This is a genomic window from Janthinobacterium sp. NFX145, from assembly GCF_049810325.1.
GTDB lineage: Bacteria > Pseudomonadota > Gammaproteobacteria > Burkholderiales > Burkholderiaceae_D > Janthinobacterium > Janthinobacterium rivuli.
Map to the genome: position 1 here is coordinate 4386652 of NZ_CP187360.1, position 56277 is coordinate 4442928.

Here is a 56277-nt window from a genome sequence, read left to right on the forward strand (position 1 = left end):
GGCACGCCGTCGAGCATGATCAAGGTGTAACCCTGGCCCAGTCCGCGCAGCTGGATTTGCCCGCCAGCCGTGCCCGAAGCCGTGCCGCCGATGGTAATGCCGGGCAGGCGTTTCAGGGCGTCGGACAGGGCACGGTCGCCCTGGCGTATCAATTCCTCGTGGCCGACGACGATGGCGGCGACGGTGTCGTTGCGGCGCTGCTCCACCTTGCCCGCATTGACCGTCACGGACGGCAGGACGTCTTCGGCGCGCACGTGCGCCGTCAAGGGCAGCGCAAGGCTGCACAATACAATACTCAATCGCATGGGAAATCCTGAAGGTCTGTGGTGGTGTCGGCTGGCGCGTTCCCGCGCTCAGCCGAGCTGCGGCCAGCTCACGCTAATGGCCGAATTGTTCCTTGCGCATGCGCAGGGCACGCGCGGTGGCGTTGGCATCGAGGCCAGCCAGCCACTGCCGCGGATCCTGCAAGCGCCCGTCGCGGGTGACCTCGAAATGCAAATGCGGCCCCGTCGCCAGACCGGTGGCGCCCACGGTGCCGATGGCCTGCCCTGCCGTGACGGCCATGCCGGTCGTCAGCGTGACCCGGTCGAGATGGGCATACAGCGACGCGACGCCAGCGCCATGGTCGATGCGCACGGCCTTGCCGAGGCGCGCATCTTCGCTGACGCTGGCGATGCCGTCGGCCGCCGCATGCACGGGCGTGCCGCGCCTGGCGCCCAGATCGATGCCGCGATGGCCTTGCGGCGTCAACTCGCGCACGACGCCAAAGAAGCCGGTCACGCGCATGCTGTCCAGCGGATTGCGCAAGAGAGCTGGCGCCGTCGCCGGCGCTGCGAGCATGCTTGCCGGCGCGGCTGCCACGGCCCACGCCAGTGCCGGCTGCAGCGCCAGGCTGGCCGCGCCGATCGCGCACAGCAGCAACGCCGTCAACACCCGCAGGGCCGCAGGTGGACGCGCCTGCCCGTCACGCATGCGCAGAAGGCGCTCGGCCATGCCGCCGCCGCCAAAGGCCAGCCCCGGCAGCGGCTGGGCCTGCAGGCCCAGTTGTCTGACCAGGGCCGCCGCATATTGCTGGCGCTGGCGCGGGGGCCGGCCAGCCAGTACCTGGCGGTCGCAACCGAGTTCTTGCGCCCAAGCCAGCTGGCCGGCCAGCCAGCGCGCGGCCGGATTGAACCACAGCAGCGCCTGCAGCATGTTGGCCAGCAGCAGGAGCACGGGGTCGCGCCGGCGTGCATGGGTCAGCTCATGGGCGATCACCAGCTGCTGCTGTTCCGGCGTAAATTGCGCCAGGTGCGCCGGCAACAGCAGACGCGGCCGCCACACGCCCACCAGCATCGGCGAGATCGGCGCCGCCACTTCCAGCACGTCCATGCCGTGCAGGCGGCGGCGCTGCGCCAGTTGCAGCAAGCTGCGCAACATGGCGTGGCCACGCTGCCAGCGCCAGGCTGCGCAAGCGACGCCCAGCAGGTAGATCAGAGCCCAGGCGGATGGCACCAGGGCCAGCCAGGAAGCAGTGGGTGGCAGCCCGGCGGCTGGCCCAGCCATGGCCAGCTGCACGTCGGGCGCGGCGCCAGCCAGCGAAACGGGCACGCTCAGTTCGGGCACCACGCTCAGTTGCCGCGTGTCAGGCAGCAGCGGCAGCACGAACACGGCGGCCAGCACCAGTTGCGCGACCAGCCACACGCTGCGCTGCGCCGCCAGCGCGGGCCAGCGCCGTTGCGCCAGGCTCAGCAATGCCCACAGCAGCGGACCGGTCACGAGACAGGCGACGCTGGCCTGCAACAGCGTGAGAGAAAACAGCAGCATCGCTTAGTCCTTTCCCTCGAGCGGCCAGTCCTGCAGCAATTGCTCCAGCGCCGCCAGCTCCTGCTGGTCCACCAGTTTGCTGCCCGTAAACATACTGACCGGCAAGGGACTGTCGATTTCCATCACGCGCCGGCCAAAGTCGTGGGCGAACGCGGCCAGGGTAGCCACCTTGTCCACGTTCGCTTCATACACGAGCACGCCATGCACGCTGCGCTGCAGCAGCATGCCCTTGTCCAGCATGCGTTCGAGCGTCTTGCGCGTGGATGAAAACGACCATCCCAGCTCGTCTTCCACCCTGGCGTGCAATTCGCGCGCGGATAGCGGGTGGTCTTTCCACAAGGCTTTCAATAACGACAGTTCGGTGACGGAGGGCGTGCTCATGGTGCATCCTTTCAGTGACTATTGACGCAATTATGCGACAAGAGTCACACACGCGCAAGCGCTATGTGCGACAACTGTCGCATGCGCTAAAACGCCTACCGCGCGTCTTGCGCTCGGACACGCCATGTCCAGATGGCGGCGAAAGGCCGCCTTAGGTCGCCTAACAAAACCTCTGAATATATCGCCAGCAGATGAGTATGCAGGCAAGCGAGAGGAATGCTTGGTGGATATCGGCTCGGCGCTCGTAGCGGATACGCAACCGGCGGAAACGGTGGAGCCAACCGAGTGTGCGTTCGACCACCCAGCGCCATTTACCCAGGCGTTCGCGCGACTCGATGCCATAGCGGGCTATGCGTGGAGCGATGCCACGGCTGCGCAACCAGGCCCGATGGGCACGCGAAGCATATGCCTTGTCGGCGTGCAGTTTGGCCGGACGTTTGCGTGGCCGGCCCGCTAGCCCGGATACGGATGGGACAGTTTCGAGCAGCGGGATCAGCATCCGGGAATCATGTACCTGAGCCCCCGATATGCTCGCTACCAGAGGCAGTCCGCGTTGGTCGACGAGCAGATGGTGCTTGCATCCGAGCTTGCCGCGGTCGGTGGGATTGGGGCCGGTATGCTGTCCGCCGAGGGGGGGATGGCACGCTGGCCGAGTCGACACTGGCGCGTTCCCATTGAATCTGATCGTATTCCCGCAAGTGGTGCAGCATGGCTTCGTGGATGCGTTGCCACACACCAGCCTGTTGCCATGCATGCAGGCGCCGCCAGCAACTCATGCCGCTGCCACAGCCCAATTCACGAGGAAGATATTCCCAGGGCAAGGCTGTCTTGAGGACGAACAGGATACCGGTCAAGGCGGCGCGGTCGTCAATGCGAGGGCGTCCTCCCTTTGGGGAAGGCTGATGTACTGGCAGTAAAGGCTGGATCAGCGCCCACAGGCCATCAGGAAGAAGTGCTTTGGCCATGTGATCGGCTCCCGAAAACGATGTCAGGTGGGTTTGACCAGCTTCGGGGCCGTTTGTTTCTATGGGTGAAGTTTTGTTAGGCGCTCTTAGCCTGTGATCATGTCGCCACTGCCCCGTTTCCCTATCGTATGGCTCAGGCTTTCCAGGACGGCAGCGCGCCTTGGCCTGACTTTTCTTTACTTGCGGCATTGCAAAGCTGAAACAAAACAGGCGCGTTTTTGTCATGCTGTTATACTTCGCGTGTGCGGCACATATGACCAGTCCCCTTGCCGCTGTCTTTCGACCCCTAATCTGATTGCCTGCGACTGGCGCCTCACGATGGCGACAGGCCGATCTCACAATAAAGTTACCATGTCCTTTTCCTCCCTCGGATTGTCCGACGCTATCGTACGTGCCGTTACCGAACACGGCTACACCGTGCCGACCCCGATTCAGTCGCAGGCGATTCCCGCCGTGCTGGCTGGCGGCGACTTGCTGGCCGGTGCACAAACCGGTACCGGCAAGACGGCCGGCTTCACCCTGCCCGTGCTGCACCGCCTGTCGACGGACGCCAACGGCGCGTCCATCACCAGCAACACCTCGACGCGCCCGATCCGCGCCTTGATCCTGGCCCCGACGCGCGAACTCGCCGCGCAGGTCGAGGAAAGCGTGCGCGCCTACAGCAAATACACCAAATTGAACTCGACCGTGATCTTCGGCGGCGTCGGCATCAACCCGCAAATCAAGCAATTGAAGCATGGCGTCGACATCCTCGTCGCCACGCCGGGCCGCTTGCTGGACCACATGGGCCAGGGCACGGTTGACCTGTCGAAAGTGGAAATCCTGATCCTGGACGAAGCCGACCGCATGCTCGACATGGGCTTCATCCGCGACATCAAGAAAGTGCTGGCCGTGCTGCCGCCAAAACGCCAGAACCTGCTGTTCTCGGCCACCTTCTCGGAAGAGATCAAGGCCCTGGCCGACGGCTTGCTGAACAAGCCAGCCATGATCGAAGTGGCGCGCCGCAATTCGACCGTGGAAGTGATCAAGCAAAAGATCCATCCGGTCGACCGCGACAAGAAGCACCCGATGCTGTCCTACCTGATCAAGTCGAACAACTGGACGCAAGTGCTGGTATTTACACGCACCAAGCATGGCGCGAATAAACTGGTCGAGCAGCTGGGCGCGGACGGCATCGGCGCCCTGGCCATCCACGGCAACAAGAGCCAGTCGGCACGCACGCGCGCGCTGTCCGAGTTCAAGGATGGCACCTTGCAAGTGCTGGTCGCCACCGACATCGCCGCGCGCGGTATCGATATCGACCAGTTGCCGCACGTCGTCAACTATGACTTGCCGAACATTCCGGAAGACTATGTGCACCGTATCGGCCGCACGGGCCGTGCCGGCGCCAAGGGCGAAGCCGTGTCGCTGGTCTGCGTGGATGAGCACGAAATGTTGAAAGACATCGAAAAGCTGATCAAGCAAACCCTGCCGCGCGAAGTCATCGAAGGTTTCGAGCCCGACCTGAACGCCCGCGCCCAGCCTGTGCAATTGCGCAGCGGCACCGGCGGCCACCGCAACAACAGCCGCGCGCCAGCCGGCGCCGTGGTGCGCGTGAAAACCGGCGGCAGCGGCGCCAAGCCACGCAGCGCCGGCCCAGCGGGCGGCGGTGGCGGCGGCAACCGTTCGGGTAATGCGCCGCGTTCGGCGGCAAACCATCGCTCCGGCGGCCGCGGCCGCTAATACCCACGGGTAAGCGTATCGCAGCAATAAAAACCGTTCCAGGACTTGTTTCTGGAACGGTTTTTTTATGCACGCCACCGATTGCCGAATTGGGCTAGGATAGTGTCCATCCTATTGACCTGCGTGCCGCCATGCCGAACTTCGCTGCCAATCTCAGCATGATGTTTACCGAACTGCCCTTCCTCGACCGCTTTGCCGCCGCCAGGGAAGCGGGTTTCGATGCCGTCGAATTTCTGTTTCCCTATGCCGTCGAGGCGCGGCAGATCGCCATGCGGCTGGAACGCCACCATCTGCAGCTGGCCGTCTTCAACTTCCCGCCCGGCGACTGGGAACACGGCGAGCGGGGCATTTCCTGCGATCCGCGCCGGGGCGAGGAATTCCGCAACAACGTGCAACTGGCGCTCAATTACGCGCTGGCGCTCGGGGCGAAACAGCTGCACTGCATGTCCGGCATCGTGCCGCCCGGCATGAGCCTGGAGCGGGCGCGGCAAAGCCTGATCGGCAACCTGCAATTTGCGGCCGACGCCTGCCGTCCGCATGGCATCAACGTGCTGATCGAGCCGATCAACCGCTACGACATGCCCGGTTACTTTCTGAACCATAGCCAGCAGGCGGCCGACATCATCGCCGACTGCCAGCGCAACAATATCTTCCTGCAATACGACATTTATCACATGCAGCGCATGGAGGGCGAACTGAGCAACACCATCCGCGCCCTGCTGCCCCTGATCCGCCACATCCAGATCGCCGACACGCCGGGCCGCCATGAACCGGGCACGGGCGAGATCAACTACCGCCATCTGTTCAAGCTGCTCGACCAGGTCGGCTACGCAGGCTGGGTCGGCTGCGAATACCGTCCCGCCAGCGACACCGTTGCCGGACTGGGCTGGCGCGAGCAATTGATAGGCACAGCGGGCACAATCGGCGCCTGATCGCAGCGCGCTTGCGCCGGCACAAGGCGGGCGGCGCAGGCCGGCACGACAATACCTTTCCATACAGTATTTCCTGTCGAGAGGTCACGTGTCCTCCCTGCCCGCCCGCCATTGCCGCGCCCTTGGCCTGAACCTCTGCCAGCACCTTTGCCTGGCGATTCTGCTGTGCGGCTGCGCCACCGCGCGCCCCGAGCTGGCGCAGGTGCGCGCGCTGGCCGCCGGCACCGATGCCCTGACCGCCTTCGGCGAACTGTCGCAGCGCCACGTCGACAGCTACCAGCGCGCCCGCCCTTATCTGTCGCCGGCCGAAGACGCGCGCGAACGCCCGCTCGATGCGCAGCGCCGCGCCGCGCAGGCGGACGTGGCACGCCTGGCGCAAGCCGTGCGCCTGTACCTGCAGGCGCTGGGCCGGCTGGCCGATACCGATGCATATGACGTGCGGCCGGAACTGGCCGGCGCCGGCGCCGCCATCCGCGCCTGGCCCGGCAGCGGCATCGACGACCGCCATGTGAGCGCCTACACCTTGCTGCTGCAGCAATTGTCGCGCCTGGGCGGCGCGGCCAGCCAGCGGGCGCATCTGGCGCAAGTGCTGCACGAGGGCGATGCGCCGCTGCAAGCCCTGCTGGCCGCGCTCGACAGCTTGCTGGCGCTGTACGACAAGAGCGGCGATAACGAGCGCGACATGGTGCTCGGCTTGCTCGATGTGGAAATCGCGTATGCGGACACGCCGCCGCAGCGCCTGCTGGCCGTGCTGGCGAAAAACATGCAGCAAAACAAAACCGAGGAATACCGCCTGCTTGGCTTGCGCCATACCCTGGCGCGCCGGCAACTGGCGGCACTGGGGCGCGAACACGCGCAGCTGGCCGCCGCCCTCACCACCACGGAGGCAAGATGGACGGATCGGTAGGCACAAGCCGCAGCGAACGGCGCGAAGCGGCTCTCAGCAGCGCCATGCGCGTCGAGCAACTGGCCGACAGCCTGTCGCAGGCGGCCGTCACCCTGCACGGCGCCGTCATGCGCGCCATCCGCAGGCGCGCCAGCCAGGGAGACAGTGGCATCAGCCACAGCCAGGCGCAAGCCGTCTTCGCCCTGGAAGTGGCCTTGCGCCAGCAAGCCAACCAGCTGTATGCCGATGCGGCCGGGCACACGGTGGCCGGCCTGGACACGGCGCAGCGCCAGCTCAGCGGCCTGCTCGACACGGTGCGCCTGCGCATCGCCCGCAACGACGACGTGCGGCACTGGATCAGCCTGGCGACGAGCTTGTTGCACTTGGGCAGCGCCGTGCTTGCAGGCAATCCCGAACGCATCCTGGGTACCCTGGGCAAGGTGCGTGAGCGGCTGCAAGAGATGGCGCCGGACTGATTGAAATCGGCCGGCGAGCGCCTATACTGGGACGTCCCCGCCTGGCAATCGTGCCTGCGGGACGACCAGAGGAGACCAACATGCGTATCGAACCGTATTTGCAATTCGATGGAAACTGCGCGCAAGCGCTGGAATACTACCGCCAGCACCTGCATGGCACCGACCTGTGCCTGATGCCGTATCGCGGCACGCCGATGCAGGAGCAAGTCAAGGAAGACTGGTATGACAAGATCATGCACGGCTCGGTGCAGCTGGGACCGACCATGCTGATGGGCTCGGACGGCGGCTGCGGCGAAGATGGCGCCAAGGGCATGCACGGCAGCTCGATCTGCCTGACCGTCGATACGCCGGAAGAGGCGGAACGGGTCTTCGACGCGCTGGCGCGTGACGGCAACATCCAGATGCCCCTGGAGGAAACGTTCTGGGCCAAGCGCTTCGGCATGCTGAAAGACCAGTTCGGCGTCGCCTGGATGGTCAACTGCCTCAAAGAACCAGCATAGAATGGCCCCTGCCCGCCTGCGCCGCGTCAAACGCGGCGCGGGTGGTAGCGCAAGCAGAGCAGCCAATCTTGGACTACCATGATGGAAGTAACCTCTACCGGGTGACAACCATGAATGGATTGCCGCAAGACCAGCTGCAACGCCTGCAGGGCGTGCTGGAGCAACGCAAGCTGGCGTTGCTGGAACAGATCGGGAACGAAGCGGCCGAAGCGGATGCGCGCGCCTCGCTGCTCAATGAAGTCGAAGCCTCGCCGGCCGACAACGCCAGCGTGCGCACCTTGAACGCCCTCGTCAGCGAAGCGGCCGAGCACAACCTGGCCCAGCTGGCCATCATCAAGCATGCGCTGGCCAGGTTTACCGATGGCAGCTATGGCCTGTGCGACAACTGCGGCGAAGCCATCGGCCTGTCGCGCCTGAACGCGCGTCCCGAAGCACGGCTGTGCATCGATTGCCAGACGCGGCTGGAAAAAGCCCGGCGCCCGGTGCCGTGAGGAGAGCATAACGGCGGCGCAACAACAAAGGGCAAGGCATCGCTGCCCTGCCCCGTGTTTTCCAGCGTGACTGCCATTGCCTGCCGTCCTGCGCCAGCATCTGTGCGCCGGCTGGGTGGACGGGTCTCCTCTACTGCCAATGCCTATGTGCAAGCGGCACGCTTGCTTAACTCATGTGCTGTCCGCCATTGATGGCGATATTCGCGCCCGTGACGAATGCCGCCTCGTCGGATGCCAGGTAAGTGACCAGGGCCGCTACCTCGTCCGGCTCGCCCAGGCGCCCCAGGGGGATCTGCGGCAGGATCTTCGTTTCCAGGATATCGGCCGGCACGGCCGTCACCATCTGCGTGCGCAGGTAGCCGGGCGAGACCGTGTTGACGGTGATGCCGTGGCGCGCCACTTCCAGCGCCAGCGCCTTGCTGAAGCCATGCACGCCCGCCTTCGCGGCCGCATAGTTGCACTGGCCAAACGCGCCCTTCTGGCCGTTGACGGACGAGATATTGATGATGCGGCCCCAGCGGTTAGCCAGCATGGGTTCGAGCACCTGCTTGCTCATGTTGAACAGGCTGTCGAGATTGGTGCGCATGACCTCGGCCCAATGCGGCAATTCCATCTTGCGCATGCTCTGGTCGCGCGTGATGCCGGCGTTATTGACCAGCACGTCAACCCTGCCGAACTGCGCCAGCACGCTGGCCACGGCCTCGCTGCAGGCGGCGAAATCCGTCACATCAAGGGACAGCGGATGAAAATAATACTGCTGCGCCTGCTGCTCTTCGAGCCAGTTTGCCACCCGCGCATTGCCCGGCGTATGCGCCGCCACGACGGCAAAGCCCGCCCCATGCAGGCGGCGGCACAAGGCCGTGCCCAGGCCGCCCATGCCACCCGTGACCAGCGCTACCTTTTGTTCCTTCATGACTGTCTCTCCCCGCTTGTTATGGTTGTTCTGCGTGGCATCAAGTGTAGGAGCAGTTTTTATTGGCAGCCTTGCGCCAAATCAAGTGCTCAGGCTGATGCAGTCGTGCGCGGCCGGCACCCCGGACTGTGCCAGAATGACCGCTACCGCACAGCGAGAGGACAGGCCATGACATATAAAACCGTATTGCTCCACATCGACGACAGCGCGGGGCGCGCCGCCCGCATCGACGCGGCCGCCAGCATCGCCCAGGCTTGCGGCGGCCACCTGACGGGCGTGGCGCTGACGGGCGTGTCGCGGCTGCTGTACCAGAACCAGCCCGACCTCGATGCCGACCCGAACCTGAGCTTGCATTTGAATTTCCTGAGGGAACGGGCGACGCGCGCCCTCGACGGTTTCGAGCAACAGGTGCGCGCGGCCGGCGTCGCCTCGTTCGAGCAGCGCGTGCTCGACGACGAGGCGGCGGGCGGCATCAGCCTGCTGGCCCGCTATGCGGACCTGGTCGTCATCAGCCAATACAATGCCAAGGATAAATCGCCGTCCGTGATGCGCGACTTCCCCGCCTATGTGCTGCTGCATTCGGGCCGCCCCGTGCTGATCGTGCCGTATGCGCCGCCGCTGCCCCTGCTGGCGCCGCCGGCAGCCGCGCGCAATGTGCTCATTTCCTGGAACGCCAGCAAGGAAGCAAGCCGCGCCGTGAGCGCCGCCCTGCCCCTGCTGCAGCGCGCCGGGCAAGTCCACGTGGCCATCTTCGACGCCCAGGTGCATGCCGCCGAGCACGGCGAACAACCGGGCGCCGAACTGACGCAGTACCTGGCGCGCCACGGCGTGGAAGCGCGGCTGCATTTGCTCGATGGCGGTGGCGTGCGGCGCGGCGACATCGGCGAAGCGCTGCTGTCGCAGGCGGCCGACCTGTCGGCCGATTTGCTGGTGATGGGAGCGTATGGCCATTCGCGCCTGCGCGAAACCATCCTCGGCGGCGTCACGCGCACGATTCTGCAAAGCATGACGATCCCCGTGCTGATGGCGCACTAGACCTTTGGAAAAACGGCAGGGTTAGCCGCCCTGCCAGGGCTGGCTGCGGATCTTCGCCACCTGGCGCTGCGCCAGCCACTGCCATAGCTGCAGCGCGTCGTCCTGCGGCAGGGCCGACATGTGGCGCGGCGTGGCCAGGGCGATTTCACAATCGCGGTCCGACCACTCCTCGAAAGTGACTTCGCCTCCGCTAGCGACCTCGACCTGATACATCAAGCCGTCGTCGTAGCCGAAACGCAACAGGACGGCGGCCGGGCTGCCATCGGGCGTGGCGCCGCCGCCGCGGTAGACCTCGGCCAGCGCATCGGCCAGCTGTGCCGGCGAGGGCGCGCAGATGTCGCGCCCATCGGCCCGTGTCAGAATGAACCATGCCTGTGTCATGACGCGCCCTCCTATCCATACTCGTTAGCATGCGAGGCAAGTACTACGGGCAGTCACCTTGGTCCAGTGTCACTATGGGCGCGCGGAAACTATCCCTGTCGGCATTATTTACCAATAATTACTAATACTAACAAGGATCATACCTAAATTTCATGCAGCTCGGAATTTATGAATTCACGCCACCAGCACGGGAATGCTGAGCGGGTCGAAATCATGCCAGTCGCCATTGGCGATCGTGCCTTCCGCTTCCTCGATATGCTCGGCGCCCAGCCGGTGCAACGCCTCGAGCGCCCGTTCGCGCTCGTCGGGGCCGCCTAGCGCCACGGCGATCAGCATGCCGGGATGGCGTGGCTGGCGGCGGTTTTCGCCATCCCGGTCCCTATTTGCTTCGGCCTCGCCTGCATCCTTCATCTTGTTGAAACTGTAAAGCGAGCCCACGTGGGCGCCCACGAGCGCCCCCACCACCGGGCCCAGCGGCCCCGTCGCCAGGGTCGTGGCCGCACCGATGCCCGCGCCGACGGCGGCCCCGACAGCCACGCCCTCGACCACGCCTTCCGGCGTCTCTTTCGCTCCCGGCGACATGTCGCGGTCGCCGCCGAGCGCATGCAAGTCGTGCTGCCCCGGCTGGTTGACAAAGAAGGCGCTGATGCGGCTGTCGGGAAAGCCCGCCTGGTTCAGGGCCGCGCGCGCGGCGTCGATCTGTTCCTGCAACTGAAAATGACCTGCGATGATGCGTGACATGATACGGCCCTCCTGATCGGCTGCTGGCGCACCATGCGCCACTCCTCTAGCGTGCGCTCACCGGCCGTGAAATACCGTTCGTTTACGCACACAGCCACTCACTCATGTGCTCACGCCGAACGGGCTGCGGATATCGGACAGGAATTGTTGTGCGCGCGCATGTTGCGGCCGCGTAAAGAAATCCTCGGGCGTGGCCCGTTCCAGCACTTGCCCGTGGTCCATGAACCAGACGCGGTCCGCCACTTCGCGCGCAAAGCCCATTTCATGCGTCACGCACACCATCGTCATGCCGCCCTGCGCCAGGTCGCGCATCACTTGCAGCACCTCGCCCACCATTTCCGGATCCAGCGCGCTGGTCGGCTCGTCGAACAGCATCAGCGGCGGTTGCATGGCCAGCGCGCGGGCAATCGCCACGCGCTGCTGCTGGCCGCCCGACAGGGCCGCCGGCATGGCATGCGCCTTGTGCGCCAGCCCCACCCGGTCCAGCAGCGCCAGCGCCCGCTCTTCCGCCTCGCGCCGGGTCAGGCCGCGCAAGCGCTGCGGCGCCAGCGCGCAATTGTCCAGCACGGACAAATGCGGAAACAGGTTGAATTGCTGGAACACAAAACCGATGTGCGAGCGGAAGGCATTCACGTCCAGCCCCGGCGCGTGGATGTCCTGGCCGGCCACCGTGATGCGGCCCGAAGCGATCGCCTCCAGGCGGTTGATGGTGCGGATCAGGGTCGACTTGCCGGAACCGGACGGCCCGCACACGACCAGCACCTCGCCCTTGGCCACGTGTTCATTGATGCCGCGCAAGGCGTGATAGTCGCCATAGTATTTGTTGACGTTGTCAAAGGTGATCATGCTGCCGCTTTCAAAAGACGCGCCTGGCGCCGCTCGAGCCAGAAGGCGGCGCGCGACAGGCTGAAACATAAAACAAAGTACGTCATGCCCAGCAAAAAATACACTTGCACGGGTTTCGTCAGCACCAGGCCATTGACTTGTGTAGCGATGAACGACACTTCGGCCAGGCCGATGATGGTGCCCAGCGAGGTTTCCTTGATGGTCGAGACGAACTGGTTGACCAGCGAGGGCAGCATGTGGCGCAGCGCCTGCGGCAGCACGACCTGGCGCATGCTGTCCAGATAGCTCAAGCCCAGCGAACGGGCCGCCTCCACTTGTCCTGCCGGCACGGCTTGCACGCCGGCGCGCACGATTTCCGCCAGATAAATGCCGTCGAAGATGACGAGAGCCGCCAGCATGGTGCCGAATTGCCCGCTTTCATGTCCCGTGATGCTGGGCAGGAAAAAGTAGGCCCAGAAGATAACGAGCAGCAAAGGAATACCCCGCACCACGTGGATCAGCGCGGCGACGGGCCAGCGCAGCAGCCGCCAGGGACTCAGGCGCGCCAGCCCCAACAGCAAGCCAACGGGCAGGCTGAGCACCAGCGCCAGGCTGGCCAGCAGCACCGTCAGCGCCAGGCCGCCCAAAGGTCCCTCGGGATAGCGGCCGACGAGGAAATACAGCCAGTAGTCATGGAGCAGTTCCAGCATCAGGACACCTTCTTTTGCAGCCAGGCCGCCAGGCCCGCGATCACCAGCGACACGGCCAGATACGCCGCGCTGGCGAAGACAAACGCATCAACGCTGCGGAACGAGGCCGCTTCCACGCGCTGCGTCTGGTACATCAGCTCGGCCACGCCGATGACGGTGGCGATGCTGGTGTTTTGCCACAGGTTCAGGGTTTGCGACAGCAGCGGCGGCGCGGCCAGCCGCAGCGCCTGCGGCACGATGCACAGGCGCATGGTGGCGAGAAAGCTGAAACCCAGCGCCCGGCCCGCCTCGAATTGTTGGGCAGGAATGGCGCGGATGCCGCTGCGGATGTCTTCCGCCATGTAGGCGGCCGTATATAAGGTCAGGGCCGTGATGGCGCTGACGGCTTCGATATTGCCGGCATACAAGCGCTCCTTCCACGTGTCGGGCAGCAATTCGGGCGCACCGAAATACCAGAACAGGAAGTGCGCCAGCAAGGGCACGTTACGGATCAGCTCGACATACGCGGCGCCCAGCCCATTGAGCAGACGCGACGGCGCCATGCGCAGCATGGCCACGCCGCACGCCAGCGGCAGAGACAAGAACAAGGTGATGGCCAGCAGTTGCAGGGATAGCAGCAGGCCGGAGAGCAACCAGTCGCGGTAGTCGCCGGCCAGCAGAAAGTTCAGATCAAACATGCGGAAGCGTCAGGCAAGGTTCAGGCGTCGATCTTGTCCGAGTCGATCTTGAAGGTACGTTTTTGAAATTTGACGTTGCTGGTGGGGCCATACCATTTGAAAAACAGTTTTTCCGCCTCGCCCGATTTCTCCAACCCGCGCAGCACCTGGTCGACGGCTGTCTTCACGCCCGTCTCGCCCTTGCGGATGCCGAAGGCAAACACTTCCTGGCTGATGTTTTGCGGCAGCACAATGTAATCCTTTTGCGCGGCGCCCAGCTTGGCGTAGTTGTTGAGCAAGGAGACTTCATCGTCGACATAGCCGACGCCTTTTCCCTGCTGCAAACCCAGATAGGCTTGACCCGCGGTCTCGAACGTCACCACGTCCACGCCGGGCACGGCCTTGCGAATATTCGGTTCCTGCGTGCCGCCCTTGACGGTCAGCACTTTCTTGCCGGCCAGACCAGCGACCGTCGTGATATTGCTGCTTTTTTTCACCAGCACGCGCTGGCCCGTGTAAAACGTGGACAGGGAAAAATCGACCAGCGCTTCGCGTTCCTTGTTGTGCGTCAAGGACGCCGTCAGGATATCGATGCGGCCCTGCTGCAATTCGGGAATACGGGCGGCCACGGCCAGCTGCTTGATCACCGGCTTGACGCCCAAGCCCTGGGCGATGGCGCGGCACAAGTCGACTTCATAGCCGACCAGCTGGCGCGACCTGGCGTCGATGAAGCTGTTCGGCTCGTCCGTGCCCAGGGTCCCGCAGACCAGCTCGCCCTTCGCCTTGATGGCGGCCAGCTGGTCCGCTTGCGCCACCTGCGCAAAGGCGATGGAAGTGAAAAGAAGCGCGGCGAAGTGAAGACGGGTCTGCATGGAATTCCTCTGGTGGATAACGAATGCCGCCATTAGACCGCAGCGCGCTTATTTCCAAAAAGGAATCTTTTCAGCCTTGCATATGAAGAATTCATCTAAGGCGGATGATCGCCGCCTTGGCCCCCACGGCGCCCGGATAGCGGGGGTCAAGCTGCAGCGCCTGGCGATAGGCCTCGACGGCCTGCGGGCGCAAGCCTTGCTCGACATAAAACTCGGCCAGGCTGTCCTGCAGATTCGCGTCGCGCGGATGCAGGCTGACGGCCGCCTGCAGCACGGCCATGCCTTGCGCCACGGCGCCGCTGCCTTTCAGTCGATACGCTTCCAGATTCAGCGCCGCTGGGCTGGCCGCGCCCAGCGGGTCGCGCTCCAGCGCCAGGCGCAGCGCGGCGAGGGCCGGTTCCGTCTTGCCGGCGCGCAGCAAGGTCAAGCCTTGCAGCGCATGCGCGCGGTCGCTGAGCGGATACAGTTCCACGGCCAGGCGGCTGGCCGCCAGCGCCGCGTCTGTCTCGCCGCGCGCGGCCGATGCTTGCGCCAGTTCCTGCAACTCGGGCACGAAATCGGGATAGGCGCGCTGGCCGCGGAAGGCCGCGCGCAGCTGGCCATCGCGTGCGGCCATGGGGACGGGCGCTGCCGGCCAGGCGATGGCGGCCGTGCGGTCCCAGCTGCCGGCCAGGGACACGATGGCTTGCTCGAAAGCGGCCTCAAAACGGGGCAAGGTGCCGGCTTTTGTCCCTTGCGACAACAGGACATAGTCGCGCGCAAACGCCAGCGCGCCGCCGCGCGCATATTTGTTCAGGTCGACGCCCGACTCGCGCAACTGCCTGGCCATGCTGGCGCCGGCCGTGAGGAATACGCGCCCGCCTGCGGGATGGCGGGCCGCGTCGATGTAGGCGCGCGCCGTTTTGGCATCAGGCGCCAGCGCCTGGCGATTGATTTGCGTGAAGGCCTCGCGCGTGGCGGCCGCATCGGCATACGGTTGATTCGTGCGCTCGGCGTATGCCCTGCCCTCCTCGAACAGGCCTTGCGCCACCTGGTACGCGCGCTGCGCGCCTGCATCGGCGATATAGGTGTTCAGCTGCCACGGTTCGCCCGTGACCACCTCGAACAGGCGCTGCACGAAGGCTTCCGGATTGACGCGCTCGAGATTGGAGGCGACGGCAAGGGTGAGCTTGCGCGAGGGAAAGCTGTACAGATAGGTGACGGTTTCCGGCTGCTGGCCGCTGTGGGCAATGGCGTAGCGCCCACCCGTGGGGAAGATTTCCCAGCCCATGCCATAGTTCGTCAAGCGGCCGGCGCGCGTGGCCATCGGCTGCACCATGGCGGCCACGCTGGCCGCCGACAGTATCTTGCCGTCATGGACGCCCCTGCCGAACGCCAGCATGTCGGGCACGCTGGCGCGCGTGCCGCCGGCGGAAAAGCGGCTGCTGATGTCGACGAATTCCGAATTCTTCCACTCCTTGCCGGCCAGCCGGTAGCCGCGCACGCGGTGGGCGATCACGGCGTCCGGGTCATCCAGCACGGTGGCGTCCATGCCCAGCGGCCCCCACACGTGGCGCCGCATGTAGCCGCCATAGCTTTCGCCCGAGGCGCCCTCGATGACGGCGCCCAGCAAGTTGTAGCCATAGCTGGTGTAGCGAAAGCGCGTGCCCGGTTCCGCGATCAGGTCGAACTGCTCGAAAACGGCGATGGACTGGCGCGTATCCTTGTGCTCCTTGAAATGCTGTTCCACCTGGCTGTTGCGGTAGGCGTCGATGCCGCCCAGGTGGCCCAGCAGCTGGCGCACCGTCACGGGGAACGGCTTGACGGGGAAGTACGGCACATAGGTTTGCACGGGCGCATCCAGGTCGACCTTGCCCTGTTCCACCAGTTGCAAAATGGCCACCGCCGTCATGGGCTTGGTGACGGACGCCAGCCGGTAGCTGGAGCGGGCCGTGGCCGGCACGCGGTTTTCCAGGTCCGCATAGCCATAGCCTTTTACCCATTCCACGTCGCCCTGGCTGAAACCGACGGTCACGCCCGGGATGCGTTCCGCGCTCATGCGCTGGGCCACCCAGCCGTCGAAGTCGGCCAGGCGCGCGGCCAGCGCAGGAGCAGGAACAGCAGCGGGAGCGGCTTGCGCCACGCCGCAGAACAGGGCCAGCGCGCCGGCGAAACCGTAGTATTTGCTGCTTTGCATAATCATGATTCCATGGTGAGGGCCGTGTGCACAGCACGGCGCTGATGCATGGTAAGTGTGTTTTGCACACCATTGGCGGGCCGTGCACGAAATGCACGCAGCACGCACGAACGGCACCAAAGTGGATGAAAATGTTGCAAATGGTTGGCAAATGAGCAGCTACAATGCCCGCCATGCCCTCCTTCTTCCGCTGCCTTCTGCTGTGCTGCCTGGCCTTGCCCTGTTTCGCCTGCGCCATGACTCCGCTCTGGCTGGACGAAGGCTGGCGCGCCTGCGGCAACCCGCCGTCCGCGCCCGCCGCCACGCTGCAGCAGCTGGTGCGGCCGGGCCAGCTGCTGTGCGTGGAGCGCGTCGTCACCCTGGCCGCCACGCCCTCGTCGACGCAGCTGCTGGTGCTGTCGGCGCTGGCTTCCAGCGAGCTGTGGCTGGACGGCGACTTGATCGGCAGCAATGGCCAGCCGGCCCGCCAGGCCAGCGGGGAACGCGCGGGCGACATCGATTTCGCCATCCACCTGAGGCCCCAGCAATTGACCATGGGCACGCACCACTTGCGCCTGCTGCTGTCGACGCAGCAGGTGCCGGCGCACCTGGCGTCGCCCTTTTATGCGCTGTACCTGGTCGACCGGCAGGACTACCGCGCGGGGCTGGCCTGGTACCGGCTGCCGCCGCTGCTGCTGGCCGGGGCGCTGGGCGCCGTGTCCCTGCTGTTCCTCGCCTTGACGGCGCTGTACCAGCGGCAACGGCACTGGGCCATGTTTGCGGCGCTGTGCCTGGTGGCGGCGCTGCTGCTGGTGGCGGAACTCTGGCGCAGCTTTGCCGGCTATGCCTATCCCATGCATTTGCCGCGCCTGTATGCCGTCAGCGCCCTGACCTGGCTGTTTTCCGCCTTGCTGCCCCTGTATTTTTATACGGCCTACCGCCTGCCGCGCTGGCCGCTGGCGGCGGTGGTACTGCTGGCATGCATCGCGCTGGCCGGCGCGCTGCCCGCGCATTTCGACGCGCGCTGCTGGCTGATGTTTTTGACGGGCCTGGCAGCGAGCCTGGCGCTCAGCCTGGGCGCCGTGTGGCGCCGTCTGCCGGGCAGCCGTGGCGGCACCTTGATCGCGCTCGCTTCGTGCGCCCTGTTCCTGCTGACGGGCAGCCAGTTTGCCGAAGGCGGCTTCGCCCTCGTCGTGTGCTTTTTGCTGCTGCCTTTATGCGCGCAATTGCTGGCGCAGTTGTTGCGCGAACGCAGCAAGGCGGCGCGCGCCCAGCAGCTGGAAAACCAGCTCTTGCGCAAAAGCATGCAACCGCATTTCCTGATGAACTCCCTGAGTCTGATCAGCGAACTCAACGCGCAATCGCCGCAGGCGGCCGAAACCTTCATCGAGGCGCTGGGCGCCGAGTTGCGCATGCTCAACGAATTTGCCCAGCAGCCCAGCATCGCCCTGACGCAGGAACTGGCCCTGTGCGAGAATTACCTGAGCATCATGGGCACGCGGCTGCAGCAGCCGTGCAGCCTGCAGCTCGACGGCGAGGCGGCGGGCATCACCGTGCCGCCCGCCCTGTTGCTGACGGCGCTGGAAAACGCATTCAGCCACAACCGCTACCGCCACGGCGCGGCCTTTATCCTGCGCATCGCACGACAGGCGCAAACGCAGGTGCTCACCGTGATCCTGCCCGAAGGCGAGACGCGCCCACACGCGGGCGGCGGCGTGGGCGAACAGTACATCCGCGCCAGCCTGCACGCCGTGTTTGGCGATGCGGCCCACTATGCCAGCGAACGGCAGCAGGCAGGCTGGCGCCTCACCTTTACCTTGCCGGCGGCGCCATGATGAATGTATTGATACTGGAAGATGAACCGCTGATCGCGCAAGGCCTCGAACGCGAGGTGCGCGCGCATTTCGGCAAGCGCCTCGGCAATCTCGCGCTGCATGACAATGTGCCGCAAGCGCTAGCTGCGCTGGCCCAGGAACAAGTCGACTTGCTGCTGCTGGACTTGAATTTGCACGGCGCCGACGGCTATGAGCTGCTGCGTCTGGCACAAAAGGCTCCGTTGCAGACCATCATCGTCTCGGCCCACGCGGAACGCTCGATCACGGCCTTCGAGTTCGGCGTGCTCGACTTCGTTGCCAAGCCGTTCAGCCGCGAACGCCTGCACAAGGCGCTGCAACGCTACACGGAGCGGCACACGGACGCCGCTTCGCTGGCCGTCAAGAAACGGGGTGCGCTGGAATGGATCGCCATGGCCGACATCGACCACGTGCAAGCCGATGGCCACTACAGCAATATCGTGCTGCGCAGCGGCGAACAGTGCTTTCACGACTTGCCTATCGACAAGCTCATGGCTCTGCTGCCACCGCACTTCCTGCGCGTGCACCGCTCCTACATCGTCAACAGCCTCGGTTTCAAGCGGCTGCAGATCGCGGCGGGCGGCAAGTATGCGCTCGATACGCAGACGAGCACGGGCATTCCCGTCTCGCGCAGCAGCTATCCCGCGCTGAAACAGCGGCTGCTGGGCTAAAGTCCCCGCTTACCAGTGCTGGGCAAAATTGGGGAACGGCGAGGCCATGTGCTCGGCTTCCACGGGCGGCGCCATCCAGTCGCGCGGGTCAACCTTGTAGTACTGCAAGAATTGCGCGTACAGCTCCTCGTGGTGCTCGGCCATCTGGTATGGCTTTTCAAAGAAGGTTTCCGTGGCCACGGCAAAGAATTCGGCGGGATTCGTGGCGCCGTAATGGTCCATCACGCTGTGCTGCTGATAGATGGCGTCATGGCGCAGGTTGTCGAAGTCGCGCGACAGCACGGTGGCCCAGCTGCGGTAGCTCGACACGCTGGGCAAATACGGTGCGCCATTCGCGGCGCCCGATTCGCTGTCGAGCTGGTGGGCAAATTCATGCAGCACGACATTGTGGCCATCGCTCCAGTCGGCAGCACCGCGCTGCACGTGATCCCAGGCCAGCACCACTCGGCCATCGCCCCAGGATTCGCCCAATAAACCATTCGCCGATGGCGTCACCACACCGCCCGGCCCCACTTCATCGCGCGTGACGATGAATTCCGTCGGATACACGAGGATGGTATCGAGTTCCGGATACACCTGGGTCTGGCGGTTGAGCAGCAGCAAGCAAGCCTGTCCCGCGATGGTATAGCGCATCTCGTCCGTGATTTCCAGGCCGCCGCAACCGACGAATTTCTTCTGATACAGGAATTGCACGACGAGGCGGCGCAACTGCTCCTGCAGCGGGGCCGGCATGCGCAGATACACGGGGATATTCTTTTCCAGCACGGCCAGGCCTTCGGCCGGCAAGGGCCTGGACAGCGCCCGCTTCAGGCGCCAGCGGGGAAACCACAGCGACAAGACGATGGCGGCCGTGACGAGGGCGATCCACAGCAGCGGGTTCATGCGGCGGCCCGCTGCAGGACAATCAGGCCAATGGGGCAAAGGGACACGGCGTAGGCAGACAAGGACAAGCTCCTTCAAGTGAACCCGCGTCGCGGGCAGCAGTCCAGCCCACATGGGGATGCTTGCAGTCTTTTCAATCAGACTACGTGAAACGGCTTGCGCCAATGCCAAAAGCCGGGGCTGAACCCGGCTTTCATTACACGCTCACAACGCCTGACTAAACCGTCAGGTGTTACTCGGCCGACTTTTGCTGTGGCGCACCGAACAAGGCAGCGACGAGCGGATCGCGCGTCACGGGACCGCGGTTGACGCGGATGGCGTAATGCGTGTCATCGGCCAGGATGTGGAAGTGACGGCCGCTGCCTGCCATGCTTTGCTCGCGCAGGCCTGGACGATCCTTGCGCGGTGGCGCGCCTTCGCGTTTTGGCTGGACGATGGCGGCCAGGAAGGCGCGCACGCGCTCAGGATCCGGCGTCAACTGGTACACTGCCTTGCCCAGATAGGTGGCGGTGCCTTCGATGTAACGGGCCAGTTCGATCACGCCCGCTTCGCGCAGGTCGCGGATGTATTTGCGGGCGCCCGATGGCGAAAACTTGAGGAACCAGGCGATTTCATCGGCCAGCATCTCGTGCAGCGACAATTCGCCGATCAGCTTTTGCATGTTTTCGATGCGGCGCAGGGTGGCCGACGTCGAACGCACGCGCTCGATCGGTGCCATGGAAATGGGGTTCATGCGTTCCGGGGGGATGGGTGCTGCGCGTTCTACCATTTGCGAGCCTTTTTCGGGGCTACGAAGTTCCTGGTGCGCTGCCTTTAATTCGCTCTTCACGTGAGACTGAGTCATTGCATGCATTTGAATACTCCTTTTAAACAGATTGCCGGTAGCCCGAATTGTTAAGTTCTTGGCAATTTTTATACCAGAACACCACGAATCCTGAGCGTCTGGGCACAGAATGCCTGTGTCGGCGGCTACGGTCTGTGCGTTAACGAACATTAGAAGCAAGAAAGTGAAAAATATTGCCCTACCGAATCATTTCTCGCATGGCATCTAAAAATGACATCTAAAATCCCTGTATGACTACCGTGTGCTCCCATTCGTGGCGCAAAGTGAAATAGCGAACAGAAGCGCAAGCGCCATTGCAATAAATTCAAGCTTCGCGCGCGGCGCCTGCCGCCCGCATCGCGATCCTCGACTCTTGCAAAGGAAATATCATGAAAATACCTGCCCTGTTGGCCGCCGCCTTGCTCGTCAGCCTGTCCGCCTGTAAAAAACCGGCCGAGGCGCCCCTGCCCGAAACGGCGCCCAATCCCAGTTCCGCGCCACAAGTAATGCCGGCCCCCGTCACGCCAGCCACGCCAGACACAGGCCCTGGCAGCACGACGCCGCCTGCGCCGCTGACCGATCCCGCCACGGCGCCCGCCCTGCCACCGGCCACGGCGCCGAAGTAAGCCCGGCAGACGGAGCTATCCATCAGGCGCCCGCGCGGCGCCGCCCCTACTCCACGGGGGAGTTACGCGTTGCCAGCCTGTTTGCAACGCGTTTTTTTACGATTGGAGTCGGCCGCGCCCTGAAGGTTCACCGGCATGCGGCCCCGCCAGCCAACGTCGAAGCGGCCACCGGAAATGCGGCTATCCGCACAGCCTTTCCCCTCGCCGTGCGGAAAAGCGGAATCCTGCCATTTCCCATTTTCAATGGATTCAAATTAAACCTTTATAAACAATCACTTGCAATAAACGCCAAAATGCGCTCCACTGGCACGGAAGATGCTTTTATATTTTCATAACCGCCATCAGAGCGGCAGCCTGACCCACTATATAAAACCATCTACCTTTTGGAGACAACAGCATGGCACGCACCTTCCGCATCTCGTCCTTCCTGAACACCAAGGCACTGACCGTGGCCGTCGCCCTGGCCGCGCAATTCCCGCTGGCCGTCCATGCGGCCGACCTGGTTCGCCTGGGCAACCTGAAATTCGCCCATTACGGCGCCGTCGCCTACATGAAGGAAATCGCGCCGAAATACGATTTGAAAATTGAAGAGCGCATCTTCGCCAAGGGCCTCGACATCGTGCCAGCCATGATCGCCGGCGAAATCGATGTGTCCGCCAGCGCGCTGGAAGCGGCCATCACGGGCCGCGCCACGGGCTTGCCCGTGTATCTGGTGGGCGGCTTCGCCAAGGGCGGCGTGCAGATCGTCGGCCGTCCCGACCTGAACATCAAGGGCATCGCCGACCTGAAAGGCAAGAAAGTCGGCGTCACGCGTGGCGGCCCGCAGGAAATCCTGCTGTTTGCCGAACTGACCAAGGCCAAGCTGACCTGGTCCGACAAGCCGGGCAAGGACGTGCAGATCCTGTACATGGGCTACCCGGACTTGAACCAGGCCTTGCTGACCAAGGATATCGATGTCATGAGCCAGTCCGAGCCGTACTCGACCCAGGCGATCCACAAGAAATACGGCGCGGCCATCCTCAAGCCTTACGACACGCCGCTGGGCGAGCCTGTGCGCGCGCTCGTGATGACGGAAAAAATGTACAAGGAAAAGCCGGCCGTGGCCCAGCGCTTCATGGATTGCTTCGTCGCCGCCACGCGCGCCTTCCTGGCCGACCCGAAACTGGCGGAAAAATACGTGCGTGAATCGATGTTCAAGAACCAGATCACGACCGACGATTACCGCGACGCCATCGACAACGCCATCTTCACGGAAGACATCACGCAAAGCCACGTGCAGCTGACCACCGACTACATGGTGAAATTCGGCGTGGGCCGCATGGCCAAAGCGCCTGCCGCCAAGGATTGGGTCAAGCTGGATCTGCTGGAAAAAGCCAAGAAGTCCTACGCACCTCGCTAATCTGAAAGTATCACGATGAATATTCAAATGATGAAACGCTTCGCGCACGGCGCCGCCGTGCCCGTCGCCGTGCTGCTGCTGTGGCAAGCCATGTCGACATTCGGCTGGATCAATCCGCAGATCCTGCCCTCGCCCGTGGCCGTGCTGGTGAAATGGTATGAATACCTGATGCCGATGGAAGCGTACACGCCGGAAGCGGGCAATTACCTGGTGTGGATGTTCTCCGGCGAACTGCCGCATGACGCCTGGGCCAGCCTGTCGCGCGTGCTGGGCGGCTTCGCCATCGGCGCCGGCCTGGCCTTGCCGCTGGGCTTGCTGATGGGTACCAACAAGACCATCTATAAACTGTTCGACCCGCTGGTGCAGGTGCTGCGCCCGATTCCGCCGATCGCCTACATTCCGCTGGCAATTTTGTGGTTCGGCCTGGGTAACCCGCCCGCCTTCTTCCTGATCAGCATCGGTTCCTTCTTCCCCGTGCTGATGAATACCATCGCCGGCGTACGCCAGGTCGACGGCATCTACATCCGCGCCGCGCGCAACCTGGGCGCCAGCCAGATGACCATGTTCCGCCGCGTCATCCTGCCGGCGGCCACGCCGTATATCTTGGCCGGCGCACGCATCGGCATGGGCACGGCCTTCATCGTCGTGATCGTGGCGGAAATGATCGCCGTGAATAGCGGCCTGGGCTTCCGCATCCTCGAAGCGCGCGAGTACTTCTGGTCCGACAAGATTATCGCCGGCATGTTTACCATCGGCCTGTTCGGCCTGGCCATCGATATCGCCATGAATGCCCTGAATAATCATTTGCTGCAGTGGCACCGCGGCCTGGAACACTGAGAGGAACGGCCATGACCACGATTAATATCAATGCAGTCAATAAAATCTTCACCACGGGCGGCGCGGACGTCATCGCCCTGAAGGACATCAACCTGGAAATCGCCAGCGGCGAGTTCATCTGCCTGCTGGGGCCGTCGGGCTGCGGCAAGTCGACCCTGCTCAACGCCATCGCCGGCTTTTCGCAGCCGACGTCGGGCCAGATCCTGGCTGGTGGCAAGCTGATCACCGAGCCAGGTCCCGACCGCGGCATGGTGTTCCAGGAATACGCGCTGTTCCCCTGGATGACCATCGAGAGCAATATCGCGTTCGGCCTGGAAATCGCCGGCAAGACGCCAGCCGAGATCAAGGAACGGGTCGACATGCTGCTGAGCATGCTGGGCTTGACGGAATTCCGTGCTCGCTACCCGAAAGACTTGTCGGGCGGCATGCGCCAGCGCGTGGCGATCGCCCGCGTGCTGGCCCTCGATTCGCCGATCATGCTGATGGATGAACCGTTCGGCGCGCTCGATGCCTTGACGCGGCGCAACCTGCAAGATGAATTGCTGAAAATCTGGAAAGTCTTCGGCACCACCATCGTGTTCGTCACGCACTCGATCGAGGAATCGATCTACCTGGCCGACCGCACCATCGTCATGACCTACCGTCCCGGCACCATCAAGCGCGACGTGGCCATCGACCTGCCCCGCCCGCGCGACCCGAGCGACCCCGAGTTCAACCGCCTGAAACGCATGCTGGGCGAGATGGTGATGGAAGAGCAGCAAAGGCATCATAACGCCGAGACGATGGCGAGTACGGCTGATTAGTTCCCGCGCAAGCAAACCCCTTGGCAACTACCGGGGTCGGACCCTCAGGGTCCGACCCCAGTCTTTTCGGGTTTCAGCTTTACAATACCGTCGTAACAAACCCGAGAATTTAACCCGACACACGGAGCACCATGGCATTCGGCAAACGGACCCTGAGACCCGCGCTCGGCCCCCTGCTGGCCGTGGGGTCGCTGGTCGTGCTGACGTGGGCATCGTATGCCTGGGTCCAGCAGCGCCAGCTCGATGAATTGCACCGCACCCTCGATTCGCGCGCGGAACTGTATGCGGCGTCCATCGGCGGCGCCCTCAATAAATACGAATTCCTGCCTCTGGCCGTGGCCCAGAGCGATGCCGTGGCACAATTGCTGGAGCAGCCCAGCGCCGACAAGGTCACGCAGATCAACGCCTACCTGGTCGACATGAACCGCCGCGCGGGCGCCTTTGCCGTCTACGTGCTCGATGACAAGGGCACGACCCTGGCGTCGAGCAACTGGCAAGAGCGCAGCTCGTATGTCGGCGTCAACTACGGTTTCCGGCCCTACTTCAAGGATGCGTTCGCGGGCGGCATCGGCCGCTTCTACGGCATCGGCGCCTCGACCTTCGAAGCCGGCTATTTCATTTCGCAACCCGTGCAGCGCAACGGGCGCATCATCGGCATCGTCGCCGCCAAGGTCAACCTGGACTGGATCGAGCAATCGTGGCGCACGCCCGGCGCTGGCGAACAGATCTGGGTCAAGGATGCGAATGGCGTGCTGATCCTGGCCACCACACCCGCCTTCAAGTTCAAGACCCTGGCCCCGCTGTCGGCGGACGCGAAGAACAACATCAGCGAACAGCGCCAGTTCCTGCAAGAAAACTTGCCCATCTTGCCGCACCGGCTGCGGCGCCAGTTCGCCGACGGCGCCAGCGTGATGACCCTGGAACGAGCGCCGGCGGGCGACACGCCGGCCCTGTCCGGCAGCGCGGACAAGGTGGATTACCTCGCCGTGAACCGCGCCCTGGGTCCGCTGCAATGGCAGATCACGGTGCTGGCCGAACTCGACCAGGTTGACGAGGCGGCGCGCAACGCGGCCATCGCCGCCGCGTTGGGCTGGGCCTTGCTGCTGCTGGCCCTGATGTATGCGCGCCAGCGCCGGCGCCGCATCGCCGACAAGCTCAATGCGCAGCAAACCCTGGCGCGCGCCTATGAACAGCTGGAAATCAAGGTCGAACAGCGCACGGCCGACCTGGTCCACGCGAACGGCCGCCTGCAAGCCGAGGTGGCCGAGCGCGAGCGGGCCGAACAGACCCTGCGCTATGCCCAGGCGGAACTGGTGCAAAGCGGCAAGCTGGCGGCCATCGGCCAGATGGCGGCCGGCGTGACGCACGAACTGAACCAGCCGCTGGCCGCCCTGCAAACGTTTTCCGACAATGCCAAGGTGTTTCTGGCAAGGGGCCAGATCGACGATGCGCTCGACAACCTGTCGACCATTTCCGACCTCGTCAAGCGGCTCGGCTATGTCACGTCGCAATTGAAAGGCTTTGCGCGGCGCAGCGACGATGCCCGCAAACCCGTCAGCGTGCGCCAGGCGTTCGCGCAAACCATGCTGCAAATCCGCACGCGCAAGCATTCGCAGCGCCTGAGCCTGCATGAAAGCTGGCATGAGGACGACATCATCGTGCTGTGCAACGCCATCGGCCTGGAGCAAGTGTTCACCAACCTGATCACGAATGCCATGGATGCCGTGCCGGAAAGCGAGCCCGTGCAGATCTGGTTTCAGGTGCGCCGCGAAGGCGACCTCGCCGTGCTGCATATCACCGATAATGGCCCCGGCATCCCGCTGGCCTCGCTCGACAAGATCTTCGACCCCTTCTATACCACCAAGGAACACGGGCTGGGCTTGGGATTGTCGATCAGCGCAGGCATACTGCGCGCGGCCGGCAGCGCCCTGGCCGTGCGCAACCGCAGCGCGCAGGAAGGGGGCGGTGCACAATTTACCATCACCCTGAGCTGCGCCCCGGGGGAGCATAAGATAGAGACGAAGGAATAGGGAATGCACGAGAATAATTTTGAAGGCATGCAAGTGCTGCTGGTGGAAGACGATGCCGTCGTGCGCAAGGGCGCCCGGCAATCGCTGGAACTGGCGGGCTTGCAAGTGACGGCCGTGGCCACGGCCGAGGAAGCGCTGCCCTACCTGGTGCCTGAATTTGCCGGCATTTTATTGAGCGACATCAAGCTGCCGGGCATGGATGGCTTGAAACTGCTCGATATCGCCGTGGCGCAGGATGCCAGCCTGCCCGTCATCCTCGTCACGGGCCACGGCGACGTGTCGATGGCCGTGGGCGCCATGCGCCGTGGCGCCTACGATTTCATCGAAAAACCGTTTTCCGCCGACTTGCTGGTGGAAGTGTGCCGCCGCGCCCTGGATAAACGCCACCTGGTGCTGGAAAACATGAACTTGCGCCGCCAGCTCGAGCAGCGGGTCGGCATCGAAGCGCGCATCGTGGGCCGCAGCGCGGCCATGGCCAAGGTGCGCCAGCTGGTGCTGAATCTGGCGCCCAAATCGGCCGACATCATCATCCTCGGCGAAACGGGCACAGGAAAAGAACTGATCGCCCGCTGCCTGCACGACTTCAGCGAGCGGCGCGACCACCCTTTCGTGGCGATCAACTGCGGCGCCCTGCCCGAATCGATCTTCGAGTCGGAACTGTTCGGCCACGAGGAAGGCGCGTTTACGGGCGCGCAGCGCCAGCGCATCGGCAAGATCGAATACGCGAACGGCGGCACCCTGTTCCTCGACGAAATCGAAAGCATGCCGCTGGCCCTGCAAGTGAAACTGCTGCGCGTGCTGCAGGAGCGGCAGGTGGAGCGCCTCGGCTCGAACAAATTGATATCCGTCAATTTCCGCGTGATCGCCGCCGCCAAGGAAGACTTGAATGTGCTGGCGGAACAGGGCAAATTCCGGCCCGACCTGTATTACCGCCTGAACGTGGCCAGCCTGACCCTGCCTGCCCTGCGCAACCGGCGCGAAGATATCCCCCTGCTGTTCGAATTTTTCGTGCTGCAGGCGGCGCTGCGCTACGGCCAGCCGGCCGCCCTCGTCAGCGGCGAACTGATCGCCTCGCTGATGGCGCAGCGCTGGGCCGGCAATGTGCGCGAGCTGCACAATGTGGCCGACCGCTTCGTGCTGGGCTTGCTTGACGACACCCTCAGCCCGGCCGGCTGCCGCGAAGCGTCGCTGGCCGAGCAAGTCGACACCTTCGAGATTTCCATCATCGAGGAAGCCTTGCGCCGTCACAACGGCAACGTCGTCGACGCGGCCGCCAGCCTGAATATCCCGAAGAAAACCCTGTACGACAAGCTCAAGCGCTTCGATATTTCCACCGAGCAGTTCCGCTGACGCCTGCGCCGCGGCCAGCCATGCACCCACAGCCGCGGGCGGCGCGCTCCTACTTGCCGGCCTGCCCGCGCATGCCAGAATCGTGACTCCACTTCCTGCCAAGAGAAGGAGTTCCCATGAAACCATCCGCATTGATGCTGGCCATCCTGCTGTTCGCTAGTGCAAGCGCCCTGGCACAGGCCCAATCGACGGGCACTGGCAACACCGGTACGTCCGCGCAGCAAAATACATCGCAAGACGACGCGACGACGACGCGCAAGAATGGCAAGAAACAGCACAAGAAATCCGGCAAATCGCGCAGCCACGATACGGGACAATCGACCAGCGCGGGACAATCCACCAGCGGCACCAACTCGGGCGGCGGCGCCCCGGGCAGCGCCGGCCAGTCCGCAGGCAACGCCGCGCGCAGCGGCACGCAGAACATGAGCGGCACTACGGGTGGCACAGGCACGTCGGGGACATCGGGGACATCGGGAACTTCCGGCAATACCGGCACCTCTGGCACGTCGGGCAACACGGGCGTGGTACCGCCGCGCCAGCCCGGCCGCTAAACGCCGGCAACGCGGCACGGAATAGCCATGACGGCGCTGCAGGCCGCGCTGCTGCTGCACGGCCTGCTGGGCGGGGTCGACGTCATCCTCAACCACGAGCTACTCGTGCGGTTGCCGTCGCGCCTGGGTGCGGCCGCCGAGCAGCGCCTGCACAGCGCCCGCGAAGCCATCTTCGGCCTGCTGTTCCCCTCGCTGGGCCTGTTCAGCTGGCATGGCTGGCTCGCTTGCTGGCCTGTGGCTTTGCTGCTGGCGGAAATACTCGTCTCGCTGCGCGACACCGTGGTCGAAGGCGACACGCGCCGCTTGCCCGTACCCGAGCGCATCCTGCACGTCCTGTTATTCATCAACCTGGGCGTGATCGCCACCTTGCTGCTGCAGGCGCTGCCCGGCTGGCTGGCCCTGCCGACGGCCATGCAAGTCCTGCCGCCCGGCGGCCCCGGCCAGTGGCTGGCCGCCATGGGCGCCATCTCGCTGGCGTGGTGCGTGCGTGACGGCCTGAGCGCGCGGCGCCTGCGCTTGCGTGCGGCCCAGCATGCGTGAACACTGGCAATATGCTCACACGCGCATGCGGCATATTCCTACTTGGAAACGGCAGCATGCATGTGACAATCGAGTCTCGACAGCAGTATCCCAACTTTCTACACAGGACACGCACCATGAAAACTCCCGCTCTCTTGCTGGCCGCCACCCTGATGACCGTTGGCGGCGCCTGGGTGCAAGCCCAGTCGACGACGAATCTGAACCAGACGGGCAACCACACCAACAATGCCAGGGATCCGGGCCAGCAATCGGATGCCTCCGACAAGCTCGACAACAAAGGCAAGCTGATCCACGACGGCAAGACCAGCAAAACACGCACGGACAAACGCACGCGGCGCGGGAAGCCGACAGCCAACCCGGAAAACAAGCCCCACACCGGCGCGCCAACCGAGCCGCCAGCGTCCACACCAGCAGTGCCCAGCATCCCCGTCGCCCCCACGAAATAAGTCCAGCGCTGCGCCACGTTGCTTTCAGGCACGCTATCATCGCGCCTTTACAAGATAGCCAGGAAGACAATGAAAGCAGCATGGTGTGGAATGATGGCGGCAGGGGTATTCGTGGCCGCGGGCGTACAGGCGGCGCCCACGGTGGGCGAGTGCATGGATCTGACGACGGGTGTCAACTTCAGCAAGAACAATGGCGACGCGCAAGTCAACGTCGAGGAACTATTCGAGGGCAAGACACAAAAGGGCACGCAGCTGATCCTCAACGGCGGCGTGCTGCTGGCCACGTCCTACCAGGACATCCGCGATGGCCAGGTATTCTTGACAGGCAACGTCCACTACAACGAAGACGGCACCGTGCGCAGCAAGAACGTTTACACGCCGCAGTCCGCCATCCCCGCCAACATGCGCCCCGGCCAGGAAGTGCGCGTGCAATTTTCGGACACGCAAACGAGCACCCACTACCCGCTGGCGGGCCTGTCCGACAAGATCACGACCTCGACGCGCACGGACGAGCGCAATTTCTCCATCACCTTCCTGGGCTGGGAACGCCTGGAACTGGGCGGCCGCCGCTTCCCCGACGCCTGCAAGTTCGAACTGCATGACGTGGGCGGCAAAAGCAAAGGCAAAAGCGGCGAATACGTGTGGTACGCGCAGGGTTTCGGCGTGATCATGACGGACAAGCTGGACAAGGATGGCGAGGTGCAGCCCGCGTATCGGATTGCGCTGACGAAGATCCTCAGCGCGCCATAAAGCGGTTCTCTCTCCGTAATGCTTGCGTAAACGCAATTAAGCCGCCGTCCCGCCCCTCTACACTGTCCTGTCTGGTCAGCATGGAGCGGCGATGGCGTATCCCAAACTTCCCTACACCAGCGGCAAGAGTACCGCCCTGCTCCACTGTGGCCGCCTCAACGACGCCATCGTGCGCATCCGCCCTGAGTTGCCCGGCAACATCATCGTCATCCATGGCGTGAACGACGTCGGCACCAGTTTTGGCGCCGTGGAAAAAGGACTCTGCCAGGGACTCGATGCGCGCATGTATGGCGGCGGCCACGTGTTCACCCCGGCCACCTACCGCCTGCCGCAGGCATCCGACAAGAAGGAAGCCTTGGCCGATCCGGACGATGTATTTTTCAAGCGCCAGCCGGATGACACGACGTACAGCCCCGTGATCCCGTTTTACTGGGGCTTTCGCGAACGCAGCAACGCCAGCAAAGTGGTCAACGGCCAGAACACGGACCGCTATGGCAACCGCCTGGACAAGGATATGTCCAAGAACGGCGGCCCGTTCGGCAATGCCACCAATACCCTGCCCGACATGTGGAACAAGGGATTATTCTCTCCGTACGACGTGGGCGGCGATCCCGTACGCCCTTTGAAGACGGCGCCGGGCCGCATGTACATGGTGTTGGCGGCCAAGCGCCTGGCCGCGCTCATCGCCATGATCCGCGATTACGACAGCGACGACGTGGTTTCCATCGTCGCGCACAGCCAGGGCTGCTTGATCTCGCTGCTGGCGCAAGCCTTCCTGCTCGACGAAGGCAAGCGACCCGCCGACACGCTGATCCTCACGCATCCGCCCTACAGCCTGGTGGAAGACACGACCATGTTCTTCGGCGCGGCGGAATCGAGCCGCATCTTTGGCGGCGGCCGGGATGCGGCGATGGAAAGCCAGTACGACGCCATCAACAACCGCCAGACGCTGCATGCGCGCCTGCAAACCCTGGCGCAGATCGTGCAAGGCGTGGTGGCAAAAAAGCACGCCACGCCCGCCTTTGCGCACATCAAGGATCACGCCGTCTGCCATGGCATGGCAGGCGCGGCATGGCGCGCGGAAGCTGACCGCGACAACCGGGGCAAGGTTTACCTGTACTTCTGCCCCGAAGACATGACTGTAGCGCTGGATAATATGCAGGGCATCGGCTGGCAAGGCATACCCGACCACATCGATGGCCATGGCCTGTCCAAAACCAAGGGCAAGACGGACAAAAGCATCTGGGGTGACGGTCCCACCTACTGGGAAAAGGATTTCCAGCGCCGGCAACCGCTAGCGGAACTGGGTAAAGGATTTTACCAGCGTGTCTTTACCAACAAACAGCGCCCCGATGCGGCTGGCAAAAACAATGGGCCGGTGCTGGTAGGCACGCCGCCGCACGACTTCGCCCTGCGGCTGGAAGGCGAGGACGACCATGCCCACGTGGCCGGCGCCAACCGGGGCCACCGCGGCAACCATGACGAGGCGCCATGGCCCCCCGTCAAACCCAGCAAATGGAATATCTTTTCCACGGAAGCGGGTCGGCGCGAAGGCTTGCGCACGATCAATGGCGAAGCGCTGCGTGCGCCCATGAAAGCCGTGCTGGACGGCGGCGAAATCCGCCCTGGGCAATTCCCGAAGGATTCCGACCAGGCCAGGCTGCCGCGCGACCAGCAGGGGCCGTGCGAAGAAGTCGATCCAATCGACGCGGCCATCGCGGTGACCAGCAAGAAAGGTTTGCGCATGCGCAAGCAGGAAATCATTGCCGATCCGCGGCCGCTCAAGCATCGCATTCCCGAATACGGCGTCGGCATGTTCGGCTCGGGCGAGCGCGATCAGGTGGAAAAAGCCCTGAACCTGGGCAAGGAAGCTGGCGACCAATGCAAGATCGACCGCGTTTCGCGCCATCCGGGTGGTGGCGACAATCTGCTTGTGAATCGCGAAGAAACCCCGAACGAGGCACGCAAGCGCTGGCAAAACGAGGTCAGCCCAAAATCCTTCCACGGGGCCATCATCGGCAACGCGGACAACCACCGCAACGTGACGGCGTATGACGTGGCCATCGGCAGCGGGAAGGCGAGCAGTGATCCAAGGTTTTATGAATATTTGTGCGCCGTTGCCGACTGGCGATTACAAGGCGATATCCGCAATCCAGTGCGACCATCCATCCCCCGATGGAGTGACTTCAAGAAAAAATTTGCAATCTACCTGGCGGCAGAACCGGCGCAGCGCCAGCTCATTATCAAAGGCAATGCCGACTACTACAGCTCGGGAGTGTTGCCAGCCTTCGTGCCTGCCTTGCAGGCGGGTCTACCATCCACTGTTGTGTGTGAAACAATCAACGGCAGGCGTACCGAATCGGTCGTCACGCCAGTCGTCCACAAGCCAAGCGACGATATCTCAAAATGAAAAGTACATTTCCACGCTTACGATACCCACTCGGTGCCGCCCTCATCGTGTTGGCTCTATTTGGGTCTTTGCTGATCGGTCCGTCACCTTTCTTATTGGAGTCCACGATGCGTAGTAAATTATGGCACCACCTGCAATGGCTGTTGCTGATCCCGCCCCTTGTCGCGGCTACATTGCTCGGCTCTCGCTGGCTGCATTCGTCCAAGCCTGTGGCCGTCGCACAGCCGCAAGTGCAACAAGCGGCGCCCAGCGAACAGGACAAGCGGGAATATGCGCTGGAAGTCATCGGTCTCGGCGTCACTCTTGACAAGTATCGCCAAGGCAAGCTGTGGGAAGCGCTGCAGCAGGGAAATGCCTATGCCAGCATCCGCGAACAGGACAAGGAAAAATACACCTGGGACGCCATGCAAAGAGCTGGGATAGCAGGTGGCCGCGGCGGCGACACGCTGGAGAATGGGGCGAGGGATACTCCCATGTATTTCGGCGTCCCCGTTTTCAATGCTGAGCCACCGATCTTCAATTCGCGCATGCTGGACAGCCCCGACTCACCAGCCATAGGCCTGGCCGGTGGCGCCGCGTCATCCGGTCTGCACTGGCATCTGTTCGCCAGTGGTCCACGCCGCCTGAGCGAACATCCGGACCGCATCCTGGAAGAGGTATTTGCCTTTTTCGATGCCCATCCCGACGTGCCTTACATCGTGCTCAATTCCGAAGACAGCATGCCCACGCGCGACCTGTACAGTCCTGACAACTCTCCGCCGCTCACACATGACGGCCGCTACATCCCCGAAATGCCCGACACCTCCGCCCTCTTTGTGCTGGCCCGGCGTGAGCGCATCGACGCCGTGCGGAAGTTTGCATATGACGATGCGCCGCCCGAGGACAGCGTCGATGACCTCAACACCTACGGCGTGGCGCGGCGCCTGTATCTGGCCTATGACAAATTGATGCGAGCAGTGCCCCATCCAGACAAAAAAGAAGACCCGAGTGCATTCACCCAGCGTCAGCCCTCAATCGCCGAATGGCTCCCCGTCGCCGCGCAATTCGCGCAGCGCTCCGATATCCGCGGCACGGGCAGCTTCAGCATGCTCGACAGGCTCCAGCACAAGACCTACCAACCGCCCAAAGACTGGCAACCCACGCCCTGGTTTCCCTTGCCCTTCAACAAGGAACAACTGGCGCAGCTGGACCGCCTGCCGACCTTCGGTTTCATCCACCGGCCCACGTTTGTCAGGATGACGGATGAGCACGGCAAGCCCCTGACGCGGCGCGATCAGCGCGAGCAAGCCTTGCAGGCGGGCTGGCAACAAGCCTTGCGCAGCTTGCCGGAAGCCGAGCGCCCCGCTGCCCCGGCGCGCCTGGTCGCCGCCACCGGTGGCAATCAGGCGCAGCTGGTGGCGCTGCACAAGACCTTGCTGAGCCATGCGGAAGATGGCGGCACGGAACTCGACAGCGGCAATACGGCGCAGTGGATCGACACGGACCAGCGCCTGGGCAACACGGGCGCGGCCACCCTGTTCGTGCAGATGGCCATCGGCGTGATGGGCAGCTACCGCGATGGCGGCGTCAGCGCCGTGGTGAACCTGCGCAACCCGGACGAAGCGACCATCGTGCTGGTCAGCCCGCCATCGGAAGAAAAACGCCGCACGCAAAAACACCCGCACGGCGGCGATGTGCTGCGGCACCACGTCACGCCGGCCATCGACCCGGCGAATTATCCGGCGAACTGATCTCAGTGCGCGGCAAGCGACGCCAGCGCATTCCCCCGCACCTGAAACGCCACCTTCGCCACCGTCTTGCCAGCATCATCGACGAGGGCCAGCGCGTGCTTGCCGGGCACGGGGCGCCAGCTGATGCTGTCAAGCGCAGCGCCCATGTCCTTGCCATCGAGCACCCAGCGCAAGTCGCGGCTGCCCTGGGCCTGGAAGAACACGCGCTGCAGGGCGGGCGGGATGTCGGGGTCGATGGCGAGGATGCTGTCCTCGGCCGGATACACGATGGCGGGCGGCTTCACGGTGTCGCCCAAGACGGCAATGACGGGGCTTTCCGTGCCGGCGATAAACCATTCGCGGCGCGGCGCTTCGAGCGCGGGCTGGTACGCCACCATCTGCTGCAATACGCCGGGCTGCGCTTTCGGGGCATGGCTGGGCACGTTCTTGTGCAGGTAATCCATGACGTCGCGCCACACGGGCGCGGCGCCCGTCACGCCCGACACGTCCCACATGGGCTTGCCATCGAAATTGCCCACCCACACGCCCACCGTGTAGCGCGCCGAGTAACCCATGCACCAGTTGTCGCGCATGTCCTTGCTCGTGCCCGTCTTGACGGCGCTCCAGAAATTTGTCCCCAGCTCGTTGCGCAGGCCAAACGTCATGCTGCGCGCAGCGCGGTCGGCCAGGATGTCGCCGACGATGAAGGCGGCGCCCGGCTCCATCACGCGGCGCCTGTCCTTGCCCGCTTGCCCCGGCTGCAGGCTGGCGGTGCTGTACAGTCCGCCATTGGCCAGCGCGCGGTAGGCGTTGGCCAGTTCCAGCAAAGTTACTTCCGACGAGCCCAGCGCCAGCGAAGGGCCGTAGTATTCGGCAGGTTCCGTCAGGCTGGACAGGCCCACGTCCTTCAGGCGGTTGTAGAACCCGTCCTGCCCCGTCAGCAGCACCGTGCGCACGGCGGGAATGTTCAGCGAGCTGGCCAGGCTGGTGCGGGCGCTGACGTAACCCTTGAAATTGCGGTCGTAGTTTTGCGGCGCATACATGCCGGACGCCGTGGCGACGTCCAGCGGAGAGTCGTCCATGACGGAGGCGGCCGTCATCAAGCGGCGCTCGATGGCCAGTTCATACAAGAACGGTTTTAATGTGGAACCGGCCTGGCGCAGAGCCGTCACGCCATCGACGTGGCTGCCGCCCGCATTGCCCACATAGGCGAGGATTTCTCCGCTACGGTTATCTAACACGATGATGGCGCCATCGTTGACATTGCGCTCGCGCAAGGATGCCAGTTGCTGGCGCAGGTTTTCCTGTGCGAAGCGCTGCAAGGAACCATCCAGGGTGCTGGCGACCTGCGCGCCCGGCTGCTTCAGCAGCTGCTGCGCCACTTGCGGCGCCGGCGCCAGTTCCGCATACAACGCGTTGCGCTGCAGGGCCGTCTGCACGCGCTGGCCGATCAGTTGGCAACTGCTGTCCATGCGCCACTCTTTCGCCAGCGCGCAGGCGCGGCGCGTGACGGTGGCCGGCGGCGCGTTCGGCGCCCGCACGAGGCTGGCCAAAATGATGGCGTCCGTCTGGTTCAGGCCCGACGGCGCCTTGCCGAACAGGCTGTACGAGGCGGACGCGATGCCCTGCAGCTCGCCGCGGAATGATACGAGGTTCAAATACGCTTCGAAAATCTGCGCCTTGCTCCAGCTATCCTCGATGGCCTGGGCGGCGCGCATCTGATCCCACTTCTGGCGCAGGCTGCGTCCGCCCGAGGACGCCTGCAAATCCGCATCGAGCTGGCCCGCCAGCTGCATGGTGATGGTCGAAGCGCCCCGGGGCTTTTTTGAAAACAGATTGTCCCAGGCGGCCGTGGCCAGTGCGGACACATCCACGCCGCCATGGCGCATGAAGCGCTGGTCTTCCGCCAGCAGCACGGCCTGCTGCACGGCCGGTGAAATATCGGCCAGCGGCACCCACGGCAAGCGCCGCACCTTCATGTCCACGCGCAACGATTGCAGCGGTGCGCCGCTGCGGTCCAGCAACTGCGCTTCCGAACTGCGGTAGGCGGCTTGCACCTGGGCCGGCGTCAATATCGCCTCGGCGAAGACGGGGCCGGCCAGCAGGCAGCCCATGACAACAATGACACTCCTCACTGCCCCACCTTCACATTCGCGTTCGGCGACTCGCCAAACATCTCGGGCGAATACATGGCTTCGATGCGCGTGGCCGGCAGGCTGAAGTCACCTGCATTGTTCAGGCGCACCGTGTATTCCACGCTCCAGTTACCCTTCGGCACAAACGCGTAATACGCGCGGAAGGCGTCGAAAGCCCGTTCCTCGAACGTCGGCCAGACCCAGCCCGTGGATTTTTCGCCGGCCGTCAGCAGCTGCGAATCGCGGCCCAGGCCGTTGCCCAGCACCGTGGCGCTGGCCGGAATCGGGTCGTCGACCACCACCCAGCTCATGTCCGCCTGCGCCGACAAATCCAGGCGCACGCGGTAGACGTCGCCGCGCGACCATAGGCGCGTGGTTTTCTGTTCCACTGGCGTCACGGTTTTCTTGATCGTGTAGCCGCTGGACACGGGCGCCTTGAGCGGTATGGCCGCCAGGCTTTGCACGGTGGCCCAAGGCTTGCCCGTGCCGCTGTGCGCCAGGCCCAGGGTGTCCGTGCCCTTCGGCCACGCCTGCAGCACGGGGCCCACTTTCGCCGCGCCACTCCACACGAGCGCTTGCGTATCGCCGCCCAGCTTGACGGCGCTGGCGCCCGTCACGGGGGTGGACTCGAACTTCGCGGAGAACTTGGCAATCGCCAGCGTGCCCCAAGCGTTGGCTACCGTCGTATCCCAGCGGCCCTTCTTCTGCCGGCCCATGCTGCCGCGCACGAGGCGGCCGATGTCATCTTTCCACGCCGGATTGTCCATCACGGCCAGCAGCAGACGGTTGGCGTTGACGTCGCCGGAGACCATCAGCCACCACCAGTTATCCTTGCGCTCGGTGGAAAAGCCCATGGTCGTGCCCTGGAAATTCAGGCGCGAACGCAGTATCTGCTGCGCCTCGGCCAGCAGCGCATCGCGGCGCGCCAGGCCTGGCGTGCGTTGCAACAACAAGCTCCAGTCGATGACGGCCGAGGTAGGCCACAGGTTCGGGTTAATGCTGATGCTCTCCAGCGCATCGGGCGGCACCTTGTTGGAACGCGACAGCGCTTCCAGCGCAGCAAGTTTACGCACGGCCAGGTCGGTCGTGTCCAGCGCAGAACGGCGCACGATGCGGCCCTGCACGAAGGCCGTCAAGGCTGCCTCCATGCGGTTTTTCGTCTGCTCGGGAATCGCATAGCCGGCTTCCCGGGTTGCCGACAACACATACGCCGTCAAGCTGTCGCTGCCCTGTTCCATGATGGGGAAGTATTTCAGCATGCCATCGCTGTCCAGATAGGCGGGCAGGCTGGCGGCCAGCTTGTTCCACGCCTCCTGGTCTTGCAGGGCGATGGCTTTCGACGTGTTTTGCTCGAAGCAGGTGTACGGATACGCGGCCATGTACTCGCGCACACCTGGCAGCTCGCCACCGAGCTTGGCGACAAAGCTGGTCTGGATGCCGCCCCGGCCCGGCAAGGCGCCGGCCGGCATTTGCACGGACATATTGACGGGCTTGTCGATCTGCTGCAAGGTGGCCTGGTACGTGCGCACGGGCGTGGCCTGGCCCACCTTTTGCGTGATTTTCAGTTTATCGGAGGTGTTGCCAAGCCCGCTGCCCGCTTTCGCGCTGATATCCCACACGACCGTTTGCGCGCCGAGCGGTACCTGGTAATCCCACCCCACTTCGCGCGCTTCGCCCGCCGCCAGGCTCAAGCTCTGGCGCGGCAAGGCCTTGCCGGCCGCGCTGGCGTTGAGGTCCACGCTCAAGGACGCGGCCGAGGTGTTGCGCACCGTGAAGCCTGCGCGCAACTGGTCGCCTTCACGCACGAGCGTCGGCAAGCCCGACATCAAAATCAAGTCTTGCGAGCTGCGGATATCCGTGCTGCCCGTACCAAACAATTCCTTGCCAGCACTGGCGATGGCGACGATGCGGAACGCCGTCAATGAATCGTTGAGCGGCACCTGGACTGTCGCTTCACCCTTGGCGTCGAGCTTGACGGTGCCCTTCCAGAACAGCAGGGTGTCGAACAGTTCGCGGCTGGCGCCCTTGCCGCCGCCACCGCCGGCCGGGAAGGCCTTGCGGCCAAAGTGACGCTTGCCGATCACCTGCATCTGCGCCGTCGCCGTTTCCACCTGCAGGCTGCGCTGCGCCATCATGGTGTCGAGCAGCTTCCAGCTATCGTTGGGCATCAACTCCAGCAGCCCAGTGTCGACGGCCGCCAGCGCCACTTCTGCGCCAGCCGGCAACGGTTTGCCATCGGCGCGGCGCACGCGCACGGACACTTCCGCCTTGTCCCGCGTTTTATACACTTCCTTGTCGGACACCACCATCACGTTCAGCTCATGCGCCTGCCAACCCACATTCAGCGGTGCGATGCCCATCTTGTAAGCCGGCTTGCCCAAGTCGACCAGCGCCGTCGGCTGCACGCCATCCACCCTGCCCCGCACGACAAACACGGATACATACACATTCGGTGCGTAATTCGGTTTGACCGGGATAGTCACCACCGGTTCCCGGCCATTGAGCTGGCGCACATAGGTGTCGAGAATGCCTTCGCGCTCGACCGTGATCAAGGCCGTGCCCGAACGGAACGGCATGCGCACCTGCAAGCTTGCTTCCTGGCCCGGTTCATAGCGTTTCTTTTCCGGCAGCACGTCGATGCGGTCATTGTCGCTGGCGTTGAACCACCAGTCGCCGCTGCCGGCCACCCAGGTTTCGCGGTTGGCGACGGCCGCGTTGCCAGCACTATCCTGCGTGCTGGCGCGCAGAATCAGATTGCCGCTGGCGGGCGCTTTCACGTCGCACATCAACAAGCCCTTGCCATCCGTCTTGCCCGAGCAGGCCGGGCCCAGCTTGACGACTTCGCTGCTGTTTTCATACGCATAAAAGCCGCCGATCAGGCGCCGGCGGTGCGAATAGCTGTTGCGCTGGAAGAAGTCGACGGCGACCGGGGCATTCGCCACGGGCTTGCCATTCGTGCCGAGCACGGCGACCGTGAACTTGAAGGCATCCTTGCTCAAGGCCCATGCATCGGGCTTGATGCCGATCACATAGTTTGACGGCCACAGCGGTACGCGCGTGGCGACCGATGCCGTCTCGCCATTCGCATCCTGGAAAGCCATTTCCGCCACCAGGTCGCGCGGCGTGGACAGCTGCGGCAACTGGTCGATGACGATGCGCGCACCGCCCGCCTTGTCCAGGCTCAAGCTTTGCGTGCGCGCGGCCGTGGCGCCGGGGCCACCCGCGCCATGGCCTTCATCCTGCCATTCGCCCTCGTCGTCGTCATAGCCCGTGCCTTGTTTCACAAGACCTTCCTTCACGTCGCCATTGCTGAAGCCATAGTCGGGATAATCGGCAAACGTCACGCTCTTGTCTTGCAGCACCGTGCGCAGCTTGACGGGCGCATTCGTGGCGGCGCCGCCGGCCAGGTACGTGATTTGTGCATCGAGGGCCAGCTGCTTCGCCTGCACGGCGGGCGCTTTCGGCCCTTGCAGCACGGCTTTCATGGTCGGCACGCGGAACGCTTCGACGCGGAAACTGCCGGAAGGGCGTCCCGCCATGGTGACGCTGTATTCTCCCTGCTTGGCGTCGGCGGGAATGACCCAGTCGCTTTCCGCCGTGCCGCTGGCGGACCAGCGCAGCGGCAATTGATAGTTCTGGTCGCTGCCCTGGTGCGTGATGACGACGGAGGTGGCGCTGCCGGGACCGTTGTTCTTGTCGACCAGGCTCATGCCCTCGCCCGTGTGCTTGCGGATGAAATGCTTCATGTGCACGGTTTCGCCGGCGCGCAGCAAGGTGCGGTCGAATACCGTCGCCAGCAGGGTGTTGTCGGCGCGCGTATCGTCGGTCGGCAAATTGAAACGCCAGGCTTCGATGCCGCCCACCCAGTCCGACAGGGTGAACGTCATGTCGCCGCCGCTGCGCGCACTGATAAAGTAGCGGCCATTGTTCTTGCAGCTAGAATTGGCCAGCTCGCCGGGAATGTGCGCCACGCCGTCCGCCCCCGTGGCGCCTTGCCACAGCAGCTTGCCGGCGCAGTCGCGCACGGCCACTTGCGCTTTCGCAACAGGCGCGCCCTTGTCGAGCGACGTCACCCACACGAGCGACGATTGCGCGCCATGCTTGAAGTGTGCCGCCAGATTCGTCACCAACGCGGCCGTGCGGATGTAGGCCGTCGTCGGTTTGCCGAGCAGTACTTTACCGAGGATGGGGCTGGCCAGCTCGACCACGTAAAAGCCCGGTTTTTGCAACGGAATGCCGATCACTTCAAAGGTTTTCTTGCCATCGGGACGCGGCAGGCTGATGGGGCGCGTGCCGGCCGCGCCGGCCAGCACGGATTTGCTCATGTTGCCCGCATATTGCGCGTACGGCTGCCAGTATTCACCGCCGTCGCCATTGCCGGCCAGGCGCTGCATCCACTCGATGATGAACTTGTCGTCATTGTCGGGCACGCGCAAGGTGGCGCCCGTGGCGGCAGCCGATGGCTGGGCGACTTCCTTGCCCGACAGCACGGGTTCGATATTGCGCACGGTGACGGGCAGCAAGCCGTCGCCCTTCGCTTCGATGATGCCGAACGGGGCCGGGAACTTCAGCAGCGGCGGCTGTTCGCCCGTGCGCACCGTCATGGGAAAGCGCGCGCGGTTGAGCAAGGTGCGGCCCGCGTCATCCGTCAGTTTCGGCGGCAGGCTCAGGACAAAACTGGCTTGCACGGGAAAGGGGCCGTTGAAGGCGGCGCTGTACAGGAACTCGGCCTTTTCTTCCTCTTTTGAAATCGTCGGCGCATACGTCTTGCCGCCGCCCTTCAGGCTCATGGCGCGCACCTGCGCCGCGCTCACGGGCGCGGAAAACTGCACGCGCATGGGCAGGAACGGGATGCACTGTTCCTTCGGATTGCTGCGCTCGCAGCTGAATTTGGCCGTGAAGTCGGGACGCGTCTTGAACTGCAGCGTTTGCGCCTTGTCCGTGGCGATGCCGCTGGCGCTGGCGATGCCCTCGCCCCACACCAACGACACCTTGGCGTTGGCGGGGAAGCTGCGCTTGCATTGCAGCACGGTGACGGGCAGCGGCGGCGCGCCCTTGCTGGCGACGGGCATGCCCACTTTCCAGACCGTGCCGCGCTTCTTGAAATACACGGTCAGGTAGCGGTCGAGAAAGCTCTTGCGCAGGGTCAATACCTGCTCCAGCTCCTTGCCTTTAAGCAGGCGCACGGGAATCTTTTCATTGATGCCGTCGGCGCGGCAATACGCGTTGGCGGCCACGCTGGCCTCGTTCGGCGCGGCATCGAGGCCCAGCACGAAGATCTGGTTCTCATCAATATACGGCTGGCCGTCATACGGTACGGCCTCGACGATGGCCGGGCCGCCCGTGGTAAAGCGGTACGATGCCGTCCCCTGCAAAGGCTTGCCGGCCTGGTCCTTCAGGCCCGGCTTCAAGGTAAAGCTGCACGCCACGCCGGCCGGCAAATCGCGCTCGAAATCGTAGTTCCAGTTGCGCTCGTCAGCCCAGCGCCCCGCGCCCGCCACGACGGCAGGTTCAGCCTTGCCGCAATCGATGGCGAACGGCGCGGGCAAGCCCATGTCGCCGAACGGCACCATCGGCGTGGCGAACTGGGCCCGCACCTGGCGCACGGCCTTGACCGTGCCGCTCGGTGAAAACAGGGACACGCCGCTATCGGCCCAGGCCGGCAGAACCAGGCCCAGCGACAGCAACAGATATAGCGGGCCCAGTTTGCCAAATGGCGGGGAAGAAACAGCACGGGGGTGGTCAGACACGGGTGACTCCTTGATGAAAAGTGGCGGAGCTGGCTGCGGCGCACGATAGTTGCCCGAGAGAAGCCCGGCAAAGCAAGCGAACGCGGCAGGAATACAACATCAATGTAATATTAGTTATCAAGCTCATCATTGTTGCTAATATACAGTGGCACGCTGGTAACAAGTCGTACAATTGCCTCGAGTCGCGGCACCAGGATGTGGCCGTGATTGCAAAAGTTTGCCGAGGCGAATTAGTTTTTTTCAACACCAAAGTATTTGTCGTGAATCTGCAACACCATTGATATACCGCAATACTTTGTGCGCTATCGCACCGACCGCGTGAACCTGCAACCGTATTCTCTACTCCAACAGCAGTGCATTTATCGCAAGAAAGCGCACCTGGAATTGCTGTCTGTCTCTAGCAATAGCATGTCTGGCAGTTGTCGCATTGATGCAGTAGAGAAAATCTCTTATCAACGTTGGGAGTTACTTGTGAATAATCTAAAAAAAATCGCCGTTGCCGCCGCAGTACTGTGCTCCGCCCTCGGCGCACAGGCCCAGGAAATCAATCCCTCCTGGTACATTCAACCCAGCCTCAACGCACTCAAGCCAGATTCCGACTTCGCCACGGATAAAACCGGCTATGGCGCAGGCTTGCGTTTCGGTAAACCCGTTTCGCCGGACTGGGATATCCAGCTGGGCACCACGTATGCCCGCTCCAAGGATGGCGGTCAGCGCTACCAGCAAAATACGCTGGGCGTAGACGGTCTGTACATGTTCTCGCGCAAAGCCTTCCGCCCCTTCCTGCTCGTTGGTGCCGGCATGCAGCGCGACAAGGACACCAGCTTCGCTTTCGGCGAACGCAGCAAGAGCTCGCCTTACGCCAGCGTCGGTCTGGGCTTCCAGTCCACGATCAATGATCAATTGTCGTTCCAGGCTGACATCCGCAATGTGCACGGTTTCCTGCGCGGCAATACGTTCGACCCGAGCAGCAAGTCCAACAACTACTATGTCACCGTGGGCCTGAACTTCGCGTTCGACAAACCAGCTGCACCACCGCCACCACCGCCACCGCCGCCAGCGCGTGAAGAAGTCGTCGTGGTCGTGCCGCCACCACCGCCGCCACCGCCAGCACGCTTTGAAAAAGTGACGATGGCGGCAACGGAACTGTTCGCGTTCGACAGCGCCAAGCTGGGCCCGACACAGACCAAGCTCGACGAAATCGCCCGCGTGCTGAACGCAGCACCAGACGTCAACAACGTCGTCATCAGTGGTTATGCCGACCGCATCGGTTCGCCCAAGTACAACCTGAAACTGTCGCAGCAGCGCGCTGATGCAGTCAAGGAATACCTGGTCGGTCATGGTGTCGCCGCCAACCGTCTGACGGCCGAAGGCAAGGGTTCCACCAATCCTGTCGTCACCTGCGACAACAAGAAACGTGCCGACCTGATCAAGTGCCTGGAACCAAACCGCCGCGTTGAAGTGGAACAGATCACCATCGAACGCCGCGTGCAGTAAGCTCAACAGTGGTACGCCACTTGTGAATAAAAAAAGGGGCTCGCGCCCCTTTTTTGCATTGAAAGCCATCATGAATATTTCTACCCGCTATCCCAAGCTGGCCGGCCTGGCGCCGCTCAGCAAGCAGATGCGCAGCGTCATCGTCTGTTCCGTCACCGAATGGCTGGAACACCGCGCCTCAAGCAAGGGCGCCGCCCTCGCCTACTACACCCTGTTTTCCATCGCCCCCATCCTCGTGCTGGTGATTGCCATCGCCGGCTTTTTCTATGGCCCGGCCGCCGCGCGCGGCGAGCTGATGGGACAACTGCAGGGCTTGCTGGGCACGCAGGGCGCCGAAGCCATTCAGCTGGTGCTGGCCGGCGCGAAGAACCATGAACAGGGGCGCATCGCCACCCTCATCGCCAGCGCCCTGCTGCTGTTTGGCGCCACCAGCGTGTTTGCCGAGCTGAAAGCCAGTCTCGATGAAATCTGGCAAGTGCCGCCGCTGAAGGAAGCGGGCGCCTGGGACATGCTGCGCACGCGCTTGCTGTCCTTCGGCCTGGTGCTGGTGCTGGCTTTCCTGCTGATGGTGTCGCTGGTGGTCAATGCGGCCATGGCCATCCTCGCCAACTTCTGGGAAGGCGTGTGGAAGGACACGGCCGTGCTGTTTACCATCCTGTCGAACCTGATCGGCTTTGCCGTCATCGCCAGCCTGTTTGCCGTCATCTACAAAATGCTGCCGCGCGTGCGCCTGTCCTGGCGCGACGTGGTGATCGGCGCCGTGGGCACGGCCTTCATGTTTTCATTGGGGAAATATGCAATTGGCGTGTATATCGGCAATAGCGGCGTGGCCAGCAGCTATGGCGCGGCCGGTTCGCTGGTGGCCCTGCTGCTGTGGGTGTATTACTCGGCACAAATCTTCTTCCTGGGCGCTGAATTCACGCGCCAGTTCGCCCTGCAACTGGGCAGCATGAAGGATATGCCGAAGACGGACGACGGCGATGTGCAAGTCAAGATATTGAAACGCCACCAGTCGTAAGTCATCAGTCTGCATGCAACAACGGCGCCCGCGGGCGCCGTTTTCTTTGCTGTACCGCAGGCTATTCGCCCAGCAGTTCCGCCACCACTTCCATGCCCTGCACGCGCTCGGCCACCACTTTCACGATGACGATGATGGGCACGCCCAGCAGCAAGCCCCAGACGCCCCACAGCCAGCCCCAGAACAGCAGGCTGATGAACACGGCCGTGGGATTCATGCGGGCGATGCGCCCCGTCATCCAGGTGGTGACAAAGGTGCCGACCAGGGTGGCGATGGCCATCGACGTGCCCGTCACCAGCAAGACCATTTCCAGCGATTCGAACTGCAAAAAGGCCACCAGGCCCGTGGCGATGGTGATGAGCAAGGGGCCGAAATACGGCATGATGTGCAGCAAGCCGGCCACGATGGCCCAGGCGCCCGCATTTTCCAGGCCGATCACGCGCAGGGCGATCCACATCAGGACGGCCAGCAAGCCATTCGTGACGAGCAGCATGAACATATAGTTCTGGATCGAGGTATTGATGTCTTCCAGGATGTGCACGGTGACCTTCTTGCGGCTCAGCGACGGCCCCGTCAGCTTGACGAGCTTGCGCTTGAAGGTGTCGCCCGACAGCAGCAGGAAAAACACGAGGAAGATGACCATGGTGGCCTGGCTGAGGAAGCCCACCAGGCCCAGCGAACCGGCCCAGACCCAGTCCATGATCTTGAAATTGGGCGCCTCGGCCGCGGCGGCGCGGCGGTTGTTGCGGCGCGCTTCGGCGCCGGCGGCCACTTGCTCGATTTCATTGGCCACGGCTTGCATCTTCTGGAAGGTGCTGTTCTTGCCGCCCGTATTGGCGGCGATCAGGCGCGACAGCTTATGCGTGGCGGCCGGCAACTCTTCAACGATGGATTCGAATTCGCCCTGCACGCGCTCGACCACGACGAGGGAGCCGAACAGGATCAGGGCCGTCACGGCCGTGGCGCCGATGGCGCGCGGCAGGCGCAGCTTTTCCAGCCAGGCGACGACGGGATTGAGGGTGTAGGCAATGAAAATGCCGAAAATAACGGGAATGAGGAATTTCTGTGCCCACTGCAGCGCATAAATGAAGCTGACGGTGGCGATGATGCCCAGCGCCAAGCCGCGCGCATTGACGTGCAGCGGCAAACGCAAGGATGAATCGGGGTGCTCCACAGGCGTGCCGGGAGGTGGCCCGGCAGGCTCGGTGGAGGCAGCCGCCACCGGCTCGGGCGGGGTATCTTTAGGCTGGATATGCATGCGATTCCCGCGACGGTCGGTGGTGGACCACAGGGCCAGCCGTGGGGCTGGCCGCTGCGGCAGGTCATGCCATTACTTGACGCGGATGTCGTTTTTGACCGACTTCACGCCCTTGACGCCACGGGCGACTTCGCCTGCCTTGGAGGCATCCGACGGCTGGGCCACGAAGCCGCTCAGCTGAACCACGCCCTTGAAGGTTTCAACGTTGATTTCCGTCGATTTCAGGGTAGGCTCGTTGAAGATGCTGGCTTTCACTTTGGTGGTGATGGCCGCGTCGTCGATGTACTCGCCCGTGCCTTCCTTGGTTGGGGTCGAAGCGCAACCTGCAACGGCGAACAGGGAAGCGATGAAAAGGCCAGTAGCGATAGATTTAGTGAATTTCATGGTTTTTTCCTTAGGAGTGGTCAATCAATGTGCTCACAATGAGCTTCTTATACCAGTGTGGTGACTGCGCGCCGGAGGGAGCTCAGTAGCCAAACTGGGTTTTTGCAGCCTTGATACAGTCATCCTTGGCTGCGCCGGCTAATGCATCGCATTTTTCTGTCGCGACCTTGTACTCGGCTTTTCTTTTTGCTTCACGCGCATCGCTGCGCGCTTCGATGACTTTCTTGTCCGCCTTGGCATCGGCCAGGGCCGCCACTTTGGTGGACTTGGCCAGCTTGACGCAGACATCCTTGTCGTTGCCCGTCAGCGCATCGCAGCGCGTCAGGTCGACGTCGTAGTTCGCATCGGCAATCTTGATGCGCGCCTTGGTGTAGGCACGCAGGGTATTCGTGTATTGCGCCTGGGCCACCGCTTCATCGTAGGCGCGCACGGCTTTCGCTTCAGCAACGCAGACATCCTTCGGGTTGCCCGTGATTTTTTCGCACTCGGCATGTGCCAGCTTGTAGTTCAGGCCAGCCTGCTCATTGGCCGCCTTGTAGGCTGCTTTCGCTTCCGGCGTGGCCGCCACGGCCTGACCGCCCCAGGCGGCGCATGCCAGGCTGACGACGATGGCGGTGAAAAGCTTATTCTTGTTCATATTGTGTTTCTCCCTGGTGGTAGCAAGCATGTCTGCTTGGCATGACTACCGTTTTACGTGGATCGCCGCCTCTCTTCTGTACGCTGCCGTACACAAGTAATTTATTTTGAAAGCGGAAGGGATACAGGGATAAATAACAACGTTTTGATGGATCGCCACGGTAAAAAATACCATTTTTGGCAGCAAATATCTACGTGCGGCAGCGTACAGACCGGAAACAGGGGCATGACTAAGATGGCACTACACCCTCACCTCGTCAGGAGAATAAAATGAAAACCAACGCCACCTTGGCTGCACTGATGCTCGCCGCCACCGCCGCACTCAGCGGTTGCGCCACCGGCCCTTCCCAGTCACAACAATATTACCCGGCCAACCAGCCTGAATCGGCCATGTACGGCACCGTCGACTCCATCCAGATCGTGCAGGGTGGCGGACAAACCAGCGGCGCCGGCGCCGTGGTCGGCGGCATCGCCGGCGCCCTGCTGGGCAATACCATCGGCTCGGGCGGCGGACGCACGGCCGCCACCGTGGCGGGCGCCGTTGCCGGCGGCGTCGTGGGCAATCAGGTCGAAGGCCGCAGACAGCAAGCGCAGGCCTACCAGATCAGCGTACGCCTCGACAACGGCGAATACCGCACCGTGGTGCAGGACAATGCGAATGATTTGCGCCCGGGCAACCGCGTGCGCGTCGTTGACGGCCGCGTCTACCGCTATTAATCCCTTGGCCGGGCTTGTCCGCAAGCCTGCGCCGGACCATGCACCAACAAGGAGATACCATGGGCACCATCATTCTGATCATCTTGATCCTGGCCCTGGTCGGCGTCCTGCCCACCTGGCCGCATAGCCGCAACTGGGGTTACGGCCCCAGCGGCATCGCCGGCCTGGTCGTAGTGATACTGATCCTGCTATTACTGACGGGCAGGTTGTAAAAAAAGGCGCTACGGCGCCTTTTTTATTTCAAGGAGGAAATATCATGACTATCCACAACACACTCTTGGCCACCCTGTTCGCCTGCAGCCTGGCGCCATTCGCGCTGGCGCAGACGGCCACGCCACAGCCGGGCGACCCGCAACGCTGGTACCAGGAAGACAGCACGGCGCAAGCCCAGCTGCGCACCCTGCGCAAGGAAATCGCCGCCGCCCTGGCCGAGGCCAAGAAAGCTTGCCGTTCGGAACCATCCGCCGCGCGCGCCACCTGCCTGAAGGACGCGCAAGACACGTATCGGCAAGACATGGCAAACGCGGAGAAGCTGCGCGAGGCGGCGCATCCGCAGTGATGATCATGTCATTGCGACGTCTGACAAAACCGTAGCGAGCGGAAGGGAGAGGTGGCTAAGAAGCGCAACCGTACGAAGGTACGGGGGCGCCGAGCCGGTGAGCATCGCAGGCCGCCTATACCGACGCGCAGCAGGTTTTGACAGGCGTTACTAAGCGGCGTCGCGCTCGTATGGGGGCAGTTCGTGCACCACCAGCGGCGTGTCTTCCGTCACAAAGGCCAGCCAGCCGGCCGCCTTGATTGCGCGCAAGCCATCCTGGTAGCCCTGCTCCCAGCGCCACTCGATGGAGCCCTTGGAGAAATTGATGTCCTTCGCGGCCATGTGCCAGTCGCGCCCCGCATACGGCAGGCGCACGATGTGCATGGTGCTGTCGCAACCCAACGCCACCAGTTCTTGCGTCTGCTGGCGGTTGTGCTTGGTGTCGGGCAGGCCGGCGTACAGTTCGCGCAATTTGCGCTGCAAGGTATGCGTATTGACGTAATCGGCGATATGCCGCTTCGAGCGCGACGCGAAGGTGACGTCCTTTTGCCGCGTCTGCACTTCATCGAGGGTGGTCGGTTCCGGCCCTTCCGAGCTCCACAAGTCGACCATGAAGACCAAGGTGTCGACGTGGGGCGTGTCGTCAAGCACGGTTTCCAGCGGCGTATTCGAGTACAGGCCGCCATCCCAGTATAAATCGCCATCGACGCGCACGCCGGCAAAGCCGGGCGGCAAGGCGCCGCTGGCGCGGATATGGTCGGCCGTCAGTGGTTGCTGCTGGCTGTCAAAACTGGTGAGGCTGCCGCATTTGACGCGCAGGGCGTTGACCGTCAGGCGCATGCCGCCGGGCTGGTTCAGGTAATCGAAATCGACCAGTTCCTCGAGGGTGCCGGCCAGCTCGCTGGTGTCATAAAAACTGGCCTCTTCCGGCTTGACGGCGATTCCAGCGGGAAACAGGCTGAAGGTGCGCGGCTTGAAAAAGCCGGGCACGCCGCGCAGCACGGTATCGAGCGTGGCCAGCCAGATGTTCGAGCGGCGCTGCTGGTCGGAGACCAGGTTCATGTCGATGCTGTCGCGGTGCGCCACGCGCTGCCAGAACTCTTTCAGACGCACGAGCCTGTCTTCGTGCTTGTTACCGGCCAGAATGGCCGCATTGATGGCGCCGATCGAGGTGCCCACCACCCAGTCCGGCGCCAGGCCATGCTCATGCAGCGCGTGGTAGACGCCGGCCTGGTAGGCGCCCAGTGCGCCGCCGCCCTGCAGCACCAGCACGATGCGCAGGCGCGAGGGATTTAACTGATTGATCGGTGTCTTCGAATTCGTCATCAAGATAGCCCTCTGTCCGCCGCGCGGGTGCGGCGTAAATCATTGTAAGGGATTGCGCCTGTCTGCGCCGGACCTTGGGTACGGGCAAAAAAAAGGTTCATCGCGTTTTACCGGGGAAGGCATCCTTGATTTTGAGGAAAAAATATGCAGAGTCCCGGAATCCGTAGGCCATCCGTTTGATGACTTTGATGCGGTTGTTGACGCCTTCAAGAATGGACGAATTCATCGGATAGATGGCGGAGGCGATGATGCCCCGGACGTATTTGCGTAAGCGCTTGGCGAATTTAATCACGGGGGCGATCTCGCTCTCGAGGGCGAGGCGCATCCAGCGTTTCCATCGACGCGCACCCTCGCGAACGGATGGCGCGAACCAGATTTCTTTGAGTTCGGTTTTGAGCAAATAGACCGTCGACAGAGGGGCGTTGGCCGCGAGCAGTTCGTCAAGTTTGATAGCACGGTCGTCTTCAAGGTTGTCGCGATTGCGCAGCAGGAGCCAACGGCTACGCTTGATGACCTGGCGCGCTTTGGAATCGTCGCGCAGCGCGTTTGCCTGGTCGACACGCACCCGGTCGACGACTTCACGGCCAAAGCGCGCAACGACATGGAAAAGATCGTAGACGACTTCGGCGTTGGGGCATTGCGCCCGCACTTCGAGATCCATCGCCGTGTTCATATCCATCGCCACAGCCTCGATTCGGGCGCAGCCTTCTGCGCCCAACGCCTCGAAAAACGGACGGATGGCGACCCGGCTATTGCCTTCGCCAACCCAGAGCACACGCATGCGCTGGGCATCGAGAACGACCGTGGCATAACGATGGCCTTTGTGCAAAGCGAATTCATCCATGACGAGGCGCCGCACGTCGCCAGCGGCGAACTGGCCGTGCAGGTGTGCTAAGCGCTGTAGGTCAATGGCCTTGATGGTGTGCCAGTGCAGGCCTGTCAGCTGGGACACGTGCTTGATCGGGATAAGCTGTGCCAGCGCCTCCACCCAGACCCGGACGCGGTGAGTCACCCGCGAGCGCCGGTCCAGCCAGGAGATATGCTCCGTCATCCGGGCATCGCAGTGATGGCAGTCCAGGCGCCGGATTGGCACCTTCAACCAAACCCGTCGATCCAAAATATCCCGATCCCGGATGCGCCGCCAGCGCTGCTCATGAACTAGAGCACAAGGCTGCCGGCAGCTACCGCAAAGCGCGTCGGTAGTGGGGCAGGCGTTGAGAACGATCAGCAGCGATTCGTCGTCCTGTTCGACGACGGAATCGACAATATGCCCTTCCCAAAATGGAAGAGACGACATAGCATTGAGCATGGCGGCGAGAGTGGTAAGGTAATTGGTTTGTTTGGCGACAATCAATTTACCAATTCAAAACCCTTGCCGCCACCCCCTCCCAGCAAAAAACGTCAAGCCCGTCTTTCCCCATCAACCGCGATGAACCAAAAAAAACGCCGTCAATGACGGCGTTCCTGTGCAACACGGCTGGCGTTCAGCGCTTGCGGCGCAGCCAGCTGGCGGCAACGGCGGCCACGGCCACAAGGACCAGGGCCGGCTTGACCAGTTTCTTGCGTCCGATAAAGGACAGCGCCGTCAGCACGTAAGGCATGGCGCCTTGCAAACGCATGCCGCCCGGCGCCAGCAGCGATTCGACGCGGTGGCCGGCAAAGCCGACCGCCGTCTCGACCACGCCCTGCAGCATCGACTCGGGACGCAATGCGTAGCCCACGTTGGCGCGCGCATGCACGATGCCCACGCGGTACATTTCGCCCTGGGCGATCAGCAGGCGCTTGCGGGCGGCTTGCGCCGCCAGTTTGTCGTTTTCCGACATAAATTCTCCTCGTGAGGCCGCTTACATCAGCATGTCGCGGTCAGCCTTCAATTCCGCCATGGTGGCCGGCATGGACAGCTTTCCTTGACGCAGCATGGCGCGCGCATACATCACCAGCGCGATGGCCAGCAGTACGAACACGACCGTCATGATCGCCAGGATCTTCCAGCCCAGGCTATCCCAGGCGAGGAAGACGATCAGCACGCTGCCGTAAGCGATGGCAAACAAGCCCGCCACGGTCGCCAACGCGAAAATGACAATCAACTGCAGCATGTGATTGCGCACTTCCGACAGTTCGATGGTGGCCAGTTCCAGCCGCGACAACATCAGTCCGACGGCGTTTTTGGCCAGGCCGGCAACCGAGCCGATCAATCCCGGCCCCTGGTGAGACGAAGCAGACTTGTCCATATCGCTCCTGACAGTGGATTACTTGCGGCCCAGGATGAAGCCGACCAGCACGCCGACGCCAGCGGCGACAGCCACGGTGCGCCATGGGTTTTCCTTGACATAGCCGTCAGCCTGAGCAGCCATCTGCTTGGTGGCAACGATGGCCGACGCCTGCGCTTCATGCGCCTTGGCCAGGGCGGCGTCCAAGGTTTTCATGCCCTTGACGCGCACTTCGTCGGCTTTTTCGCCCGTCAGGGCGGCAGCGGCGCTGAACAGGGCTTGCGCATCCTTGACCAGGGTTTTGACATCGTTATTGACGGTGGTGATATTGTTTTCCAACATGGTTTAGCTCCTTAGCTGTGGATGAATGTAGTTACTATACCTACTTTACTCAAAAACACTATTCCATCAGATCGCGCATATCATCGGCGTGCTCTTCCTCGACAGCCATGATCTTGATCAACAAATGGCGTGTGGTCGGGTCTTTGTCGCCGATTTTCACGATCATCTGGCGATACGACTCGATCGCTACCCGTTCCGCGATCAGATTGGCACGCACCATACTTTGCACGTCTTCGGAGTCATCATACTCGGCATGGCTACGCGCAAGCAATGTTGCAGGATTAAAATCTGGCTTGCCATTCAATTGCACGATGCGTTCGGCCAGCCAGTCGGCGTGCTCCTGCTCCTGCTGCGCATGTTCCAGGAACTCGGCCTTGATGCTGCCGTTGTCGCGCCCGCTCACGGTGTAGTAATGGCGTTTATAGCGCGCAATACACACCAGTTCGGTGGCCAGCGCCCCATTCAACAGGGTGATCAACTCCTGGCGGTCGGCCTGGTAGCCGGCCGTCACGGCGCCATCGTCCAGGTTTTTGGCGGCGGCGCGGATGGCTGCCGTATCGATGCCAGCTGGAATCTCAACAGATGTTTGGGTCATGATGTTTCCTTTCAAGTCTTGCATGGGTATCCACCGGCCAAGCTTCGGCCGGTGCTGCCTTTCTACTGCCGCGTCAACGGACGCGGCTTAGCGGCGGGCGGGAATGGCCGTGTTGTCCTCGGACAAGACGATTTCCACACGGCGATTCAGCTGGCGGTTTGCCGCCGTGTCGTTGCCGGCGGCCGGATAGGCGGCGCCATAGCCTTTGGTCGCGATGCGGTCGCGGCTGATGCCTTGCTCCAGCAGCGCATTGCGCACGGATTCGGCGCGGCGTTGCGACAATTCCAGGTTGTGCGCGGAGCCGCCCGTGCTATCCGTAAAGCCTTCGATCAGCACGGTGCGCTGCAGGTTGTTTTTCAGCACATCGGCCAGCTTGCGTGCCGTATTCGCGCCATCGGCCGTCAGGTTCGCCTTGTCCGTGCCAAACAGCACGTCGCCCAGGGTGATCACCATGCCGCGTTCGGTTTTCTTGGCGGCCAGGTCGGCCAACTGCGCTTCGAGTCCGGCGGCGCGGGCTTGCGCATCGCGGGCCGACGCTTCGGCCGCTTGCGCCTGGGCCTTGGCCGCTTCCGCATCCGCTTGCGCCGACTGGGCGCGGGCCGTGGCCTGGTCAGCCTGCTGCGTGCGCGCATCGAGGCGCAACTGGTCGCGCTGCTTGCCGGCATTGGCGATATCGGCTTCCGCCGCCTTCTGCTTGGCGACTTCCTGCGCCGTGGCTATCTTTTGCTTGGCCAGGTAGGCCAGTTTGTCGACTTTTTCGCTATCTTCCTGGCGCGTGGCGGCCGCGTTCGCCGCTTCCAAGGCAGCGCTCGCTTCGCGGAATTCGCGTGGCGCATAGGTCGACACGATCGGGTTCGATTGCGCCGCCATGTAGTCGCCGCGGGTCTGGTCGAGCAGGCTGGTGGTGGTCGGTGCGGAGCTGCAGGCGGCAACAAAGGCGGCCATGGCCAGCAGGCCGGGAATGGTGGTGTAGGTAGCTTTTTTCATGATGGGGTCCTGTTATTAGTTATTGTTGTGGCTTATTGTTTTGGGGCTTGCTGATTGGCACGGTCGAGCTCTTCGCGCATGACGCGGATGTTCTCGTTGATTTCATCGGCGGCACTGGTGGCCTTGGCCGAGTTGGCCTTGCTTTGCGCCAGCTTGGCATCGGCTTGCGCCTGGTCGGCCAGGTCGCGCGCCATCTTGTAGTCGCGGTCTTTCAGGGCCTGGTTAGCCATGCGCATTTTTTCGCGGGCCGAACGCATTTCATCGGGTGCCAGGTCGGCGGCGCCGGCGCTGGCGGCGTTATCGACGGCGGCGCGCGACACGGCGACGTCGGCCGTGGCAGGCGTTTTCAGGCTGGAGCAGCCCGTCATCAGGACAACGGCGGTGGCGCAGGCGGCCAAGGCGGCCAATGGGGACATCTTGAAATCTCGGTTTGTCATTTTTCTTCTCCTGGAGAATGTTAAGCGTGAGGGGTAGATGCGGTGCATCTGGAATCAGGAACTGCGTTTGATGTATGACGTTATAGGCTCCGGCTCCCCGCATATCCGTTCGGTGCCGCACATAGGGTAAGAAATCGACAATACTTGCATTGGCAACGTGCGCCAGCGCACGTGTCCGCCAGCAAAAGCTGAAACAGGCCCGGCCTTGGAGCGATTCCTGTAGCATCGCAACTACTTGTCCAGAAAGAATCAGCTTATGCCGCTCTCCCGCCGTCAGAAAATCGCCCTCGCCAGCACCGCCGTGCTCATCGCCCTGCCCGTCACCGCCGCCATCGTCCTGTCGAACATGGATTGGAACCGCGCCAAGCCCTGGCTCAATGCGCGCGCCAGCGACGCGCTGGGACGTCCATTCGCCATCGACGGCGACCTGGCGCTGACGTGGCATCAGCCAGCCGGTACCGCGGGGCAAAAAACCTGGCGCGACTATCTGCCCTGGCCGCACCTGCAGGCCAAGGATGTGCGCCTGGGCAACCCGAGCGCGATGACGGACACGGATGGCCAGGCGCAGCTGGCCACCGTCAGCCAGCTGGCGTTCTCGCTCAACCCGCTGGCCCTGCTGGACAAGAAAATCATCATCCCGCAATTGCGCTTCGACACACCGCAGGTGCGCTTGCTGCGCAGCAAGGATGGCAAAAATAACTGGACCTTCGACAAGCAGGAGCAGCCATCGCCGTGGCAGCTGGAATTGCAAAGCGTGGTCTTCAGCAAGGGCACCGTCTATCTGAACGATGGCGTCAGCAAAACGGCGATGCGCGCCGATGTCGACACCATCGCGGACGATGCGCGCTATGGCATCGCGTGGACGCTGTCGGGCACCTACCGCGGCGAAACCGTCAAGGGCGGCGGCAAGGCGGGCGGCGTGCTGTCGCTGCAGCGGCAAGGCACGCCCTTCCCCATCCAGGCCGACATGCGCGCGAGCGGCAGCAGCGTGGCCATCGAAGGCACCCTGACGCGCCCGACAGACCTGGCCGCGCTCGACGTGCGCCTGAAGCTATCCGGACCCAGCATGGCCCGCCTGTATCCATTGACGGGCGTGCTGCTGCCGGAGACACCGCATTTCAGCACGGAAGGCCATTTGACGGGCACCCTGGCGCCGCGCGGCGGCGAGTGGGTGTACGACAAGTTCAGCGGCAAGGTGGGCTCCAGCGACATCAGCGGCAAGCTGGCCTTTTCCGCCAGCACGCCGCGCAAGCGCCTGACGGGTGAAGTCCATTCGCGCCTGCTGCAATTTTCCGACCTCGGTCCGCTGGTGGGCGCCGATTCCAGCGCCAGCAAGAAGGAACGGGGCGTGCCGTCGACGCAGCCGGCCGGCCGCGTGCTGCCGGTGGAAACCTTCAAGACGGAGCGCTGGACCAGCCTGGACGCCGACGTGCGCTACACGGCCGACAAGATCACGCGCGATGCCGAGCTGCCGATCAGCAAGCTCGACACGCATGTGGTGCTGACGGACGGCGTGCTCTCGCTCACGCCCCTGAATTTCAACGTGGCGGGCGGCACCCTGACGTCGCAAATCAAGCTCGACGGCAGCGGCAAAGTTATCGCCAACGGCATCGCGGCCGAACTCAAGGCCAGCGCCCGCCATCTGCACATCCAGCAACTGTTTCCCCGCCTGCCCGCCCTGCAGGCCAGCGTGGGCGAGATCAATGGCGATGCATCGCTGTCGGCCACGGGCAATTCCGTCGCCACCCTGCTGGGCAGCTCGAACGGCGAAGTGCGCGCGCTGATCAACCGGGGCAGCATCAGCAAACTGTTATTGGAAGAAATGGGCTTGAATATCGGCAGTGTCGTGCTGGCCAAACTGTCTGGCGACAAGCAGGTCAGGCTGAACTGCATGGCCGCCGACTTCGCCGTCACCAAGGGACTGATGCGCACGCGCCAGTTCATCGTCGACACGGATGACGCCGTCCTGAATATCGATGGCACGGTGAACCTGGCCGATGAACGGCTGGACCTGACCCTGCGGCCGGACAGCAAGGGCTTGCGCGTCTTTTCGCTGCGCTCGCCCCTGTATGTGCATGGCACGTTCAGCAAGCCCGACGTGAGCGTGGACAAGGGCGTGCTGGCCCTGCGCGCCGGTGGCGCACTGGCGCTGGCCGTGGTGGCGCCCGTGGCGGCGCTGCTGCCGCTGGTGAATACAGGCCCCGTCGAAGATAGCGCATGCGCGGCATTGCTGGCCCAGGCGCGCGTGAAACCGGTGGCACCGAAACCGGGCAAGGCGCCGCGCAAAAGCCGGTGAGAAATACGCAGCCGTGCACGATTA

54 protein-coding genes (1 of these 54 only partly in view) are annotated in these 56277 nt (G+C 63.3%); 27 read left to right on the plus strand and 27 right to left on the minus strand.

Features of this window, described 5'->3' with window-relative positions; genetic code table 11:
* The 4 genes from ACPJXG_RS19580 to ACPJXG_RS19595 all read right to left on the minus strand — a co-directional run.
* A protein-coding gene (locus ACPJXG_RS19580; RefSeq protein WP_425252062.1) for a TonB-dependent receptor plug domain-containing protein crosses the window boundary here: on the minus strand, positions 1–305 show its 5' portion. It extends 1834 nt beyond the left edge of the window; only the first 305 of its 2139 coding nucleotides appear in the window; its start codon is at positions 303–305; the stop codon falls past the left edge of the window.
* A 73-nt stretch (positions 306–378) separates the two neighbouring features.
* Positions 379–1806 (minus strand): M56 family metallopeptidase, encoded by a 1428-nt coding sequence (locus ACPJXG_RS19585; RefSeq protein WP_425252063.1) that lies wholly within the window; start codon positions 1804–1806, stop codon positions 379–381.
* A 3-nt stretch (positions 1807–1809) separates the two neighbouring features.
* Positions 1810–2187 (minus strand): BlaI/MecI/CopY family transcriptional regulator, encoded by a 378-nt coding sequence (locus ACPJXG_RS19590; RefSeq protein WP_035826344.1) that lies wholly within the window; start codon positions 2185–2187, stop codon positions 1810–1812.
* Positions 2188–2347: 160 nt separating this feature from the next.
* A protein-coding gene (locus tag ACPJXG_RS19595) for an IS5 family transposase (RefSeq protein ID WP_425252064.1) occupies positions 2348–3152 on the minus strand; the annotation gives its coding sequence in 2 pieces (ribosomal slippage) (positions 2348–2815 and positions 2817–3152; 804 coding nt in all).
* A gap of 351 nt (positions 3153–3503) precedes the next feature.
* On the opposite strand from ACPJXG_RS19595, the gene ACPJXG_RS19600 reads away from it, so the two are divergent.
* The 6 genes from ACPJXG_RS19600 to ACPJXG_RS19625 all read left to right on the plus strand — a co-directional run bounded on the left by ACPJXG_RS19600 (position 3504) and on the right by ACPJXG_RS19625 (position 8159).
* A complete protein-coding gene (locus ACPJXG_RS19600) occupies positions 3504–4874 on the plus strand; it encodes a DEAD/DEAH box helicase (protein ID WP_035826342.1) in 1371 nt (456 codons plus the stop codon).
* 131 nt (positions 4875–5005) lie between these two features.
* Positions 5006–5806 carry a 2-oxo-tetronate isomerase gene (otnI, locus tag ACPJXG_RS19605; protein WP_425252065.1) on the plus strand — a complete coding sequence of 267 codons (801 nt, stop codon included), beginning with the start codon at positions 5006–5008 and terminating at the stop codon, positions 5804–5806.
* 88 nt (positions 5807–5894) lie between these two features.
* Complete coding sequence (locus ACPJXG_RS19610) at positions 5895–6713, plus strand: hypothetical protein (protein WP_425252066.1); 819 nt, start codon at positions 5895–5897, stop codon at positions 6711–6713.
* Positions 6698–7168 carry a hypothetical protein gene (locus ACPJXG_RS19615; protein WP_425252067.1) on the plus strand — a complete coding sequence of 157 codons (471 nt, stop codon included), beginning with the start codon at positions 6698–6700 and terminating at the stop codon, positions 7166–7168. Before ACPJXG_RS19610 ends, ACPJXG_RS19615 begins: the two co-directional genes overlap by 16 nt.
* 80 nt (positions 7169–7248) lie before the next feature.
* Positions 7249–7668: a VOC family protein gene (locus tag ACPJXG_RS19620; RefSeq protein ID WP_425252068.1), complete on the plus strand. Its 420-nt coding sequence runs from the start codon at positions 7249–7251 to the stop codon at positions 7666–7668.
* 110 nt (positions 7669–7778) lie between these two features.
* Positions 7779–8159, plus strand: coding sequence for a TraR/DksA family transcriptional regulator (locus ACPJXG_RS19625; RefSeq protein WP_425252069.1), 381 nt, complete (start codon positions 7779–7781; stop codon positions 8157–8159).
* 166 nt (positions 8160–8325) lie between these two features.
* On the opposite strand, the gene phbB is transcribed toward ACPJXG_RS19625, so the two are convergent.
* The gene (gene phbB / locus ACPJXG_RS19630; RefSeq protein WP_425252070.1) at positions 8326–9072 is read right to left on the minus strand and encodes an acetoacetyl-CoA reductase; all 747 of its coding nucleotides are present in this window, start codon (positions 9070–9072) and stop codon (positions 8326–8328) included.
* A gap of 168 nt (positions 9073–9240) precedes the next feature.
* Here phbB and ACPJXG_RS19635 point away from each other — a divergent pair, with 168 nt between their 5' ends.
* A complete protein-coding gene (locus tag ACPJXG_RS19635; RefSeq protein WP_035826335.1) occupies positions 9241–10107 on the plus strand; it encodes a universal stress protein in 867 nt (288 codons plus the stop codon).
* Between the two features lie 21 nt (positions 10108–10128).
* Here the strand turns inward: ACPJXG_RS19635 and ACPJXG_RS19640 are convergent, their stop codons facing one another.
* From ACPJXG_RS19640 to ACPJXG_RS19670, 7 genes are all read right to left on the minus strand, one after another.
* Positions 10129–10488, minus strand: coding sequence for a hypothetical protein (locus tag ACPJXG_RS19640; RefSeq protein WP_035826334.1), 360 nt, complete (start codon positions 10486–10488; stop codon positions 10129–10131).
* Between the two features lie 174 nt (positions 10489–10662).
* Entirely contained in the window at positions 10663–11229 is a 567-nt protein-coding gene (locus ACPJXG_RS19645; RefSeq protein WP_425252071.1) for a glycine zipper domain-containing protein, read from the minus strand.
* A gap of 102 nt (positions 11230–11331) precedes the next feature.
* Positions 11332–12075, minus strand: coding sequence for an amino acid ABC transporter ATP-binding protein (locus tag ACPJXG_RS19650; RefSeq protein WP_425252072.1), 744 nt, complete (start codon positions 12073–12075; stop codon positions 11332–11334).
* A complete protein-coding gene (locus tag ACPJXG_RS19655) occupies positions 12072–12764 on the minus strand; it encodes an amino acid ABC transporter permease (protein WP_035826327.1) in 693 nt (230 codons plus the stop codon). Before ACPJXG_RS19655 ends, ACPJXG_RS19650 begins: the two co-directional genes overlap by 4 nt.
* The gene (locus ACPJXG_RS19660; RefSeq protein WP_425252073.1) at positions 12764–13441 is read right to left on the minus strand and encodes an amino acid ABC transporter permease; all 678 of its coding nucleotides are present in this window, start codon (positions 13439–13441) and stop codon (positions 12764–12766) included. The genes ACPJXG_RS19655 and ACPJXG_RS19660 overlap by 1 nt, the downstream gene beginning before the upstream one ends.
* A 20-nt stretch (positions 13442–13461) precedes the next feature.
* Positions 13462–14292, minus strand: coding sequence for a transporter substrate-binding domain-containing protein (locus ACPJXG_RS19665; protein WP_219310826.1), 831 nt, complete (start codon positions 14290–14292; stop codon positions 13462–13464).
* 91 nt (positions 14293–14383) lie between these two features.
* A complete protein-coding gene (locus tag ACPJXG_RS19670; RefSeq protein WP_425252074.1) occupies positions 14384–16468 on the minus strand; it encodes a serine hydrolase in 2085 nt (694 codons plus the stop codon).
* Between the two features lie 164 nt (positions 16469–16632).
* On the opposite strand from ACPJXG_RS19670, the gene ACPJXG_RS19675 reads away from it, so the two are divergent.
* Both ACPJXG_RS19675 and ACPJXG_RS19680 read left to right on the plus strand, forming a co-directional pair.
* Positions 16633–18282: a histidine kinase gene (locus tag ACPJXG_RS19675; protein ID WP_425252075.1), complete on the plus strand. Its 1650-nt coding sequence runs from the start codon at positions 16633–16635 to the stop codon at positions 18280–18282.
* Positions 18279–18971, plus strand: a complete 693-nt coding sequence (locus ACPJXG_RS19680; RefSeq protein WP_425252076.1) for a LytR/AlgR family response regulator transcription factor — start codon at positions 18279–18281, stop codon at positions 18969–18971. The genes ACPJXG_RS19675 and ACPJXG_RS19680 overlap by 4 nt, the downstream gene beginning before the upstream one ends.
* Positions 18972–18980: 9 nt before the next feature.
* Here ACPJXG_RS19680 and ACPJXG_RS19685 read toward each other — a convergent pair whose 3' ends face one another.
* Together ACPJXG_RS19685 and ACPJXG_RS19690 are read right to left on the minus strand one after the other, a co-directional pair.
* Positions 18981–19853, minus strand: a complete 873-nt coding sequence (locus tag ACPJXG_RS19685) for a zinc-dependent peptidase (RefSeq protein WP_425252077.1) — start codon at positions 19851–19853, stop codon at positions 18981–18983.
* A gap of 232 nt (positions 19854–20085) precedes the next feature.
* Complete coding sequence (locus ACPJXG_RS19690; RefSeq protein ID WP_223278908.1) at positions 20086–20586, minus strand: winged helix-turn-helix domain-containing protein; 501 nt, start codon at positions 20584–20586, stop codon at positions 20086–20088.
* Positions 20587–21065: 479 nt separating this feature from the next.
* On the opposite strand from ACPJXG_RS19690, the gene ACPJXG_RS19695 reads away from it, so the two are divergent.
* The 12 genes from ACPJXG_RS19695 (at position 21066) to ACPJXG_RS19750 (ending at position 34148) form a co-directional block, all read left to right on the plus strand.
* Positions 21066–21302, plus strand: a complete 237-nt coding sequence (locus ACPJXG_RS19695) for a hypothetical protein (protein WP_035826310.1) — start codon at positions 21066–21068, stop codon at positions 21300–21302.
* Positions 21303–21699: 397 nt separating this feature from the next.
* Entirely contained in the window at positions 21700–22701 is a 1002-nt protein-coding gene (locus ACPJXG_RS19700) for an ABC transporter substrate-binding protein (protein ID WP_425252078.1), read from the plus strand.
* A gap of 27 nt (positions 22702–22728) precedes the next feature.
* Entirely contained in the window at positions 22729–23538 is an 810-nt protein-coding gene (locus ACPJXG_RS19705) for an ABC transporter permease (protein WP_425252079.1), read from the plus strand.
* 11 nt (positions 23539–23549) lie between these two features.
* Entirely contained in the window at positions 23550–24341 is a 792-nt protein-coding gene (locus ACPJXG_RS19710) for an ABC transporter ATP-binding protein (RefSeq protein WP_034786306.1), read from the plus strand.
* Between the two features lie 131 nt (positions 24342–24472).
* Complete coding sequence (locus ACPJXG_RS19715) at positions 24473–26371, plus strand: sensor histidine kinase (protein ID WP_425252080.1); 1899 nt, start codon at positions 24473–24475, stop codon at positions 26369–26371.
* A 3-nt stretch (positions 26372–26374) separates the two neighbouring features.
* Entirely contained in the window at positions 26375–27721 is a 1347-nt protein-coding gene (locus tag ACPJXG_RS19720) for a sigma-54-dependent transcriptional regulator (protein ID WP_402720684.1), read from the plus strand.
* A 116-nt stretch (positions 27722–27837) separates the two neighbouring features.
* The gene (locus tag ACPJXG_RS19725; RefSeq protein WP_425252081.1) at positions 27838–28272 is read left to right on the plus strand and encodes a hypothetical protein; all 435 of its coding nucleotides are present in this window, start codon (positions 27838–27840) and stop codon (positions 28270–28272) included.
* A 27-nt stretch (positions 28273–28299) separates the two neighbouring features.
* Positions 28300–28812: a hypothetical protein gene (locus ACPJXG_RS19730; protein WP_425252082.1), complete on the plus strand. Its 513-nt coding sequence runs from the start codon at positions 28300–28302 to the stop codon at positions 28810–28812.
* Between the two features lie 116 nt (positions 28813–28928).
* On the plus strand, positions 28929–29258 hold the full coding sequence (locus ACPJXG_RS19735) for a hypothetical protein (RefSeq protein WP_152598879.1): 330 nt from the start codon (positions 28929–28931) through the stop codon (positions 29256–29258).
* Between the two features lie 111 nt (positions 29259–29369).
* Positions 29370–30008 carry a hypothetical protein gene (locus ACPJXG_RS19740; RefSeq protein ID WP_425252083.1) on the plus strand — a complete coding sequence of 213 codons (639 nt, stop codon included), beginning with the start codon at positions 29370–29372 and terminating at the stop codon, positions 30006–30008.
* Between the two features lie 91 nt (positions 30009–30099).
* Positions 30100–32418, plus strand: a complete 2319-nt coding sequence (locus tag ACPJXG_RS19745) for a T6SS effector phospholipase Tle3 domain-containing protein (RefSeq protein WP_425252084.1) — start codon at positions 30100–30102, stop codon at positions 32416–32418.
* Positions 32419–32525: 107 nt separating this feature from the next.
* Positions 32526–34148, plus strand: coding sequence for a type VI lipase adapter Tla3 domain-containing protein (locus ACPJXG_RS19750; protein WP_425252085.1), 1623 nt, complete (start codon positions 32526–32528; stop codon positions 34146–34148).
* 2 nt (positions 34149–34150) lie between these two features.
* Here ACPJXG_RS19750 and pbpC read toward each other — a convergent pair whose 3' ends face one another.
* Both pbpC and ACPJXG_RS19760 read right to left on the minus strand, forming a co-directional pair.
* Positions 34151–36241 carry a penicillin-binding protein 1C gene (gene pbpC, locus ACPJXG_RS19755; protein WP_425252086.1) on the minus strand — a complete coding sequence of 697 codons (2091 nt, stop codon included), beginning with the start codon at positions 36239–36241 and terminating at the stop codon, positions 34151–34153.
* Between the two features lie 17 nt (positions 36242–36258).
* Positions 36259–42012: an alpha-2-macroglobulin family protein gene (locus ACPJXG_RS19760; protein WP_425252087.1), complete on the minus strand. Its 5754-nt coding sequence runs from the start codon at positions 42010–42012 to the stop codon at positions 36259–36261.
* 471 nt (positions 42013–42483) lie between these two features.
* Between ACPJXG_RS19760 and ACPJXG_RS19765 the strand changes: the two genes are divergently transcribed.
* Both ACPJXG_RS19765 and ACPJXG_RS19770 read left to right on the plus strand, forming a co-directional pair.
* Complete coding sequence (locus tag ACPJXG_RS19765) at positions 42484–43509, plus strand: OmpA family protein (RefSeq protein ID WP_035826268.1); 1026 nt, start codon at positions 42484–42486, stop codon at positions 43507–43509.
* Positions 43510–43579: 70 nt separating this feature from the next.
* Positions 43580–44527: a YihY/virulence factor BrkB family protein gene (locus tag ACPJXG_RS19770; RefSeq protein WP_278318290.1), complete on the plus strand. Its 948-nt coding sequence runs from the start codon at positions 43580–43582 to the stop codon at positions 44525–44527.
* Positions 44528–44588: 61 nt separating this feature from the next.
* Here the strand turns inward: ACPJXG_RS19770 and ACPJXG_RS19775 are convergent, their stop codons facing one another.
* The 3 genes from ACPJXG_RS19775 to ACPJXG_RS19785 all read right to left on the minus strand — a co-directional run bounded on the left by ACPJXG_RS19775 (position 44589) and on the right by ACPJXG_RS19785 (position 46806).
* Complete coding sequence (locus ACPJXG_RS19775; RefSeq protein WP_402720674.1) at positions 44589–45785, minus strand: AI-2E family transporter; 1197 nt, start codon at positions 45783–45785, stop codon at positions 44589–44591.
* Positions 45786–45857: 72 nt separating this feature from the next.
* Positions 45858–46169, minus strand: a complete 312-nt coding sequence (locus ACPJXG_RS19780) for a BON domain-containing protein (protein ID WP_035826258.1) — start codon at positions 46167–46169, stop codon at positions 45858–45860.
* An 82-nt stretch (positions 46170–46251) separates the two neighbouring features.
* Positions 46252–46806 (minus strand): hypothetical protein, encoded by a 555-nt coding sequence (locus ACPJXG_RS19785; protein ID WP_035826256.1) that lies wholly within the window; start codon positions 46804–46806, stop codon positions 46252–46254.
* 269 nt (positions 46807–47075) lie between these two features.
* On the opposite strand from ACPJXG_RS19785, the gene ACPJXG_RS19790 reads away from it, so the two are divergent.
* From ACPJXG_RS19790 to ACPJXG_RS19800, 3 genes are read left to right on the plus strand one after another with little or no spacing between them, the layout of a single operon-like run.
* A complete protein-coding gene (locus tag ACPJXG_RS19790; RefSeq protein ID WP_034786328.1) occupies positions 47076–47522 on the plus strand; it encodes a glycine zipper 2TM domain-containing protein in 447 nt (148 codons plus the stop codon).
* A 59-nt stretch (positions 47523–47581) separates the two neighbouring features.
* Positions 47582–47734: a DUF3309 family protein gene (locus ACPJXG_RS19795; protein ID WP_010396415.1), complete on the plus strand. Its 153-nt coding sequence runs from the start codon at positions 47582–47584 to the stop codon at positions 47732–47734.
* A gap of 44 nt (positions 47735–47778) precedes the next feature.
* Positions 47779–48081 carry a hypothetical protein gene (locus tag ACPJXG_RS19800; RefSeq protein ID WP_099402585.1) on the plus strand — a complete coding sequence of 101 codons (303 nt, stop codon included), beginning with the start codon at positions 47779–47781 and terminating at the stop codon, positions 48079–48081.
* 150 nt (positions 48082–48231) lie between these two features.
* On the opposite strand, the gene ACPJXG_RS19805 is transcribed toward ACPJXG_RS19800, so the two are convergent.
* The 8 genes from ACPJXG_RS19805 to ACPJXG_RS19840 all read right to left on the minus strand — a co-directional run bounded on the left by ACPJXG_RS19805 (position 48232) and on the right by ACPJXG_RS19840 (position 53957).
* A complete protein-coding gene (locus ACPJXG_RS19805) occupies positions 48232–49386 on the minus strand; it encodes a patatin-like phospholipase family protein (RefSeq protein WP_035826254.1) in 1155 nt (384 codons plus the stop codon).
* A 97-nt stretch (positions 49387–49483) separates the two neighbouring features.
* Positions 49484–50695: an ISL3 family transposase gene (locus ACPJXG_RS19810; RefSeq protein WP_425254727.1), complete on the minus strand. Its 1212-nt coding sequence runs from the start codon at positions 50693–50695 to the stop codon at positions 49484–49486.
* A 175-nt stretch (positions 50696–50870) separates the two neighbouring features.
* A complete protein-coding gene (locus tag ACPJXG_RS19815) occupies positions 50871–51209 on the minus strand; it encodes a hypothetical protein (protein WP_035826249.1) in 339 nt (112 codons plus the stop codon).
* Between the two features lie 21 nt (positions 51210–51230).
* Positions 51231–51617: a phage holin family protein gene (locus ACPJXG_RS19820; protein ID WP_034758936.1), complete on the minus strand. Its 387-nt coding sequence runs from the start codon at positions 51615–51617 to the stop codon at positions 51231–51233.
* An 18-nt stretch (positions 51618–51635) separates the two neighbouring features.
* A complete protein-coding gene (locus tag ACPJXG_RS19825) occupies positions 51636–51938 on the minus strand; it encodes a DUF883 family protein (RefSeq protein WP_035826246.1) in 303 nt (100 codons plus the stop codon).
* A gap of 58 nt (positions 51939–51996) precedes the next feature.
* Positions 51997–52533 (minus strand): ferritin-like domain-containing protein, encoded by a 537-nt coding sequence (locus tag ACPJXG_RS19830; RefSeq protein WP_099402792.1) that lies wholly within the window; start codon positions 52531–52533, stop codon positions 51997–51999.
* An 87-nt stretch (positions 52534–52620) separates the two neighbouring features.
* Entirely contained in the window at positions 52621–53520 is a 900-nt protein-coding gene (locus tag ACPJXG_RS19835) for an OmpA family protein (protein ID WP_425252088.1), read from the minus strand.
* A gap of 32 nt (positions 53521–53552) precedes the next feature.
* Positions 53553–53957: a DUF4398 domain-containing protein gene (locus ACPJXG_RS19840; RefSeq protein WP_051959496.1), complete on the minus strand. Its 405-nt coding sequence runs from the start codon at positions 53955–53957 to the stop codon at positions 53553–53555.
* A gap of 256 nt (positions 53958–54213) precedes the next feature.
* Here ACPJXG_RS19840 and ACPJXG_RS19845 point away from each other — a divergent pair, with 256 nt between their 5' ends.
* Positions 54214–56253, plus strand: a complete 2040-nt coding sequence (locus ACPJXG_RS19845; RefSeq protein WP_425252089.1) for an AsmA family protein — start codon at positions 54214–54216, stop codon at positions 56251–56253.
* Positions 56254–56277 lie beyond the last annotated feature (24 nt).

Bases quoted from the DNA above. Each gene is read 5' to 3' on its own strand.
- ACPJXG_RS19745 (WP_425252084.1), top strand. From the start codon at position 30,100: ATGGCGTATCCCAAACTTCCCTACACCAGCGGCAAGAGTACCGCCCTG.
- ACPJXG_RS19645 (WP_425252071.1), bottom strand. From the start codon at position 11,229: ATGTCACGCATCATCGCAGGTCATTTTCAGTTGCAGGAACAGATCGAC.
- ACPJXG_RS19805 (WP_035826254.1), bottom strand. From the start codon at position 49,386: ATGACGAATTCGAAGACACCGATCAATCAGTTAAATCCCTCGCGCCTG.
- ACPJXG_RS19685 (WP_425252077.1), bottom strand. From the start codon at position 19,853: ATGAACCCGCTGCTGTGGATCGCCCTCGTCACGGCCGCCATCGTCTTG.
- ACPJXG_RS19640 (WP_035826334.1), bottom strand. From the start codon at position 10,488: ATGACACAGGCATGGTTCATTCTGACACGGGCCGATGGGCGCGACATC.
- ACPJXG_RS19820 (WP_034758936.1), bottom strand. From the start codon at position 51,617: ATGGACAAGTCTGCTTCGTCTCACCAGGGGCCGGGATTGATCGGCTCG.
- ACPJXG_RS19835 (WP_425252088.1), bottom strand. From the start codon at position 53,520: ATGAAAAAAGCTACCTACACCACCATTCCCGGCCTGCTGGCCATGGCC.
- pbpC (WP_425252086.1), bottom strand. From the start codon at position 36,241: ATGGGCTGCCTGCTGGCCGGCCCCGTCTTCGCCGAGGCGATATTGACG.
- ACPJXG_RS19650 (WP_425252072.1), bottom strand. From the start codon at position 12,075: ATGATCACCTTTGACAACGTCAACAAATACTATGGCGACTATCACGCC.
- ACPJXG_RS19770 (WP_278318290.1), top strand. From the start codon at position 43,580: ATGAATATTTCTACCCGCTATCCCAAGCTGGCCGGCCTGGCGCCGCTC.
- ACPJXG_RS19600 (WP_035826342.1), top strand. From the start codon at position 3,504: ATGTCCTTTTCCTCCCTCGGATTGTCCGACGCTATCGTACGTGCCGTT.
- ACPJXG_RS19720 (WP_402720684.1), top strand. From the start codon at position 26,375: ATGCACGAGAATAATTTTGAAGGCATGCAAGTGCTGCTGGTGGAAGAC.
- ACPJXG_RS19665 (WP_219310826.1), bottom strand. From the start codon at position 14,292: ATGCAGACCCGTCTTCACTTCGCCGCGCTTCTTTTCACTTCCATCGCC.
- ACPJXG_RS19590 (WP_035826344.1), bottom strand. From the start codon at position 2,187: ATGAGCACGCCCTCCGTCACCGAACTGTCGTTATTGAAAGCCTTGTGG.
- ACPJXG_RS19790 (WP_034786328.1), top strand. From the start codon at position 47,076: ATGAAAACCAACGCCACCTTGGCTGCACTGATGCTCGCCGCCACCGCC.
- ACPJXG_RS19695 (WP_035826310.1), top strand. From the start codon at position 21,066: ATGAAAATACCTGCCCTGTTGGCCGCCGCCTTGCTCGTCAGCCTGTCC.
- otnI (WP_425252065.1), top strand. From the start codon at position 5,006: ATGCCGAACTTCGCTGCCAATCTCAGCATGATGTTTACCGAACTGCCC.
- ACPJXG_RS19625 (WP_425252069.1), top strand. From the start codon at position 7,779: ATGAATGGATTGCCGCAAGACCAGCTGCAACGCCTGCAGGGCGTGCTG.
- ACPJXG_RS19780 (WP_035826258.1), bottom strand. From the start codon at position 46,169: ATGAAATTCACTAAATCTATCGCTACTGGCCTTTTCATCGCTTCCCTG.
- ACPJXG_RS19800 (WP_099402585.1), top strand. From the start codon at position 47,779: ATGACTATCCACAACACACTCTTGGCCACCCTGTTCGCCTGCAGCCTG.
- ACPJXG_RS19730 (WP_425252082.1), top strand. From the start codon at position 28,300: ATGACGGCGCTGCAGGCCGCGCTGCTGCTGCACGGCCTGCTGGGCGGG.
- ACPJXG_RS19585 (WP_425252063.1), bottom strand. From the start codon at position 1,806: ATGCTGCTGTTTTCTCTCACGCTGTTGCAGGCCAGCGTCGCCTGTCTC.
- ACPJXG_RS19775 (WP_402720674.1), bottom strand. From the start codon at position 45,785: ATGCATATCCAGCCTAAAGATACCCCGCCCGAGCCGGTGGCGGCTGCC.
- ACPJXG_RS19830 (WP_099402792.1), bottom strand. From the start codon at position 52,533: ATGACCCAAACATCTGTTGAGATTCCAGCTGGCATCGATACGGCAGCC.
- ACPJXG_RS19690 (WP_223278908.1), bottom strand. From the start codon at position 20,586: ATGAACCCCATTTCCATGGCACCGATCGAGCGCGTGCGTTCGACGTCG.
- ACPJXG_RS19845 (WP_425252089.1), top strand. From the start codon at position 54,214: ATGCCGCTCTCCCGCCGTCAGAAAATCGCCCTCGCCAGCACCGCCGTG.
- ACPJXG_RS19680 (WP_425252076.1), top strand. From the start codon at position 18,279: ATGATGAATGTATTGATACTGGAAGATGAACCGCTGATCGCGCAAGGC.
- phbB (WP_425252070.1), bottom strand. From the start codon at position 9,072: ATGAAGGAACAAAAGGTAGCGCTGGTCACGGGTGGCATGGGCGGCCTG.
- ACPJXG_RS19635 (WP_035826335.1), top strand. From the start codon at position 9,241: ATGACATATAAAACCGTATTGCTCCACATCGACGACAGCGCGGGGCGC.
- ACPJXG_RS19660 (WP_425252073.1), bottom strand. From the start codon at position 13,441: ATGTTTGATCTGAACTTTCTGCTGGCCGGCGACTACCGCGACTGGTTG.
- ACPJXG_RS19675 (WP_425252075.1), top strand. From the start codon at position 16,633: ATGCCCGCCATGCCCTCCTTCTTCCGCTGCCTTCTGCTGTGCTGCCTG.
- ACPJXG_RS19715 (WP_425252080.1), top strand. From the start codon at position 24,473: ATGGCATTCGGCAAACGGACCCTGAGACCCGCGCTCGGCCCCCTGCTG.
- ACPJXG_RS19655 (WP_035826327.1), bottom strand. From the start codon at position 12,764: ATGCTGGAACTGCTCCATGACTACTGGCTGTATTTCCTCGTCGGCCGC.
- ACPJXG_RS19750 (WP_425252085.1), top strand. From the start codon at position 32,526: ATGCGTAGTAAATTATGGCACCACCTGCAATGGCTGTTGCTGATCCCG.
- ACPJXG_RS19700 (WP_425252078.1), top strand. From the start codon at position 21,700: ATGGCACGCACCTTCCGCATCTCGTCCTTCCTGAACACCAAGGCACTG.
- ACPJXG_RS19710 (WP_034786306.1), top strand. From the start codon at position 23,550: ATGACCACGATTAATATCAATGCAGTCAATAAAATCTTCACCACGGGC.
- ACPJXG_RS19825 (WP_035826246.1), bottom strand. From the start codon at position 51,938: ATGTTGGAAAACAATATCACCACCGTCAATAACGATGTCAAAACCCTG.
- ACPJXG_RS19705 (WP_425252079.1), top strand. From the start codon at position 22,729: ATGATGAAACGCTTCGCGCACGGCGCCGCCGTGCCCGTCGCCGTGCTG.
- ACPJXG_RS19815 (WP_035826249.1), bottom strand. From the start codon at position 51,209: ATGTCGGAAAACGACAAACTGGCGGCGCAAGCCGCCCGCAAGCGCCTG.
- ACPJXG_RS19795 (WP_010396415.1), top strand. From the start codon at position 47,582: ATGGGCACCATCATTCTGATCATCTTGATCCTGGCCCTGGTCGGCGTC.
- ACPJXG_RS19785 (WP_035826256.1), bottom strand. From the start codon at position 46,806: ATGAACAAGAATAAGCTTTTCACCGCCATCGTCGTCAGCCTGGCATGC.
- ACPJXG_RS19725 (WP_425252081.1), top strand. From the start codon at position 27,838: ATGAAACCATCCGCATTGATGCTGGCCATCCTGCTGTTCGCTAGTGCA.
- ACPJXG_RS19810 (WP_425254727.1), bottom strand. From the start codon at position 50,695: ATGCTCAATGCTATGTCGTCTCTTCCATTTTGGGAAGGGCATATTGTC.
- ACPJXG_RS19840 (WP_051959496.1), bottom strand. From the start codon at position 53,957: ATGACAAACCGAGATTTCAAGATGTCCCCATTGGCCGCCTTGGCCGCC.
- ACPJXG_RS19620 (WP_425252068.1), top strand. From the start codon at position 7,249: ATGCGTATCGAACCGTATTTGCAATTCGATGGAAACTGCGCGCAAGCG.
- ACPJXG_RS19670 (WP_425252074.1), bottom strand. From the start codon at position 16,468: ATGCAAAGCAGCAAATACTACGGTTTCGCCGGCGCGCTGGCCCTGTTC.
- ACPJXG_RS19735 (WP_152598879.1), top strand. From the start codon at position 28,929: ATGAAAACTCCCGCTCTCTTGCTGGCCGCCACCCTGATGACCGTTGGC.
- ACPJXG_RS19615 (WP_425252067.1), top strand. From the start codon at position 6,698: ATGGACGGATCGGTAGGCACAAGCCGCAGCGAACGGCGCGAAGCGGCT.